A 57671-nucleotide genomic window follows, 5' to 3' on the forward strand; every position below is an offset into this window, starting at 1 on the left:
CGCTTGGATTGATGTAACAGATCCTTTTTTAGTTGAGGTGATACGTTCTTGTAATTGACCCATCTCAGTTGCCAAGGTTGGTTGATACCCAACGGCTGATGGCATACGTCCAAGAAGGGCTGAAACTTCAGAACCTGCTTGTGTGAAACGGAAAATATTATCAATGAAAAGAAGAACGTCTTGACCTTCAACATCACGGAAGTATTCGGCAATTGTCAAACCAGTAAGAGCAACACGCATACGTGCTCCAGGTGGTTCATTCATCTGACCAAAGACCATGGCTGTTTTTTCGATAACACCTGATTCTTTCATCTCCCAGTAAAGGTCATTACCTTCACGGGTACGCTCTCCAACACCGGTAAATACTGAAATACCACCATGCTCTTGGGCAATATTATGAATCAATTCTTGGATAAGCACGGTCTTACCAACACCGGCACCTCCAAAGAGTCCAACTTTACCACCTTTTAAGTAAGGGGCAAGCAAGTCGATAACTTTAATTCCTGTTTCAAGGATTTCGGTAGATGTTGACAATTCATCAAATGTTGGTGCATTCTTATGGATTGGATGACGTTCTGCATCTTCTGCAAATGGTTCTTCAAGGTCGATAGCATCACCAAGCACGTTGAAGACGCGTCCAAGGGTTTCTTTACCAACTGGTACACTAATCGCACGACCAGTATCGAGAACTTCTAAGCCACGTGTCAAACCGTCAGTCGACTCCATGGCAATGGTACGAACGAGACCTTCACCGAGTTCAAGAGCTACTTCAAGAACGATTTTTTGTTTTTTCTCATTGTCTTTATAAACAACAAGTGCATTATTTATCTCAGGTAGCGGTTCATTAGTGTCAAACGCAACGTCAACAACTGGACCAATAACCTGAGCAATTTTGCCTGAGCTCATGTATTTCTCCTTTTTAGATTTTTAGGATAACTCCTACTTTGAGCGACATTCTTAAAAGCAATGTCGTTCTATCTTTTTCAAATAGTGAGTATCATCACTATTCAAGGGCACTTGCACCCGCTACAATTTCTGTGATTTCTTGTGTGATTTCTGCCTGACGAGCACGGTTATATTGGATTGTTAAATCGTTAATCACATTTTTAGCATTATCCGTTGCTGTTTGCATAGCACTCATGCCTGCTGCATGTTCTGCTGTTTTGGCATCAACAATAGCCCCGTAAATTAAACTTTCAGTGTACTGAGGTAATAGTTGCTCCAAAATAGCTTCACGATTTGGTTCCAATTCAAAGGATGCGCCACCTTCTGTCGCTTCGTTGGCATCTAACTCCGTAATGGGCAACATCTGCTGCATCCGAACTTGGCTAGTCAAACTGTTAACATGGTGGTTATAGCAGACATAAAGTTCATCGAAGAGCTCGTTTTTATACATTTCAACTGCTTTAGAAATGATACGAGCCACTGCTTCGAAACTAGGTTGATCTTCTAATCCACGTAGTTCAAAGGCAACATCGATACCACGAGCTTTAAAAAAGTCTGCCCCCATCCCACCAATAGCAATGATTTCAAAATCATTGCCATCTGGATGATATTCACTGATAGTGTCCATCATCGATTTTAAGATAGTAGAATTGTAACCACCTACTAATCCTTTATCAGATGTAATCACAATATAGCCAGTTTTTTTAATGGGACGAGAAATCAACATGGGATTTGACGAACCTGATAATAATTCGGCCTTCATCAAATCAGTTGTAATTTGGCGAACTTTACTAGCATAAATTTGGAAATCTTTAGCTGCTTGCTCAGACTTGGTCAATTTTGCAGCAGAAACCATCTGCATGGCTCCTGTAATTTGACTGGTCTTTTTAGTAGAAGCTATTTTCCCTTTGATTTCGCTAAGAGAACCTGCCATAACGCTTCCTCCTCTTAGTTAAATTGTGATTGATCTTTAAACTCTTGAATAGCAGCATCTAACACTGACTCTTCAGGTAGATCCTTAGTATTTCGAATAGTTTCAAAGATCTCTTCGTGATGAGTGTCAAAATAAGAATACATAGACTCTTCAAATCTCAAGATATCTTCAACTGGAACACTGTCCAAGAAACCATGTGTCAAGGCATAAAGAATCAAGACCTGTTTTTCTACGGGAAGTGGCTTATGAAGCGGCTGCTTCAAGACTTCAACCGTACGACGTCCACGGTTCAATTTGGCTTGAGTAGCCGCATCTAAATCAGAGCCGAATTGCGTAAAGGCTTCAAGTTCACGGTAAGAAGCTAAGTCCAAACGAAGAGTCCCTGCAACCTTCTTCATCGCCTTAATTTGCGCTGAACCACCAACACGTGACACGGATGAACCAGCATCAATAGCCGGACGGATACCTGAGTTAAAGAGATTTTCTTGCAAGAAGATTTGTCCGTCAGTGATTGAGATCACATTTGTCGCGATGTAAGCCGAGATATCTCCAGCCTGTGTTTCGATGAATGGTAGCGCTGTAATTGAGCCTCCACCTAAAGCATCCGATACTTTCGCAGAACGCTCGAGAAGACGTGAGTGAAGGTAGAAAACATCCCCTGGGTAAGCTTCACGTCCTGGAGGACGACGAAGTAGAAGGGAAAGTTCACGGTAAGCTACGGCTTGTTTTGACAAATCATCGTAAACAATCAAAACATGCTTGCCATTGTACATAAATTCCTCACCCATAGCAACACCGGCATAAGGTGCGATATAGAGCAATGGAGAAGGTTGTGAGGCAGAAGCTGTTACAACGATTGTGTAATCAAGGGCACCGTAACGACGAAGGGTTTCTACTTGTGTACGAACGGTTGATTCTTTTTGACCGATAGCTACATAGATACAAATCATGTCTTGATCTTTTTGGTTCAAGATAGCATCAATAGCAACAGATGTCTTACCTGTTTGACGGTCACCGATAATCAATTCACGTTGTCCACGTCCAATTGGAACAAGGGCGTCGATCGCTTTAAGACCTGTTTGAAGAGGTTCAGAAACTGATTTACGATCCATAACACCAGGTGCTGCTTCTTCTACTGGGCGTGTTTTACTTGTCTTAATCTCCCCAAGTCCATCCACTGGAATACCTAGAGGATTGACAACACGGCCAATCAATTCTTCACCAACAGGAACTTCCATGATTTTTCCTGTACGTTTAACCACATCACCTTCACGAATTGTGCTGAAATCACCTAAGACGATGATACCGATGTCGTTTGACTCTAGGTTTTGAGCCATACCGAAAGCACCGTTAGAAAATTCGAGAAGTTCACCACTCATGGCATTATCCAATCCACGAGCACGTGCGATACCGTCACCAACATAAGTAACGTTACCAGTTTCTGTGACGTCAAAATTTGGCTGGAAGTTTTCAATTTGCTTTTTAATTAAAGCGCTAATTTCTTGTGCATTAATTGCCAAATGTCACACCACTTTCTATTTCAAATTCATTTTTAATTGCTGAAGTTGCGATTTGATACTTGTATCAATAATCTTGTTATTAGCTTTCAAAATAAAGCCACCAATCAACTCGGGATTGATAACTTCATTCACTTGACCAACTGAAATAGCAAATTTCTTTTCAGCAGCTGCTTTCAAACGTGATTTCTGATCGTCTGAAAGAGAGTCGGCGACTTGAATTTCCAAGGGGAACTCGCCAGCAGTCACTGAAAGTTTTTCTACAGCTGAAGCTAAGATGGTTTCAAGAAGCGATTCACGTTCATTTTGTTTAATGACTTCTAAGAAGTTATTCACAAAAAGATGGCTTCCTTCTTGAAGTTGACTAACAAGAGCTGCTTTTTCAGCTTGGCTAATGCCGTCATGAGATAAAGTTCTAGCCAAATCAGTTGATTGAAAAATCTCTAAAAGAGCTATTAAATCTTCTTTGACTTCACGAATAAGATTATGTTCTACCGCAACATCAACTAAGCTTTTTGAGTAATTCTCAACTAACGTTAATGTTTTTTTATCCATTACGCATCTCCTAATTGATCAAGGTAGTTGTCAATCAATTTGCTTTGGGCTGTTTTATCAAGTTCTTTAGTCATGATTTTCTCAGCCAATAAAACTGTCAAGTCAGCCACATCGTCTTTAACACCTGCAAAGGCTTCTGCTTTGCTTTGGGCAATGTCAGCTTCAGCCTTATCTTTAAGTCTTCCTGCTGTTTCATGAGCTTCAGCAAGGATTTTTGCTTCTTGCTTTTTACCAGTCTCTTTGGCAGATTCAATGATTTCAGTAGCTTCTGTACGAGCTCCAGCCAATTCGTCCTGGCGTTGTTGAGCCAGTATTTCGGCTTGTTCGCGAGCTACTTCAGCACCATCAATATCAGCCGCGATTTTTTTCTCACGTTCGTCAAAAATACCTGTCAATTGTTCCCAAGCAAATACTTTAATCAGAACAATCAAGAGTATAAATGACCCAGTCACGATAATAAAATTACCGAGACTTGTACTGTTAATTAATGTAGACATTTCTACCTGTCCTTTCTTATTCTTTGATTTGTGTATCTAGCTTGTTCCCAATATATTTCGTTGATAGCAATACAAACACATAAGCTTGAATTGACGAAATAAAGATTGAAAATCCAGTCCAGGCCAAATTAAGAATAAAGGCCACCGGTGCCGTAAAGATACTTAAATTTGCAAATTGTAAGAGCAAGGTCATCACCACTTCACCTGCAAAGATATTCCCATATAACCGAAGCGCCAGAGAAGCAACGTTGGTAAGTTCTTCAAGAATATTCATCGGCAACATCGCTGGTGTTGGTGTGAGGTAACCTTTCAAATAACCACCTAGGCCATTTTTACGGATCCCTTCAAAATGAACAATTGCTGCAACAATGAGTGACAAGGTGAAATCCACCATGAAATTAGATGTTGGAGAGGTCCAAAAACTGAATTCTTCTGTTTCTAGTTTTGTTACCAATCCAATATTGTTGGCCACTAAAACAAATAGAAAAAGTGAAAAAGCCAAAAAGGTATAGTTTTTTGTATAAACACCTACATTTGGTCGAATCAAATTTTGAACAAACTCGTAGAGCCACTCAAGGACATTTTGCTTACCCTTAGGTTTCATCGTCATATGACGACTAGCCCAAAAGACGAAAAGAAAGACAATTAAAACCGTTAAGAGAGTCATGGCAAGAATCGTTAAATCAAAGTCAAGACCTAAAAAGCTTGCTGTCGGATTTTGTGTTTCTCCCAATGTTATCCCTCCTTTTTACAGTTCACTGTTAATCGATTATTTTCCGACAAAGAAAGTGAAAGCGAAAAGGACGAAGAAAGTACCTTCGATAAAGGCAACTCCTGTAAACATCAATGTTTGCAATTTGCTAAACATTTCTGGTTGACGTGCTGCAGATTTTGCAATGTTCGCAACGAGGATTCCCTCACCGATACTTACACCCATAACTGCGAGACCGAGTGCCAAAATTTGTAAATTCATAATAGAATTCTCCTTTAAAATTTTTTACCATGCTATTTTAGTCCTATTTTATAGTGATGTCAATGAAAATAAGTATTGTTAGCGCTTCCTGAACTAAATCTTAAACCATCACTGACCTTTGTTTGACCATTGAAACTAGTTTCTTCCTATATATATAGTTCCATAACTAGCTAGCGCGAAAAGAAAGTCAGATTGTCTCTAACTTCCTTATGATTTTATTCGTGTAATTGCTGATAAAGTTCTTCATAGGCTAGACTGGCCGTGTCCCATGAAAAATCTCGTGACATGGCTTCTTGCTGTAGACCTTGCCAAGCTCTTTTATCTTGACTGTAGACCTGCAAGGCTCTTTCTATCGTCTTGGTTAACCAATACCCTGTCAATTCACCGAAGCAAAAACCTGTGCCCTGACCGGTAAATTCATTGTAAGATTCTACCGTGTCTTTCAAACCACCGACTTGGCTGACAATCGGTAATGACCCATATCGCATGGCCATCATTTGAGATAAACCACACGGTTCAAAGGCTGACGGCATGAGAAACACATCCGATGCCGCATAAATTTCTTGGGCAAGTCCTAAGTCAAACATGATATTGGCTGCTAACTTATCTGGATACTGGCTGGCAAACCAAGAAAAGGCATTTTCATAATCTGCATAACCCGTTCCCAAAAGAACGAGTTGTACATCATGCTGCAAAATATGTTCCAACTCGCTAACAACCAAATCAAATCCTTTTTGATCTGTTAGTCGCGAAACAATACCGATCAATGGTAGGTCTGCTCTGACAGGAAGACCCATGTGCTCTTGCAAGGCAGCCTTGTTCCTAGCTTTTCCAGTCAAGTCATCCTTAGAAAAGCGGTAAGGGATAAGTGGATCCGTTTCAGGATTCAACAAATCAGTATCAATACCATTGACAATACCTGATAATTTACCAGATTCCATCCTCATGATTTGGTCTAAGCCTTTACCAAAGGCTGGCGTTTTAATCTCTTCTGCATATGATGGGGATACGGTGCTAACTCGATCAGCATACAAAACTCCCGCCTTCATCCAGTTGAGACAATTATTCCAACGTAAAGTGCCATCTTCATAACGTTCACTTCCTACACCAAACAGATCACCTAGCATTTCTGGTCCAAACTGGCCTTGAAATTCAATATTATGAATCGTAAAGACTGTTTTAATACCTCGATAAGCTTGAATCCAATGGTATTTTTCTTTCAACAGAAATGGCACCATAGCTGTATGGTAATCATGAACATGAAGAATGTCAGGAATAAAATCAATTTTTTCCATTAATTCCAAAGCGGCTAGTTGGAAAAAGGCGAAACGCTCCCCATCGTCCCAAAAGCCATAAACAGAGCCACGGAAAAAATAGTATTGGTTATCAATGAAGAAGAAATGAACACCCTCGCGTTGAATGTACTTTACTCCTGCATATTGATGGCGCCAACCGACATTGACTGTAAAGTCAAAGCAATCTTCTACTTGGTCGCCAAATTTATCCGCTACACTATCATAATATGGCAAGATGACAGCTACTTCGTGACCATGTTTAACAAGAGACTTGGGGAGCGCACCAATCACATCCCCCAGACCTCCTGTTTTAGAAAAGGGAGCACCTTCTGCCGCTACAAATAAGAGTTTCATTGAATTATATCTCCTGTAATGACTTGTCCTTTTCCAATAACCAATGGTTTTTCGATCGTTCCTTTAAGCGTTACGCCAGCTGGAACCGTAACATTTTTATCGATAATGGCATATTCAACGACAGCACCTTCTTCAATGGTCACTTTAGGGAAGATAAGGGCATGATCAATGCGACTACCTTTAGCAATGTGACAGGATCTTGAAACAATAGAGTGGTTGACCTGTCCATAAATTTCTGAGCCCGATGCAAACTGAGAGTTATTGATTTCAGATGATTGGTCAAAATAAGTAGATTCTTCATTCTTAACTTTAGTGTATACCTTTTGATTTGAATAAAGAAGTGAGTAGAATTTTTGAGGGTCCAACATATCCATGTTGGCATCGTAATAGGATTTTACAGATGTAATATTGGATAGATAACCGGTATACTCAAAGGCTAGCGCTTGCTCTGTAACGATTAACTCACGAAGTAAATAACGAATCTTTCGAGGTTTTTCTTTTTGCGCTTCTTCTTCTAATTTTTCAATCAGCCAAGGCGTGTTGACCACATAGATATCTGCTGACATCGGAACAGGCTCTACGGCATCTTCAAGTTTCTGTTTGCCAATCACGTTGTCGTGTTCGTCAATAGCTAGAACTTCATTAGCTGATGAGATAGCTCCTTTAGCTAATCGTTTATAGACCACTGTGATCTGACGCTTATTAGCGTTATGAAGATGAATCACTTGTTCAATATTAATATTTGATAGGATATCACAAGACATATAAACGGTTTGATCTGATCCTGAACGTTTGAGATAGGTCAAAATCTGGCTATAATAATCCTTGTCTGTCATGGTTGTTTCGTCGTCAGTGTTATAAAAGCCAAGGAAGTAATGACTAGTCAAGGTGTTCAAGCCCCACTCACGACCACTTCGTACGTGGTCAAATACTGATCGAATATTTTGTCCACGGAAAATCCCATAAACGCTACGGATACCCGCATTGGCAAGACTTGATAACTGAAAGTCAATCAAGCGGTATTTCCCATCAAAAGGGAGATTGGCTAGTGGTCTATTATTCGTCAAACTTTCCATATCGTGGTAGCCAACGGCGTTGCCCAAAATGGCTGTGTATTTATCAATCTTCATTCGGTACCCCCACTACTTCATTGTATCCTACAACTTGAACCTCATCTGTTCCATCGATGACAACACCATCTGCGATGGTTGCTCCCTCACCGATAATCGCACGTTTGATAAGAGCTCCTTTACCGATTTTAACACCACTCATGATAAAACTGTCTTGGACATGAGCCCCTTCTCTAACTTGCACATTGGTTGATAAAATAGAATGCGATACTTTCCCGTCAACAAAGCAACCATCGACAACTAATGAATCTTTGACGTCTGCTTTCTCAGAAATAAAGTTAGGTGGTGCAATCTCGTTTTTAGAGTAAATTTTCCATGAACGGTCACGACTGTCAAGTTCGTTATCAACTGGAATATATTCCATATTAGCTTCCCATAATGATTCAATGGTTCCAACATCTTTCCAATATCCCTTAAAGTTATACGTATAAACACGTTCACCTGATTCAAGATAGGCTGGGATGACATTTTGACCAAAGTCCGACATATCAACGCCGTTTTTCTCTCCATTGACCAACATTTCACGAAGAGCTTCCCAGTTAAAAATGTAGATTCCCATAGATGCTTTTGTGGATTTTGGATGTTCTGGCTTTTCTTCAAATTCAACAATGCGATCATTAGAATCAGTATTCATAATTCCAAAACGACTAGCTTCTTTTAGGGGCACATCAATAACAGCTACTGTCAAACTAGCCATATTATCCTTATGAGTCTGAAGCATATCGTCGTAATCCATTTTATAGATATGGTCGCCTGATAAAATCAAAACGTATTCAGGATTGATCCTGTCAATATACTCAATGTTTTGGTAAATAGCGTGGCTAGTTCCTTGGAACCAACGATTGCCTTCTGTTGCTGAATAGGGTTGTAAAATAGTTGCACCAGCATTGATGCCATCTAATCCCCATGAAGAACCATTTCCGATGTGCTGGTTCAATCCTAAGGGTTGATACTGGGTAATCACGCCGACTTGTTGAATGCCCGAGTTTGTGCAGTTTGACAAGGCAAAATCAATAATGCGATATCGCCCACCAAATTGAACCGCTGGTTTAGCAATATTTTGTGTCAATTTTCCTAGCCGGGTTCCTTGTCCTCCAGCTAAGATGAGAGCTAACATTTCATTTTTCATACATTTTCCTTCTTTTTATCTTAAACAACTGGCAACTATTGCTTTGTGTGCGCTATGATCGTAATGAGAATGCTCTAAATCATTTTAGACGTCGTTTGATCTTCCAGATACTTGCTCCTAAGGCTGGTAGCGTGAAGCTTAACATTTGGTCATAATCGTTCCACTTTGTTTTCACAGTTTTCTGTGGCGAATTACCCTTAGTCCACGTTCCACCATAAATCTCAAGTTCAGTATTGATCACTTCTTCGTAAATACCTGCAACAGGTACCCCAACCGTATAATCTCGTCTTTCGACCGGTGTCATATTGAAGACACCAAGAAGAAGCTCGCCTTTTTTGCTTTGTCGAGCAAAGGCTAAGATGGTTTCATCCTTGTTATCTGCATCAATAATATCTATACCATCGTAAGAATCATCAATCTGCCACAAGGCTCTATGATCTTTATAAAAACGGTTTAGTTGGCTGGTGAAAAATTGCATTTTTTGATTCAAAGGATCTTCGAGATTTTGCCATTCTAGCTGTTCATGTGACTTCCATTCTAAGAATTGGCCAAATTCCGACCCCATGAAAAGCAACTTCTTACCAGGATGGAATATCTGATAGGCATAAAGATTACGAAGTCCTGCAAATTGCTTGTAACGGTCTCCCCACATTTTGTGCATCATGCTTTTCTTGCCATGCACCACCTCGTCATGTGAGAATGGCAGAATGTAATTTTCCTTAAAGCAATACATAAAACTAAAGGTGACTAGGTTAAAATCATTTTTGCGATAGATAGGATCTTCCTCATAAAATCTAAGAATATCATTCATCCATCCCATATTCCACTTGTAGTCAAATCCCAAGCCGCCTTCTTCAACTGGCTTTGTTATAGGTATTTGTGATGAGGACTCTTCAGCAATCAACATGACTCCTGGATGATAACTTTTCACAATCGTTGTCATTTTTTGCAAAAAATTAATCCCTTCAAGATTACGATTATCTCCGAAAATATTCGGCGTCCATGGTCCTTGATCGAAATCACGATAAAGCATGTTCGTCACAGCATCAACTCTGATACCATCAATATGAAAAGCTTCAATCCAATAAAGAATGGATGAGATTAGGAAGGAATGAACCTGATTTTTCCCCAAGTCGAAATTGAGGGCTCCCCAGCCAACATTTCTAGCTCGATCAGGATCTTGATATTCAAAGGTCGGTGTTCCGTCATAGTAAGCCAGAGCATCATCATTTTGCGTGAAGTGGCCTGGTACCCAATCAACGATGACACCAATATTATGGAGATGACAAGCTTCCACAAAATCTTTAAATTCTTCAGGCGTGCCGTAGGTGTGTTCAAAAGCAAAGTAACCCATAAGTTGGTATCCCCAACTCATGCCTAGTGGATGTGCCATCACGGGCAAAAACTCAACATGAGTGTAGTTCATCTCAACTAGATAAGGAATCAATTCCTTTTCGAGTTGTTTGAAGGTGTAGGGATTTCCCGAATCATCTGTTCTCCAAGAGCCAGCATGAACTTCGTAGATGTTGACAGGGCGCGATTTGAATCCAAAGCGTTTTCGACGTCCCATCCAGAGGCCGTCTTTCCATTTTCTCTTATCCGACTTTTGTAAAATAGCTCCTGTACTTGGACGATTTTCCAGATAGCGAGCAAAGGGATCAATCTTTTCAATAACTTGACCGCCTTGCCTTTGGACTAGAACCTTGTATATTTGACCTTCGCCAGCATAAGGACTATGCCCTTCCCAAACACCCGTCTCGTGTCGTTGTAACTGCAGGGGAAAGTCGTACCAACCTGTAAAATCACCAATGATCTGTACATTTTCAGCATTTGGCGCCCAGACCCTAAAATGGTAGCCCGTTTGCTCATCACCAGAAGCCTCGTGCGCCCCTAAAAAATCTTGTAAATGATAATTTTCTCCTATACCTAAGGTATAGAGATGCCCATCTCTATCCATAGCACCATCCTTTCTGACAAAGCTTTACAAAATGTTGGAATTATCTGTCATTTATCACTAAAAAATATATCATCACTAATACACTTCGCACTACTGACACGACAGGTCTAAACTACCGAACTAGAATCGTCTAGTCTGCCTTCAAAAATACCAAAATAACCCTTAGTGGTTACTAGGGTTATTGGTGTATTTCAAAGACCAGCGTACTTAACGTTTCAAGTTCAGGATCTTGAGGTTGTAAACGCTTCATGTTTGAAAATAGTATATCATATTTTTCGTTTTCTGTCAGTGAAATTTTCAATTTTTTTCCACTTGTATTCAGAATAATTCGGTATTTCTGATTTCCTTCAATAAGGAAGCTGATATGGCCCGAAGATGGAACTGCGTTTTCAATGTAAACATGGCGCCGTATGTCTTCGAAACTGCTCCATGAGAAGGCTTTATCCCTTGTTTTCAAGTCAATCAATTTCCGAACAAAGGTAATCGTTTCCTTATGGTAGGTCACTAAATCCCAGTCAATCTGATTGACAGCGTCCGGCGCGTTGTAAGAATTCATCGCATAATGCATATCCTGAGGTGTTAATTCACCATCTTTACCAGTTGCCACCCGTTTAGTCCTTAAGAACTCTTGACCGAGCTGCATGAAACACATGCCTTGTGACAAGAGATTGATGGTCGTTGCCATCTCAACTCGCTTGATATGTGTTTTATCATCATCAGAAGGGTGCAAGGTCCATAACAAGTCGTTTAAATTATAATTATCGTGAGCCTCAACGTAATTAAGAACCTGATTAGGTGCTAAGTAATCAACTAGTTCATCACTACCTAAAATGGATTTTGCAACGATGTCTTCTGTCGCTGCACCTGATACAAAACCATGTGTCAAATCACCGTAGACTTCCGCTCCTTTAACAGCGTCACGTTGATTATCATTAAAAAATCCAATTCCAGGCATTTGATTAGCATTGTCTTTTTTGGCTTTATCTTCTGGCATGAGACCAATCCCCATATCCCATCCTTCGCCATAAAGCAGAATCCTTGGATCAATTTGGTCAACCATTTGTCGAATAGCATTCATTGTCGTAACATCGTGAATTCCCATCAAGTCAAATCTAAATCCATCAATATTATACTCTTCAATCCAATAACGAATCGAATCAAGCATATATTTACGGAACATTTCTTTTTCACTTGCTGTTTCATTCCCAACACCCGTACCATTCTGGAAGGTACCATCCTGGTTCATTCTGTAATAATAGTCTGGCACTGTTAACTGAAAGGCTGAATCAACATTTGAAAACGTATGATTGTAGACCACATCGATGATGACGCCTATCCCGGCATCGTGATAGGCTTGTATCAGCTGCTTAAGTTCATGGATTCGAGACAGGGGCTCATGAGGATTACTGGCAAAACTGGCTTCCGGCACATTAAAGTTCTCAGGATCATAGCCCCAATTGTAAGCGTAGTCACCATTGTCATCAAAAGTTTGGTGATGGTCAAAAACCGGTTGTAATTGGATATAGGAGGTGCCCAATTCTTTGATATAATCAAAACCAGTTTTATCGCCAAAACGGTTCCTTGTCCCCGTTTCAATCGCTCCTAGGTATTTTCCGCGATTCTTTTCTCGCACACCTGATGAAGGAGACTTGGAAAAGTCTCGAATGTGCATTTCTGTAATAACTGCTTGGTTAGGATTTTCAACCCTCCACTTGGCTTCGTTACCATGTTTGACACTAAATCCTTGAGGAGACATCAGAGCTGGATCAATAATGATAGAACGACGACCATTAGCAGTCGTGGCGGTTGAGTATGGATCTCGCGTATCTGAAAAGGTTCGCTTGCGGTAATAAACTCGATAAGTATAGGCATGGTAATTCAAGTCTTCGCTTAGGCTCAACTCCCACAAACCCTGGGTGTTTTCTTGATGATTTTCAGGATTTGCATTGGTTCCGCGTTCCATAGGAATAACACGATCAACACTAGCGTCTTCAGCTGTTGAGCGGTATAAGATCACTTCTACTCTTTCTGCTGTAGGTGCCCAGAGGCGGAAAGTCGTTTCTTCCTTGCTGTATTTCGTTCCAAGCCAGCCATCAAATCCCCACTTTTTATCAAAAGCTGTAGCATTGATAGCCATATCAAAACCTCGAGGGCGTCTTCGGCCATAAGATGAACTAGCGACAGCCGCTTGCCGAGAATAGTAAAGGGTATCATCACCATCTACAATCCAAACTTCTGTTTTAGGCACCCCTTCTGTCTTATTGACACGATATTCACTTGTCTTGTAGGTCCAGTTTTGATTTTTAATCATGACATAGACATGGCTTAAATAGTGCATCGCATCAAAATCCAAAACAGCCACCGCACCAAAACTATCGTATCGCAAAAAGCGATCTTCTTGTCCCCACTCGTTATCAAGCCATCGCCAAAGGCTCAAATCAAAGTAATTTCCCTGTCGTCTGTGATAATGAACAACCACAGTATTTCTAATATTATACGTTTTCATCAATTCCTTCTTGCTCCTCAAAATCCTCCACCTCATGTGCAAATTTCTGAGCAATGGCCTCTAAAGCTAGATCTTCTGTTTCAAGTACCATAGCATCTTCAGAAATTTCGTCAGTATTGGCAAAGAATGTGATATGATTCTTTAAATTCTTCAAAGTAATTGGGGCATCACCGCCATATTCGCCATCAAGGTTGATCATCATACGGTTTTGACTTTGTGGCTCAATCCTGATTTCATTGGTTTTGATATATTCAATTAAGGGGTGTTTCACATGCTTACCGCCTTGTAAAACCAAACGAATCAAGTGAACGATTTCAAAAAGGTTGGCTGTTTTAACGACAATCAAGGTAAACATACCATCGTCTAATTTGGCATCTGGGGCAATCGTTTCAAAACCACCGACTGAGTTTGTAATGGCGGCAAAAATCATTGAAGCTTGTCCTTCAAAAACACCTTTATCGTGTGTAATCTTAACTGGTCTATTTCGAACGCGTGGCAAGAGCTCAACCCCTTTAGACAAGTAAGCCAAGTAGCCAAACATTGTTTTCAACTGACTAGGTACACTATAGGTCAACTCAGTCAAGGTTCCTGCAGCCGCAATGTTAATAAAATAGTTATCTTCTTCTGCTAAACCAATATCCATGTTGAGGGTTTGGTTTTTTCCTATCAATTTAGCCGCTTCAACAGGCTTGCCACGTGGAATTTTTAGAGCACGCGCAAAGTCATTGGTCGTCCCTGTTGGGATAATGGCCAGCTTAGGTCGTTTGTCAAGAGGAGCAATCCCAGAAACAACCTCATTAATAGTACCATCACCACCTGCAGCAATCACCAAATCAAAGCCTGCTTGAGCAGCTCTGTGTGCCTCATCACGTGCTGAATTTGCTGCTGCAGTTGTCCTAAAGGCGGAAGCTTCATAACCAAACCCTTCCAGCACATCTAAAACTTCAGCCACGTTTTTCTTCATAATTTCTTGCCCTGATGTGGGGTTATAAATCAAACGAGCTCTCTTGTGATTTGTCATATTTTCTCCTACTGTAACGTCTTCTCACTCTTATAAATCACTTAACCATTTTTCCGATTCCACACGAATGCCTAGTGCTTGAGCTTTTTCTAATTTGCTACCTGCATCAACGCCAGCTACAACTAAGTCTGTCTTTTTGGAAACAGAACCTGTTACCTTAGCCCCTAAGGCTTCTAATTTTTCTTTAGCTTGGGTGCGCGTTAATGCTTCTAATTTTCCAGTTAGAACAACCGTCATACCTGATAGCTGTGCGTCTTTAGACACTTTTTTACCTAGATAAGCTAGATTAACTCCGGCTTGATCCAACTCTTCCACGAGCAGTCTTGCTTCTTCTTTAGCAAAATAGCTGTGTACTGATTCTGCAATAACTGTGCCTAGCCCATCAATAGCGGCGATGGCCTCTTCTTGAGCGTTTACTAGATTAGGAATGGTTTCAAATTCTTCTAACATCAGACGGCTCGCCTTAGCGCCAACATGACGAATCCCTAATCCAAAGAGCAATTTATCAGCAGAATTATCTTTTGACTGTTGAATAGCTTGGTAAAGTTTTTCTGCCGATTTTTCTTTGATGTTTGGTAAGGTTAATAACTCATCAACTGACAATTGATAAATGTCTGCAACATCTTTAACCAACTTAGCAGAGTACATTTTCTCAACAACTGAAGGTCCCAATCCTGCAATGTTCATAGCATTTCGACTAGCAAAATGTTCTAAACTTCGCCGAATAAGGTTTGGGCAGAGCGGATTAATACAGCGTAAAGCAACCTCGTCTTTGAGATGCACCAACTCACTCCCGCAAGATGGACAGGTTGTCGGAATAGCTAATGGTTCTTGGTTGGTCCGCTTATCCTTGTTAACTCGTAAAACAGCTGGAATGATATCACCTGCCTTGTAAACAATGACGGAGTCGCCAATGCGTATATCTTTTTCAGCAATATAATCAACATTGTGAAGGGTTGCTCGGCTAACAGTTGTTCCTGCTAGCTGAACAGGAGTCAAGTTGGCAGTCGGTGTGACAACCCCTGTACGTCCAACAGTCCAATCCACAGAGAGAAGTTCTGCTTCTTTTTCCTCAGCAGGAAACTTGTAAGCGATAGCCCATTTAGGGGCTTTAACGGTGAAACCTAGTTCTTCTTGAACATGTAAATCATTGACTTTGATAACAATGCCATCAATATCATATGGTAGCTCTTCTCGATGCTCTTGAATCCTTTGAATAAAGCTCCAAATCTCGTCCATAGAAGAGGTAATGAGACGTTCTTGATTGACCGAAAACCCAAGGGCTGACAAGTGACTTAGCACTTCTTCTTGGTTATCTTGATGACTGGGACTGGCTTCTTGATACAAGAATGTCGCCAAATTGCGCTTGGAGACAATACTAGTGTCTAACTGGCGCAAAGTGCCTGCTGCAGCATTTCTCGGATTAGCAAACTCTGTTTCCCCATTTTCTTGACGATCAAGATTGATAGCAGCAAAAGACGCTCTCGGCAGATAAGCTTCTCCTCTGACGGTAATGTCGATAGGCTTTTCAAGCTTTAAGGGGATGTCTTTGACACGTTTCAGGTTTTCAGTGATGTTTTCTCCAATAGAACCGTCACCACGGGTAGCTCCTGTAACCAACTTACCATTTTGGTAAGTCAGGGAAATCGATAAGCCATCAATTTTTAATTCTGCAACATAACTTGCCTTAGGAAATTCAGCTTTGACGCGAGCATCAAAAAGGTCTAACTCTTCTCTCGAAAAGGCATCTTCTAAGCTATAAAGTTGATAGACGTGCTGGTATTTTTCAAAACCAGAAAGAACCAAACTGCCAACGCGATAGGTAGGGCTGTTGTCTTGGATCAATTCTGGGTATTTCTTTTCCAATTCGACAAGTTCTCGATAGTATTTGTCATATTCGGCATCAGAAATAGATGGATTGTCTTGGGTATAATATTCTTTAGCATATTGATTGAGTTGTGCAACCAATTCTTTCATACGATTTTCCATATCCTTATTTTAGCATATTTACCTGTTTTTATAGAATGAGATTGATAGAAAATAGTAAAATAAGAGAGACCTATCATCAAGAAAACAATTAATTAAGAGCTCATATCATCAAAAAAAGTCTAGAACAATTGCTCTAGACTCAATATATATGACTATTTTGTAAAATCGATTCGTTTTGAGAGACTCTTAATAATCAATGACCCAATCAGGAGAGAAACCAACTCACCAACACCTGAAGTGAACCAAGTTAAAAAGAATGGTACCTGAGCAATCACTTTCAACTCGAGTGCTACTGTAAACATAGATGCAGCAAAGAAGAATGAAAAGTAAAAGAAGGCTTTGTCAAATAGACCATTAAAGAGGGTTTGATTGTGAAATTTCTTAAAGAGCAAAACGCCTAAAGAAACAAAAACCAGTGTCGATCCACCACCAACGAGCACATCAATCATACCGAAGCTATAAAAGTTAGCAATCATACAACCAAGCGTTACTGCAATGATATACTTTGGATGATAAAAAGCCAGAAAATTAAACATTTCAGAGACGCGAAACTGGTAAGCCCCATAAGAAATGGCATTTAAAGGTGGCGTAATCGTTAAAACGACATAAAGTGCGGCAACTAATGCAATCTGAACATAGTCACGAACAGTAAGATTTTTCATATATTCTCCTTTAACGGTTCAACCGTTTGTAATATGCTTGGTGAAAGGGAAGTAAGCACCAAGGGTTGTTAAAACAACATTCCTAGTTTATCACAGAATTATCGAAAAAGATAGAGAATTTCTAAGAAAAAAAACATAAAAACCTTGTCAAGTCACTCAAGTTTTGTTAGAATGAAATGGTTAATAACTATGGCAAGAAAATTGCTATGGCAGAAAGGAAACATTAACAATGAAAAAAGATATCCATCCTAACTACCGTCCAGTAGTTTTCCTAGACACAACTACTGGTTACCAATTCGTTAGCGGTTCTACAAAAGAAACTAGCGAAACTGTTGAATTTGAAGGTGCAACATACCCACTTATCCGTGTTGAAATCTCTTCTGATTCACACCCATTCTACACAGGACGTCAAAAATTCACACAAGCCGATGGCCGTGTGGACCGTTTCAACAAAAAATACGGTCTCAAAGATCCAAACGCTGCGAAATAATCACGGTGTTGCAAAAAACCACTTCCCTTTATGGAAGTGGTTTTTTATTGTCTAAACTACCCACAAAGTCCCTACATTTTTGACCTTTTCCAGTCAGCATCAGCAGACTCCACCACTAAAGAGTCAACGTTGACACAAGAAGAAAACCCTAAGATTTCCTCTATTGAAAAAAATATCTTTGACACATCGCAAGTCCAAGCTAGTCAACAAATAAAACATCTCTAGGAGATTTGGAACCTAACCTGTTCTTGAAGTAATGAGCTACCTAATTTTCAATCAATATAAAGAAAACCTTTTCTGTTGAACGTTTTAAAACGCTGAGAAGCATAGCATATTAGCATTTCTAAGCGTTTTGGTGTTTCATACGATAATATCCATACTACTTTTGTTTAAGAGGGATTGTCTACCCATGGACCCAATATGTCCTTCTTTTATCTCTACATTTCTTTTAGCAAAGTCACAGAAGACCGTTTTTGGTGTAGGAGATTGCTTGTCGCTGAAATTGGTTAGTGACCCAATCCTGTCTGACGGTTGGCTTTTTACGACCTCTTATCAACTATTGAGGAAAAAAAAAAACAATATTAGTGTAGAATATTGACTACATTTTTCTGAAATGTCTCGCTCAACGTGTCGCCATTAGTCCATACCTTTAGGAAGCTGTTGTTGGCTCACTGCTCTTTCAGCTGATGCTCCTTTAAATGTCAGTCACTCATTCATGAGCATGGCAAAAAGCAGATCGTTACTTAACGACCTGCGAAAGGGTTTGGGATATTGGATTTTAGTGGGCTAACATTTCTTGAGCTACCTCATGACCTGACAAGTCAGTTGGGTAGTAAGTTGGCCAATGCTCAAGCTCTTTAAGAAGAGCGTCTTGACTTTCTCCACCAAAGTAGATGTGGAAATGCTCAGCTTTATTTGGGCGAATATCATGATCAGAGAATTGAACATATTTGAATTGTCCAGCATCTTTGTCGTCAGTTTCAAACATGAAACGAACGCCACGATTACCTTTTTCATAATTCAATGTTTCGCGGCCAGCGTATTTATAAGTGAACTTATGAGATTTGCCGTTTTGGACAAATTCCATAGTCATTTTTTTACCGTCAATGTTAATTTGTTCAACATCTGTTTTGTATCCAGTTGTGTAGTAATCTTTATATTCAGCAGCTGACATGTCTGGATTTTTCTTAGCTTTGTATTCAAAGACTTCATCTAAAGTACCATCTTGAAGCAATGGGTAAACAGATTGCCATTTACCAGACCAATCTGACAATTTACGGTCTTTGATTTGACTATCCTTGAAGTAACCATTATAGACAGTTTTTTCAACGCCTTTTTCTGGTTCGATTTCTTTTCCTGCTTTGTCCGTTGTTTTACGAAGAGCTTTCAAGTTTTTCTCCATCACAGAGATATAGTCTTCGCCTTTTTTCATCTGTTTAGAGGTCAAACTTTCAAGTGGATTTAGCACTTCTGTCTTAACGCCTGCTTCATCAGCAAGTGTTTTTGATACTTTTGAAGACGCATTTTCTTCAAAGTAGATGTAGCTAATATCGTATTTTTTAACGTATTTTGATAGTTGAGCGAGGCGTTTTGCAGAAGGCTCTGCTTCCGCTGATACACCAGTGATTGGCACTTGGTTTAAGCCATAATCAAGGGCAAGGTAACCAAAGGCAGCATGCTGTGTTACAAAACTCTTTTGCTTCGCATTCTTCAAAGCTTCATCATATTTCTTATCAAGATCTGATAATTTTTTATTGTAAGCTTCGGCATTTTTCTTGAAAGCATCCGCTTTTTCTGGGAATTTTTTAGACAAGTCTTTGGCAATGTTGTCCACAAGAGTTTGTGAGCGCTCAGGAGATAACCACACGTGTGGATCAAATTCGTGGGTGTGACCTTCTTCACCATGATCATGTTCTTCTTCCCCATGGTCGTGGTCATGTCCGCCGCCACCCATCAGGAGCATGTCGCCAGTGGCTTTGATGAAGTTTTCACCTTTGTTGTCAAGAGATTTCTTAACTTTTGGCACCCATGTTTCCATGTTGTCATCATCATAGACGAAAGCATCCGCTTTTTGAATCTTGGTAATGTCTTTAGTTGATGGTTCAAAGTCGTGTGCTTCTGTCCCTGCTTTGATTAACAGACTCACTTTACCTTCATCACCAACAACTTGTTTGGTAAATTCATACATTGGATAAAATGAAGCAATAACTTCAATATCCTTATCAGCTGCTTGAACGGTTTGGCTATGAGCCACTAGACCTAGTGAAAATAAACTAACAAAACCCATTGAGAGAATTGATTTCTTTTTCATGATTTACTCCTTATCCTTAACTGGTTTAGTTTTTGCTTTACCGGTTAAGTATAGCATTTCTATGATGAATGTCAACCCAAAAGATTCTGTTAAACGTTTTCAGGATGACGTCATCTGAACCCCATAAAGGCCCCTATCTGTCATAACTATCCTACCTAACAGGTATCGTCATACATATAAAAGACTTGCTTATGGTCAATCAGAAAGTTTATACTCATCCAAAATCAAAAACTAACTTTCTGTAACCATTGTCTGTTGACGGTGGTTTTTAATACTCTTCAAAATCAAAAGCAGACCTTATTGACATGATTTGATGAACTTTAGTCCCATCTGTATTGGTGTTGCCTAGTTTGTTTTTGATTTTCATTGAGTATTAGGTCATCTTTCTTTAGCAGTCTATTGTTAACCCTTTCAAATCGTTATCGTTTTCACAAAAGCATCTTCTATTTTACGCAATCGGTTGCGTAAACTGAAAAATTAAGCTAAACTATTACATATCTTAACAAAGGAGAGATAAACATCATGCCTAATCAAACCATCATGCAATATTTTGAATGGTACTTGCCTAATGACGGTAAGCACTGGAAGCGTCTCGCAAAAGATGCTGAACATTTGGCTAGCAAGGGGATTAGTAAAGTTTGGATGCCTCCTGCTTTTAAAGCAACTAATGCCAACGATGTCGGTTATGGCATTTATGATCTTTTTGACTTGGGTGAATTTGATCAAAAAGGAACCGTACGCACCAAATACGGTGATAGAGATGACTATTTAGAAGCTATTAAATCCCTTAAAACTCATGGTATTGAGCCTATTGCAGATATTGTTTTAAATCACAAAGCTGCTGCCGATCACATGGAGCATTTTGAAGTTATCGAAGTCGATGCCAATGACCGCAACCGTTCTTTATCAAAGCCTTTTGGTATCAAAGGATGGACGCATTTTAACTTTGAAGGTCGACGGAAAATGTATAACGATTTTGAGTGGCACTGGTATCATTTTACGGGAACAGACTACGATGCTAAGACGAAGAAAACAGGAGTCTATTTAATTCAAGGCGATAATAAAGGTTGGGCTAACGAAAATTTGGTTGATAGCGAAAACGGTAACTACGACTATTTGATGTATGCCGATCTGGATTTCAAACATCCTGAAGTTGTCCAAAATCTCTATGATTGGGCAGAATGGTTTATTGAAACAACAGGTATTCAAGGGTTTCGACTGGATGCTATTAAGCATATTGACTCCTTTTTTATAGCCAATTTGATCCGAGACATTAGGGAAAAACACGGGGAGGACTTTTATGTCTTTGGAGAATTTTGGAATCCTGATGAAACAGCCAATACCGATTACTTAGCAAGTGTTGGTTATCAATTTGACCTTGTTGATGTCCGTCTACACCAAAATTTCTATGATGCTAGTCACCATAAAGACTTTGATTTAAGACGCATTTTTGAAGGCTCTTTAGTTAACAACCATCCGACAAAGGCTGTCACTTTTGTTGATAATCATGATACTCAAAGAGGGCAAGCCTTAGAGTCAACGGTTGAAGAGTGGTTTAAACCCGCAGCCTATGCATTGATTTTACTCAGAGAAGCTGGGATTCCGTGTGTCTTTTATGGCGATTACTACGGTATCAAAGACGGTTATCCGCAACAAGCCTTCACAGAATCCATTGACTGTCTCTTACAATTACGTCAAGATTATGCCTATGGCAAGCAGGTGGACTACTTTGATGATAGTGATTGTATTGGTTGGGTACGACTGGGGGATGACACCCACGCTAAACCATTGGCAGTACTTGTAACAAACAGTACTGGGCAGAAAAAGAAAATGTTTGTCGGGGAATCATGGGCAAACCACCCATTTTACAATGCCTTAAACAAGCAGGAAGCGCCTGTTACCATTGACGAGGAAGGTTGGGGAATATTTACAGTAGCCACTGAATCCATCAGTGCTTGGATACCAAATAAGGATTAACCCATTTTGTTAATCATCCGCAACCATTTTTTAGAACGCCATAAGACAAGGCTTTTTCCAACCCACCTTGTCGATGCCTTTTTCCTTTCATAAGATGGTGTCTCTAACTAAAAACCAGAGTCCTCCAGAATTGACCTTTTAAAACGCAATGACAATCAAAAGCAGACTAAGCGACACCAATGCAAATAGAAGTGAAGGTCATCAAATCAAGTCAACAAGGTTTGCTTTTGATTCTCGACGTGTATAAACCTAAAACGAAGCAACTCTTGATCATTCTAAATTCTACTTGTCTAGGAACTATCACTGAAAAGCCGAATTCTAGGAGCTTAGGAGCTGCTGATATCAGATTATGACAAGCCGAATTCTAGGAGCTGCTGATATCAGATTATGACAAGCCACCTATTTATTGCATCTGATAGGTGTAACAATAACCGAAAAGAAGCTGGGCGGTTGCTCCAGCTTCTTTTCGGTTATAAATCATCAGCAAACTTATTGATTTTTCTTAGGCGGTGGTTAACACCGCTCTTGGTTAAAGGAAAATCTAGACTATCTGCCATTTGTTGCATAGAGAAATCCGGATTAGCGATACGTACTTGCGCTATCTGTTGTAGTTCTAGCGGTAAAGCATCCAAACCAACGGTGTCCATGATTTTGATAATATTGTTGATGGTTTTCATACTGGCGCTAATCGTTTTTGCGATATTAGCTGTTTCAGCATTGTTAGCACGATTGATATCATTGCGAGCTTCGCGGTAGATTTTCACTTCTTCATAGGCTTCCTTGGCTGATTCTGCCCCCACTAGGAGAAGAAAATCCATGATGTCTTCTGCTTTTTGAAGGTAAGTCACAACGCCATTTTTACGTTCAATAACTTTAGCTTCTAAGAGAAATTTTTGCATCAAACGCCACAAATCCTCTGCATGGTCTTGATAAACAGAAAAAATTTCTAATTGGTAACGACCTGATTCAGGATCTCGAATGGTGCCAGTCGCCAAAAAAGCACCTCGTAGATAGGCTCTCCCCATGTCGTCTTCCTCCAGTATCATTGGATTGATACCAGTTTCAAAGCCAAAAAAGGAATCGGCCAGCTGCAAATCGGCCAGAATATCATTCACATCTTGGTCAACAAAAACATTATAAACTCGGTTCTTTCGAAGGTTGGTCTTTTGATGGTATTTGATTTCAGGGTGAAGGTCATAGTAGGCTTCAAAAAGAGCATAAATGTGGCGGGCAATCTTGGCATTTTCACTAGTAATAGAGAGGGTTAGCCCCTGTCCTGTTAAGCCAATACTCCCCGACATTTTGATGATGGCTGATAATTCTTCTTTACTTTTTGGTGATTCTGTCAGAATTTCTTCTTTGACAGTTGTGGTAAAACTCATAGGTATCTAGTCCTCACTAAATCCATTAATTCTTCAACAACAAGTTCCCCTTGGTGGAAGGCTCCGCCATTTTCCAAACGTAAAAAATTAGACGAAATCACGCGCTTTGCATTATTTTTAAGCCCTTTAAAATCATGTTCAACCTGAACCAAATACTCGTCAAATTGGTTATTTTCCATATACTCTTGTGAAACAGGCTCGATATTAACCAAAACAGTGTCGATAACATCAATACCCAGATGACGATTGAGAACAGCTAGGTGATCAGCATCTGTAAAATGTTCCGTCTCACCGTACTGAGTCATAATATTACAAACATAAGCCACTTCCGCTGTGGTTTCAACCAGGGCTTGACGAATTTCTGGAATAACGAGATTGGGTAAAATCGATGTAAATAGGGAGCCCGGTCCCAGTACAATCATATCACTTTCCATGATAGCTTCTACCACTTTTGGACTAGCTGTTGGGATGTCGTCATTGTAAGTATTGGTCACGTAGACATGATCAATCAAGCCGTCATACTCTGAAATGTGACTTTCTCCGGTAACCTCATGTCCATCTTTAAAAACGGCATGTAGGGTTAAAGGCGTCACACTTGATGGGTAGATTTTACCGGTCGTATGGAAAAATTGTGTCAGGGCTTGCATGGCATTGTAGGTAGAGCCTTCCATTTCAGAAACACCTGCGATAATCAGATTTCCAAGGGGATGACCTGCTAAAACACCATCTGTGTCATTGAATCTGTATTGAAAGAGTTCTTCATAAAACTTAGGCATATCACTCATGGCTACCAGTACATTACGCAAATCACCAGGAGGCGTCAGTTGCATGGCTGAGCGTAGTTTGCCAGAAGAGCCCCCATCATCAGCCACTGTTACCACTGCTGTAATATCAACATGTTGATGACGTAAGGACTTTAGGATAACAGGAATACCAGTTCCTCCTCCGATAACTGTTATTTTCGGTTTTTTCATGAGCGGTTCACCGTTTCCTTGCGTCGGTCTTTGTCTCGATGGCTTTCATTGATGGACCAGTTATTGGCCAGATCGGCGGCTAAACGGTGCGCGAAAGCGACGCTACGATGCTGACCTCCTGTACAGCCAACCGCAACAGTCAAGACAGATTTGCCTTCTCGTTGGTAAGCTGGCAAGATAGGTTCGATTAATCCAAGCAAGCTTGTGTAAAAGTCTTCAGATTCTTGCTGGCTCATAACGTAGTCGTAAACTGGCTGATCTAGACCAGTCTGTTCTCTGAGTTCAACTTGATAATAAGGATTGGGCAAAAAGCGAACATCGAAGACCAAATCGGCATCTAAGGGAAGACCATATTTGAAACCGAAACTGATAATTTCAACACGAAAACCTGTTTTTTCAGCATTTTGAGCAAATTGGTCTGAAATTTCTTTTCGTAGATTGCGTGGTGTCAACTCTGTCGTATCAACCACGTTTTGACTAAGACTTTTTAAGGGAGCTAGCAGTTCGCGCTCTAGTGTGATTCCATCTAAAACACGACCATCAGCTGCTAAGGGATGGCTACGACGGGTTTCTTTATAGCGTGATACCAATTCGCCATCAGTCGCATCCAAAAAAAGAATCTTAAAATCAATAGCTTCGTTGCTCTCTAAATGATTAAGAATGGTTGTGATTTCTTTGAAAAAGAGACGACTTCTCATATCAACCACAACAGCTACTCGACTGGTCCCTTCTGATTGTTCTACCAACTCTAGGAACTTGGGCAAGAGGGCTGGTGGCATATTATCCATGGTGAAGTAACCCAAATCTTCAAAAGACTGGATAGCTACGGTCTTTCCGGCACCACTCATTCCCGTTACAATGACGAGATTGATTTTATTTTCTGGCATTGCTTTTCTCCTTTTCGTTTTTATTATTATACCAAATTTTGAGGTCTTTTTAGGAATGACGCTAATTTTAGCGCCTTCTCACATAAACTAGGCAAAACCAAGTTAACCATTGAAGCAATGTTAAATAGGCTGATCAAAATTGGTTTAAGCAGTGGTTAATCGTTTTGCGGCACTGAAACTAGCTCTAGCTTATCGCCACCAAACAAGATTAAGATGGCGTCAATCCGGTTGATAGCATAGGCCTGTCTGAGGGATTTGGCATACAAGGCCATCTGGTCCTGATAACGGGCTATCATCTGCGAGGAATCTTTGTATCTATCCGTTTTGTAGTCAAAAAGAATGATTCGATCTTCAAACAAGAGATAGCCGTCAATAATCCCACGAATCACAAAGGATTCCCCACTGGCTAGGTCATCGGTTAACATAGCAAAGGGTGCTTCGCGGTGAAGCTTATCCTGATTAGCTAAAATCTGCTGGCCAAGATCCGTTTTAAAAAAGGCTTCTATTTTATCAAGCGGCAGGGCTTCTATAAGTTCTGGCTGATCGGTCATCTCCTGCAAGGTCTGTTTTATGCTCTCTTGGCTAAGGTCTCTTTGCAAATCCAAGCGTTGCATCAGGTCATGCAGCGCTGTCCCAACTGCTGCTGGGGTCAAGGTCTTTTTATCTGAAAAACTTGGTAATGTGAAGGTTACAGGAGCTTTTTCCTCTTGTACTCGGCTGATGAGAGCAATGTCAGCTTTCTCTTGTTCCAGTAATTTGGCCTTTTTCAACTGACTTGGCGTTCTTAAACTTGGCAACTCAATGCTCGCTTGATGTAGAGCATTATAGGACTGAACTTGTTTTAAATTATCTAGAGCTTTCACAATATCGTCAGATTGTCGATTATCTGCTAAATCCATCACATCATGGGAAATAGCTTTATCAATGTGCTGAGTACTTCCAGAAGAATAAACCAGGTCAATCGCTTGGGAGAAGCTATTAGGATAGGTTTCTGCTAAAGCTAATAGCCAGTCTTGGAAAGAACGTATCTTTTCGCGACGCCCTAACGGTAAAATAGCCTCGACTGCATCGTCTGTTTGATTGCCATCTTTTTCATGGGCAGTCCCAACCAGATAGAGTTTCTTGACCGCACGAGTCATGGCGACATAGAGTAAACGCATCCGTTCAGACAGGCTGGCCCTGAGCACTGCTTCTTTATTGGTTTTAAAAGGCAAGGTTTCAAGAGTGACCTTGATGGGAAGACTGGATTTATGGTTCAACCGCTCATCATCTGATAAGTCCGCCTGATAGATCATTCCCACACCTGTTTTCTTTTGGGCAATTACCTTGGCGTGAGACGTCTCTTTCAGGTTAAAGGACTGATCCATGTTGAGCACAAAAACATAGTCAAACTCCAAGCCCTTACTTTTATGAATAGTCATCAGACGAACAGCATTTTTAGGAAGCGCAACAGCTACATCAGCCAAGTCATGCTCTTGCTCCAAAATGTGGTCAATCATCGTCACAAAACGATTCAATCCACGAAATCCTGACTGCTCGTATTGATGCGCTCTTAAAGCTAGACTATAGAGATTGGTCTGACGTTGCAAACCATTTGGCAGAGCCCCCACATAGTCTAGGTAAAAACGATCATTATAGATTTTCCAAATCAATTCGTGTATCAAATGGGTCTTGGCAAATTGCCTCCAAGAAACCAAATAGTCTAAGAATTGAGTGATTTTTTGCGCCAATTGATTCGTGATTAAGTCCTGATGGTGCCCTTTTTGACGATTGGCTAAAAGGACTTTGTCGTAAAAGTTCATCAATGTCTGTCTCTGATCTTGAACGGCAATACGCGCCAAATCATCTTCATCAAAAGAAAACATGGGAGATTTCATCAAGGAAACCAAGGCATAATCATTTAAAGGGTTGTTAACCGTTCGTAGGGTTTCAAGCATGATCATGACCTCAGTTGATTTGAGGTAATTCATGACTCCATCATCCGCCACCAAGGGGATACCTGCTTCTGAAAAACGTTTTAAAATGGCTACGTTTCGAGTCCGAGAAGGTACTAAGAGTGCAATGCTTGAGAAATCAAATGGCCCTTGACTCTTTTCTTGCAAACGTTTGATTTCATCGATAACCAAATCAACTTGACCTTGGGAGACTTCCTGATGGTCCTTGACTTCATCATCTTCTCTGTCTAAATGGTCTTCTTGCTGGTCATCATAGAGTAAAAAGGTCGTTTTGTAATCTGGGGTCGCCACTTGTTTTTCAGGATTGCCAGCGACTAGCTCTTGTGACTGATCGTAAACAATATCTCCTAATTCTTGGTCCATGAGATGACTAAAGACAACGTTAACACTATCCACAACTTCCTTATGACTGCGGAAATTCTCTTTCAATACGATCAATTTTCCTGCCTGCGGATGACTGTTGAAGAGGTTGAATTTCCCAGTAAAAATAGTCGGATCGGCCTGGCGGAAACGGTAGATGGACTGTTTGACATCTCCCACCATAAAGCGATTTTTGCCATTGGAAAGCAAGTCCAGAAGCCGTTCCTGAATAGGGCTGTTGTCCTGATACTCATCGACCATGACCTCAGCGTAATGCTCTTGAAAACCTTGTCTTAGCTTTTCATTCTCTGACAAAATGCGAATGGCTGCGTGGGCAACATCTGAGAACTCTAAACGAGATTCACTGATTTTCAGTGCTAAATAGCGGTTTGAAAAATCGCTCAAAAACCCTTGTAACAGTTTCAACAATGGAATAGCCTTGGGCTGCTCTTCATAAATCACTGCAATCATCGCGTAGAGTTGATGGTACTCTGTCAATTTTGGAAATCGGCTGTCCCACTCTTTCTTGGTAAACCAAACATCAAACTGCTGATGGAGCCTTTCTTCCATTAGGAAATAGCTTGTTTCAAAGTCATCTTCCGTGATGGCTACCAGTTGCTCTACCATGGCAGAGAGTGTCTCATCAATTTGGTAGAACAGGCTATCAAATTGCCGCGTCATAATGTCCAAATCACTTGCTCTAACATCGTCTCTCGTCAAATCAGAAAAGCGATACCGGTTGATAACAGGTTCAAGCTGGTATTTTTTCAAGTGAGTGCTGGCAATCCCAATCTTATCCAATTCGTCCACAAATCTCGCTAATTCTCTTTGCTCGATTAAGTGAATAAAATGATTTTCTTGATTAGCTAGTTTTTGGACTTGTGTGGATACTTTATCTAACTTACCTGTTTTAGTTGTCGTAGCTGGACGCCGACAAAGGGCTAAAAAGTTAGCCTTAGCAGCTTCTAATTCAGCTAAACTCGCTTTGGCTTGTTCTACATCAATATTAGCATAGCGCGTCATTAATTCAGCTAGTTCTAGAAAGTCCCCTTTTTTTCCAAAAACCGAAGTCCTAAAAGCCATAGCTGACACCAAGTCACTCACTTGCCCTAATTCTTTTTGGGTTATCGCTTGAAGCACCTGTTTATGCTGTGACTGATAGTAAAGTCGAGCCTGTTCAAGCTCCCCTTGAAGTTTTTCCAGCGCTCGATCTGGATAATAGGATTTTGCCGTGTAAGCAGATTGATCGATAAAATGCTCTTTCAACCAGCTTTCAGGATCATCCGTTGCCTGCATAAAGTGATATAGCTGGTAAACCACATCCCGAAAGGCACGATTGGTCTTAGCCCGACCGGTAAAATTTCGAACTAACTCATTAAAATGAGCAGCCTTATCCTTATCTAAACGATAACGTTCAAAAAGATCGCTAAAGACCCTATCTTTTAAGAGGGCTTGTTCTGTCTCGTCTTGCAAAATACTGAAATTTGGGGAAATACCGACCAAATAACCATAGCGCGTCACCAGCTTCTGTGTAAAAGCATCCATAGTACCGATATCTGCCGTCTGAACATTAGCCAATTGCAGGGACAGATGAGCCTGACTCTTAGAATCTTCGGCACGTCCAAGAGCTAGGTTTAATTTTTTCTCCAAACGCTCTTTGAGTTCAGTCGCTGCCTTTACTGTAAACGTTGAAATAAAGAGCTGGTCCACGCCCACGCCACGTTCAATCATATCAATGATTCTCTCAACCATAACAAAGGTCTTACCAGAACCCGCGGAAGCAGAAACCAGCATGTTCTGACCATGGGTGTAGATAGCTTGAATTTGCTCTGGCGTGCGGCGTTGCTGCCCAGCTGGCAACTGATTTTCAAGCTCAATCACTTGATTGATCTCTGTCTCACTTAAATAGGGTTTAAACATGACTACCTCCCTTCTCTGCTTGATTTTTGTCGTGTATTTTGTCTAATAATAAGCGGCGCTTTTGTCCTGGACTAGCCTTAATTGTTTCCAGGAAACGAGCCTGCCCTAAGTGCAAATCAGCCTCAAATCCAGTCAAAGCTGTCAATTGCTCACCAGCAACTGATTTCCCATCTTGACTGTAAGGATTGATGGCAAAATGCCCCTTCAAAATGGTCTCGGCCGCTTCTTGGTATTGGGCTTTCAAAAAACGCAATAAGTCGTCCAGTTCCTGTTCATTATAGACAACAGCTTGCTTATTACGACTGAATTTATAATCGTCTTCAGGTAAATAAGTCAGAAATTCTTCTCGGAAAAGACCGTCGTAACGCAAATCGTCCTTGAGTTTTTGAGGGATTTTTCCAAATTCACTAATGTCTTTGAGGGCTAGGCTGGGTTCTTGCATCTGCAAATACATGGCGCCAAAGTAATCGAGTTCATCAAAGAGAGGCGTCCCTTTTTTGTTCTTACCTTCTTTCAAAGCTAGAAGATAGGTGATCAATTGAGGACTAAGACCATTGTAGAATTTCTCCAGTTGGAAGCGTTGTTGACTGGACTTGTAATCAATAACACCATAAGCCAAGTCTGTTGAACCTGATTGCAACTTATCCACACGATCGATAAAACCAGATACTTCTATGGGATGACTCAATGAAGACTCAGGTTCACCTGCTAAAAGAAGCTTAAAGGCTGCTTCTTGACGACTAACTTGAATGTCATTCATGTCTTCAAACAAACTTCCAGTAGCCTTAGCGATTGTCTCCAAGATTTCGCGGGAATAAAGACTTTCTTGATTTTCCTCATAGAGTGCCTGAAACGCCTTATCTTGCTTAGTTTCCTCCAAAGCCTTATCCAGCTTGTCTTTAAAACTCAAGGTCTCTTGGTTAGAAAGCGCACGCTCAAAAACTTTGTGTAAAAAATTCCCATGACTTCTGGCATCTGGATGAATAGAATCCTGCTCACGAAGACCAAGGATTTTCTCAACAAAATAAAGATACTGGTTATTGTAAAAACGCGTCAGTGATGAAGCCGATAAGTGCAAGGCCTGATTGGTTGGAAAGAGTACTTCTAAGACCTCCTTCGATAGGGGTTTGGTTGTCAACTCCTTTGAAATGTGACCAATCGAAATGCCTTTTTCAGACAATTCCTTACGAATCACACGACCTAAGACATTCCAATAAGTCACTTCCTCCTGACTCAATTTATCTAAAAATTGAGAGCGATTAAGGCTGATTAAGCACGCCAAAACCTCCTTGTAAGAACCCAAATCGTCTGGAGCAATCTGTCCTAGATTTTTTTGTTTGGCCGTTAGGGGAAATCCTAAGTCATTAGTTAGGGTGGCCATATAGGGCGACATGAGTTCTTGTCCTTCGCCCATAAGCTGTGGGTAAGACAAGACCAAGCCTTTATCGGCAGCGTTTAAGAGGGAGATAGCTACAAAATGATTTTTCTTGAGATTATCTCCTGTGATGATATCAAGTCGTCCTTGAGTGCTTGTCGTCTCATTAAGCTGTTGACGTTCTTCATCTGTTAACAGGCTGTTATTTTGGGATACCTTAGGAAACGATGATTGCCCAAGTCCAATAGCATAGACATAAGGAGCTGAATGTGGCTCTATTAAGTCATAAGAACGCACATTAACCACATTAACCGTAGCAGGAACCGTACGGTAATCCGTTGATGCCATCCCATTGGCTAAAAGGGTTATCAATTCCTGCATGCTGAGCGATTCTTTTGCAAAAGCAAGTTTTGCCTGTTCCAATAAATCCGTAAAGACCTTCCACACTTGCTCATGTTTTTCAATTGCTTCTTGGTTAGCATTGACAGTTAAGGCTTCCATATTCTGCGCTAAGCGGCAGTTTTCAAAGAAGGTCATCAGTTCCTGTAATAGAAAATCAATATCGCCTTGTACCTGTAAACTCATCAAGGGTTCTATTAGGGATTGTCGCATATGGTTGAGCGCTTCTAAATCATACTTGTTAAGGTCTGTTTGTTCCCCATTTTCATCTGCTCGAGTTCGACTGATATTATGCTTGAATGGTTTATGAAATTGTCTACCATTGATATCTGCGAATTGACAGTATTGTTCAAAAACGTCCAAATCCCTATCCTGATATTGGCCATAGAGACCTGTTTTTAACAGATTGATGACATCCTCTCTTTGGAAATAATAGCGTAAGACTCGCTCAAGGCTCATCATAAAGGCAGAAAGCGGATGATTAACCATTGACTCAGCCCGTCCCCAATAAAAGGGGATTTCAAATTGATTGAACAGGCGTTCAACAGGTAACTTATAAGAGTGTTCATCCCCTAAAAGCAGTGTAAAATCTTTGTAGTCTGCCCCTTCTTCACGGATTTTGCGGCGAATATCTTTTGCAACTGCTTCGATTTCAACTTTTTGATTGGTAGCTTCCCAAAGTTGCAGAGAGACTCGGTCAACATCAGTCCACTCAACAGCCACTTCTTCTTGAGATGTGACCTCATAACTCGCTTCGAAGGCTTTTGAAACTTTTGCGAAAGTGGTTTCCTTGCTGTCCGCCAATAACTCTTCAGCCTGAACACCATGTTGGCTAGCTAGCGCTCGTAAAAAAGACACACTGGCTTCATAGATATTGCCCGATAATAACTGAGCATTGTAAGCTTTCTTGGTAGCATAGGCGCCAATTAGCACCTGCTCTGCTTTTTGATTAAGAAGTTCAACCAGCCGCTCTTCCTCTTCTGAAAAACGGGTAAAACCATCGATAACAATAACCGTATCTTGCAATTGGTGATCCAACTTGCCCTCACTAAGAACCCGCATGAAAAATTGCAACTTACTCTCACCACTCAAGTGTTCCAAATGGATGGCTTCCATAAAGTGGCGCAAAATCGTTTTGAGCTCTGCTATTTTGTCCAAAGGATCCGTTTCAGCTATAAGGACATCAAAGTCAGCTAGAGTCAGCTGACTTTTGGCTAATTCTTTGTATAAGTCGAGAACTTGATTAATAAAGCCAGGATCTTTTTTCAAACGACCAAAAACAGGTAGTGATTGATCGGAAAGCTGATTCAAGACACGATAAAGAAGCATGCTCAAGCCTGCATCATCCAAATTAGCAGTTTCCTTTTTCTTGGGCAGCATAAAATAATTGGGTAGCTGACCAAAACGTGTCACAATCATTTGAAAACTAGCATGGCTCGGCAAGTAATCCAGCACTCGACGTTCTTTCTCAAAAGATAAGGAGTTTGGGGCTATGTAAAAAACACGCTTACCTTGCTGAAGAAAATCTTCTGCTTTTTGTGTTAATAAATCCGTTAGAGAATTGGTAGGATTGGTATAATATAACTTCATGGAGACACCTAACAATAAGATCCTGAGCTCTAAACAGCATGAAAAAGCTAACAAAATCGCCTATGGTTAGGTAGACGTTGTCTTTGCCATATAGCTGTCAGAGCGAGTTTAAGTTATCAGATACTAAGCCCTTTGATCACAACTGGGGCTTCAAACTATCTTCTTATTATAACAAATTTAACGATTTCCATTGATAACGAAAGCTATTTCAGAGGACTTTTGGTACAATTAAGTTATCAGATAAGTTTAGAGGATACTATAATGAAAATAGATGATCTTAGAAAAAGTAGTAATATTGATGATCGCCGCGGTCAGCAATCATACGGTACTTCACGCGGTGGAATGGGAAGCGGGGCTCTTCTTTCTATCCTCTTTTCAAGAGGATCGTGGAAAATGAAACTGTTCATGATTATCATCCTTATCATGTTTGGTGGGGGAGGTGCCTTATCCGGTATTTTTACAGGCGGTACTAGCCAATCTTATCAATCAAATCAAATCTCTCAGAAAAAAAATACTAACGTCAGCGATGCGGATGCTGAATTTGTTAGTAAAGTTCTCGGCTCAACAGAAGATTATTGGAATAAGCAGTTTAAAAAAGAAGGTCTTGGAGATTACTCCGAACCAGAACTAGTCTTTTATTCTGGTCAAACAACTACCGCTTGTGGTGTTGGCCAAGCTTCATCTGGCCCCTTCTACTGTCCTGCTGATGAAAAAGTTTATTTAGATTTAAGTTTCTACGATGAACTCTCCAATCGTTATGGAGCTAAAGGGGACTTTGCTTTAGCCTATGTCATTGCTCACGAAGTGGGACATCATGTGCAGAACGAGTTGGGCACTATGACTGACTACAATAAAGCACGTCAAGGCAAATCAAAAGCTGAAGCCAATCAGCTCAACGTCCGTTTGGAGTTACAGGCAGACTATTATGCTGGGGCATGGGCTAGCTATGTCAAGGATGAAGGCCTGCTAGAAAAAGGGGATGTTCAAGAAGCCATGCAAGCGGCTCATGCTGTTGGTGATGACACGCTTCAGCAAGAAGCCTATGGTCGAACAGTTCCAGATAGTTTCACACACGGAACTTCTGAACAACGTCAGCGCTGGTTTGACAAAGGTTATCAATATGGGGATATCCGTCATGGCAATACTTTCCAAGGTTCTTACGGAGATTTATAAGCTTGACGCCAGTTAAAGGGATCCTCTTTGTTTCTCGATGATTCATAAGGACAGAATCAGCCCGCAACGAGATACTATAAACGGCTTACTGATTTGTTATTATCAAGTCGCTTAAAAGACTTACTATGGCAATAGGAATCAAACACAATCTAGCCTTGATGCTTTATTAGTAGGGCATATTCACTAAATTGTCGTCAAATAACTCCGAAAAGCATTACTTCATTGTAATGCTTTTCTTGCGGCATTATGTTTCTTCTCTTGTTTCATATTACTGAACTTAGTTAACTTGCCACTGGATAAGGTTCTTATGCAAGCACAGAGCTTACGCAATCGTCTTTTAAAACAGCTCCACGTTGGCTAATCCTTAGCAAAATTCAGAAATAGCGGTGTCATACTGCTATGACAAAAAACTCACTCCTTTCCAACTAAAAGTGATTGGACACAGAGACAGACTGGGCAACCGCTATTTTTGAATTCAGATGAGTATAAACCAGAAACTCGACCCTTAAGCTAAGAAGGATCGAGTTTTTAGTTATGAGCTTTTAAATGAAGATTGAGACATGGTCGCTCTCGCTTGTCCTACACAGGTATTATCCGCATCTTAGTTCCTTGTCTGAAAACTAACGCATTTTACCTCGTTAACGAATAATCTTTTGAATAAGGTGATTTATCAGATAGATGAAAGCAGTAACACCCACGCTAACAAGGCTTAACAGTAACACGGTATCAACTCTTAATGGAATGGTTCCTAAAACATTGTTAAAGAATGGTAGATAAACAGCCATCATTTGCATCAGAAGACTAAAAATTAAAGCTAGAACTAATCGTTTATTGGTCAACAGGGATCTATCTAGCCCAAAGCCATTTTGACGTCTAACATTGAAAATATGCCCTAGCTGAGCCACTGTCATAAAGGTAAAGGTTGCTGTTTGAGCATAGACTAGTGCTTGTTGAGAGACAATATGCAGGTAATAAAAGAGACCAAATGCTGCTAGACCGATAATGATACCACTAAGAATAATCCTTGATAAAAAGTTAGTAGTCACCAGTCCATTTTGACGATCTCTAGGTGGCCTCTTCATAATATCTTCTTCTGCCGCTTCATAGGCTAATGCAATAGCTGGGCCAACATCAATTAATAGATTTAACCATAAAATATGTAAGGGCTGAATGGGCATTGGTAAGAGAAACATAATGGTAAATAAAATAGCACTGATCTCTACCATATTACAGGCAAATAGGAATGATACGTATTTTTTGATATTTTCAAAGATGATACGCCCTTCCCTAACAGCTTCCACAATGGTCGAGAAGCGATCATCGGTTAAAATCATATCAGAAGCCTCTTTTGCTACCTCTGTCCCACGAATTCCCATAGCAACTCCAATATCTGAGCCATTTAAAGCGGGAGCATCATTGACACCATCACCTGTCATAGCAACGATGTCGCCGTGTTCCTGTAAAGCAGTCACCAATTGCCATTTATTTTCCGGAGAGACACGGGCAAATACGGCAGTGTCATGAACGCGGTCAATAAAGCCAGCTTGATCATGCTCTTGGTCAATCTCAGCGCCAGTCATGGTGTGATCCCAATTCTTAATACCAATTTCTTTCGCAATCATTGAAGCGGTCTTGGGATGATCTCCAGTGATCATTTTAATGTTAATACCAGCTTGCTGTGTCTGTTGAATGGACTCTGCGACATCCTTTCGAGGAGGATCTACAATACCAAATAAACTCTCTATCTCCAACTCTTGACAATGGTCAGATAGCCATTGGGGTAGGTCTTCCGTCATCAAAGAGCTATCTTCTGCTGAAACAAAGGTACTAGCTAATGCCAAGGATCGCATCCCTTTTTCAGCAATCTGTTCTATCTTGTCTTGCCAAAACTGTTTCTTATCAGCCTTTTCTTCCACCATCGACAAGAGAACGTCAGGAGCACCTTTTAAGATAAACTGCACTCGATTATTTGGCCACTGATAGCTGACTGCCATGTATTTATGTTTCGAGTCAAAGGGTATTTCATTCAGTTTTTTTAAACCATATTGCTCTATCTTGTCTGGGGTCAAGTTCCCTTTGTAGCCAAGGACTTTCAGAGCACCATCCGTTGGATCTCCCTTGATCTTGTAGTCATCACTAGCGTCATCTGATACTTCCAAACGTGCATTACTGGACAAAAAGGCATTTAAAAGTATGGCTTTCAATTGACTCTCTTCAGAAGCATCCTTTTGATCATAAGAAGTCACAAATGTCTGATCGATGTCAACCGCATACTGATCACCACCTTTAGTAATTTCACCTTCAGGTTGATAACCCGAACCTGACACCTGATAATCACCTGTAGGCGTACTAATGACGGCCACCATCATTTGGTTTTCGGTTAAGGTGCCTGTTTTATCACTAGCAATCACTGATGTCGACCCTAAGGTCTCTACTGCTGATAAGGTTTTGACCAAGGCTTGATGAGAGGCCATGGTTTTCATTCCGTTGGCCAAGGTAATTGTCTGGACGGCTGGCATAGCCTCTGGAATAGCCGCGACAGCCAAAATAATCGCAATAGGCAAGATATCCGTTAATTTCTGACCGTTAATGAGACCAACTACCACCACCAAGATTGCTGCAAAAATGGCGAGGAAAATCAGTGATTTACCAAGTTTAGCGATTTCCCTATCTAGTGGGGTTTCAGAGCTTTGATGACCAGACATCATATCCGAAATTTTACCAACCTCTGTATTCATACCAGTATCCGTCACAAGAGCCAACCCTTGTCCCCTTGTCACTGACGTCCCTGAAAAAATCATATTGATGCGATCACCAACAGGTACATCTTGATCTAAGATGGCATCGGCATCCTTATCCACAGCTTCAGATTCACCTGTCAAAGCCGATTCAATGACTGCTAAATTGTTTGAGCTCACCAAACGTCCGTCAGCAGCGATAGCATCACCTGTATGAAGAACTAGCACATCTCCAGGGACTAGCTCTGATGACTCTATTTCAATTTCGCTACCATCACGTAAAACACTTACGTGCGTATTAACCATATTTTGCAAGGCATTGACCGATTTTTGTGCTTTCAATTCTACAAAAAATCCTGTCAATACCGAAATTAGCAAGGCTAACAAAACAGCTCCAGCTTCGATCCATTCGCCCATTACAGCTGATAAGATCATGGCAAAGCCTAGTAGGTAGACAATAATATTGTTCAACTTCTCAATTAGGATTTCTAGGGCTGATTTGCCATCATTTTCCTCTAAAATATTTTCCCCATATTTTTCTCGCTGACTCCTGACTTGTTCTTGTGTTAACCCACTTTTGAGGTCAACATCATAGGTTTGAAGTAAAGTATTCAATTCTTTTTGATCATTTTTCGCCATATACGCCTTCTTTCTTTTTTAAATTTTCTAACTATTTAATTATAGCACATTATCGGCTCAGACAAAAGAGAAAACCACACTATAATTTTATAGTGTGGTTACTTTGATGTATCGCTAAACATGGGCTTTGATGACATCATTTCTTAATCAACAGATTTTAAGGCTTCTAGCATATCAATCGTTTTAAGGATATGATTGACCAGCCAACCTAGCAGTATCAAAATAATAAGCACAACAGCAATCGGAATGGCATAGACCGTCCAAGCAACTTGGCTACCAAAGAGGATATCATTGCTCCCAATCATGTTCATAATGACCTTGTGAAGGTAAATCCCTGAGAAGAGCCCAACCCCAATACCGATAAGAGAAAGGATGATCGTCTCACGATAGATATACATGGTCACTTCCTTATTGAAAAAGCCAAGAACTTTGATCGTTGACAACTCACGAATACGCTCTGCTACATTAATATTGGTCAGATTGTAAAGAATGACCACAGCCAAAAGAACAGCTACGATGATCAAAATGGTCATAGCGCCATTCAAGGAAGCCACTACCGCTTCAACCGTATCAACCATGGCAGAATTTTGACTCAAGCCTGAAACAGCCCCTAAGCTTAATAGAGCTGTCGCTTGATCTTGCAAAGTCTGACTGGAGTTGTCTTTTAAATTAACCAAATGAGCTTCTGACGCCTCCACATCTCTAAACGTTTGATCAAAAACAGTATTTGTCATCAGCAGATAATGACCAGCATTCATCTCGATAATCCCTGAAACCTTAACCTGATAGTGTTGCCCCTTATCATCTTTCAGACGAATCGTTTGACCTTCTTTGGCTTGATAAGCTTTGGCTAATTTTTCTGAAATCAGAACACCGTCTTTTGCTAACTCACGTTTTTGGCCACTTTTAGCATCGTAGAGATTCACAAAAGAGCCAAAGTCTTTTTGATCAGACATCAATAGTGACACGGATTGGTGTTGAGTCATCTTGGGAGCCTCTACCATCAGCGAGGCATAGCTGATCGTCATTTGTTTGTCAACCTCACCACTTGATAAGGCTTCCCTTAGTTTATCTTTTTCCTCTTTCTTAGCACCAGATGCTTCTATAACTAGCATATCATAAGGCGTCAGCCGACCAAACTGGTTCTCAACGACCTTGGACAGAGAGGATTGGATACCAAGTCCTGCAAATAAGAGGGCGACAGACCCTGCTACGCCAAAAATCGTCATAAACATCCGTTGCTTATAGCGGAAGATATTTCTCGCCGTCACTTTTTGAGTGAAAGATAGTTTTTGCCAAAGCCAAGACAAACGCTCTAATAGGATTTCAGACCCCTTGACCGGTGGTTTAGGCAAGAGTAGCTGGGCAGCTTTTTCACTGAGCTCACGGCGGGCGATGAGGTAGGCTGGTAAGACAGCAGATAACAAAGCAAGACCAATAGCGATGCCAGTATAACTCCAGAAAAAGTCATAATGAATAGCGCTGATGGTTGTGTCTTTCGTCATGATATCAGCAATCACCCGAGGCAGGATATAATGCCCCGCCAAGACACCCAAAGTGGTTCCAGTCAAACTGGCGATAAGACCATAGATAACAAACTTGCGAATGACATCAGCATTACTGTAGCCCAGTGCTTTAAAAATGGCCGAATTATTGCGTTCTTCATCAACGAAACGTGTCATGGTCGTGAAGGTCACCAGTGCTGCTACCAAATAAAGAACAACAGGAAAAATGTTCCCGATTTGTGCTACGCTGTCTGAGCCTGATGCATAGACCATATAACCATTGCCTCCGGGCAGCGTTTCACGGGTGTAGGCAGTGTAACTTGGCATTTCCAAAGTATCCAAGTCTTCCTGCGCTTTAGCCAGGTCCTTTTCGTTTTTTTCTAAAGTCTTTTTCGCAGCTGTCACGTTTTTTTCTTGCTGAGCGATTTCTTTTTGAGCTTCTCTTAGTTGCAACTGAGCGGCTCTCGCTTGTCCTTGTGGTAAAGCCGCTACCATTTTTTCTTGATCAGATAAGCTTCTCTTGGCATCAGCTAATTTTTTCTCACTGTCAGTGATTCTTTGACTTGCATCAGCTAGATTGAGCTTGTTGGCTTCAATCTCAGCTTGTGGTTCTTTTTTGATTTCAGCTAAATGACTTTGCGGATTGTCCGCTAACAGTTTGTCTAAAGCATCTTGCTTGACTCTTAGCTTCTTTTGGTAAGCTTTCCCAAAAGGATTCAATGGTTTCAAATCATGATAACGGATACGAGCAAGAAGGGGATAGTCGCTATCAAAGGCGTCAGCTAAGACAACACCATAGGCAGCTAAATTTCCATCTCCTGCGGTTGAAGTACCGAGGTTTGTTGTCGACCAAATTTCCGGTGAATTGACAAAGCCAGTCACCTTAAAGCCTGTCTGCTTGAGAAGACCATCATCTGATTGGGTGACACTAATCGTGTCGCCAATCTGATAGCTTTTTTTAAGACTGGAAGCTAGAGCAATTTCCTGAGCATTGCTAGGTAACTTCCCCTTAACTAGGGTCATCTTAGAAATCTTATCCGGCCTTGATAAGAGTCTAAGAGCATCATTGGTGTCTTTAATAGTGACATCGCTCATATAAGCAAAGTCTACATCAGCCTGCTTGAGATTTTGAAGCTCTTTTTGATCTTCTTTCCCCAAGCCCATGCTGGCAATCACCGTCAAATCCATGGTATTTTGACGATTGAGGTATTTGGTCGCTGAACGTTGCATATCAGGTGTTGTGACTTTAAGACCAACATAAGCAAATGCCCCTAACATCATCAAAAGCATAATGGATAAAAAGCGTCCCTTTGAAGAGCCTAGCGATTTCCAGATGTCTTTCCAGTAGGTTTTCTTAGACATGGCTTCCTCCTAGTACTCTAAGGTCGCAATGTCTTGCGGGTTTTCATTAACGTCAACACTGGTAACACTGGCATCATGCATGCGAATGACCTTATCTGCGATCGGAGCCAAGGCTGCATTGTGCGTCACGATAACTACGGTTGCCCCTTTTTCACGCGACATGTTTTGGAGGATTTTTAAGACCTGTTTTCCTGTATTATAATCCAGGGCTCCAGTTGGCTCATCGCAGAGCAAAAGTTTTGGGTTTTTGGCAAGAGCACGCGCAATGGACACGCGCTGCTGCTCACCTCCAGATAACTGAGCTGGAAAATTATCCATGCGATTAGCAAGTCCCACGTCAGCCAAAGTCTTTTCAACATCCAGAGCATCTGGAACTATCTCTGAAGCTAGCTCTACATTTTCTTTAGCCGTCAAGTTAGGAACCAAATTATAAAATTGAAAAACAAAACCAACGTCATTGCGACGATAAGCAGTCAACTCCTTGTCCGAATAACCAGAAATATCCTTACCATCAATGATCACATGCCCCTCATCATTGGTATCCATACCGCCCAAAATATTTAAAACAGTGGACTTACCAGCACCCGATGCTCCAAGGATGATGACCAACTCTCCCTTGTCAATATCAAAAGACACATCGCGATTGGCAACAATTTCAGTACTCCCTGTCTGATAACGTTTATAGGAGTTTTTCATTTGAATATAAGACATGTTAACCTCTCAATCGTTTGCTTAAATCATCAACATGTTGATTTAATCTTGCTGATATTATATAATGTCAGCAATAAATCTTCAAGAACAAAAATCAACAAAGTGTCGATTTAAAAAAGGGATAGTAGACCATGACCAAACGACAAACCGAAACCAAATACTATATTAAAACAGCCCTAATCATCCTGCTCAAAGAAAAACGGTTTGAGGATATTAGCATTTCAGACATCACGCGAAAAGCAGGGATCAATCGTGGTACCTTTTACCTTCATTATAAAGACAAGTATGACATGATGAGCCAATTTAAAGAAGAAATACTGTCTAACCTCTACACCATCCTAAACAAAGGCGACATTGAAACGGATATCAATACTATCTTAATCAACACTTTTTCTTATGTGCAAGACAATTTTGAGTACATAGAAGCTATGTCAACCATCTCTTCTATCAACTTCTCAGAAACAATCAAGAACTTTGTGCTCGATTTTCTCTTAGAATTTCCCCAATCCAAAACAGCTATTGCCAACCATTACGGTGTCCCTTATGAATATGCGATTCAAGTCTATTTGGCCAGTATCGAAAGCCTTATTTCCTATTGGGTCGCCACAGGCGGCAAAGAAAGTCCGGCAGAGATGACTGACATCATCTCCAAAGTTTTAAGAATTAACGAGATCTCACCAAAAATGAACCGCTAGATAACGGTTCATTTTTTGGTTAACCATTGATTAGTTAGTCTTATCAGATATCAATGCTGACGGTGACTGTTTGGACAGGAACATCATAGAAGGGATCTTCACGACGTCCGAGGAAATCACGTGCTTGTTGAGGGAAGGAGGCGTAGCTCAATACGTCTTCCTCACTCTTAGCATAGTCGGCAATCTCCTCACGAAGAGTTGGCAACTGTGGTTCCAGAAGATCAGCTGGACGAATCCTTATCACTTCTTCATCGCCAATGATGAGCTCTTTAATGCCATCAGCTAAGGGAGCTGGAGACTGTCCATATAGCCCACGCACATAGTCCTTGATTTCATTTGGAATGACCTTATAGCGTTCCCCAGAAATGACATTCATGAGCGATTGCGTACCAACCATTTGTGACAAAGGCGTCACCAAAGGTGGATAGCCGAGATCTGCCCGCACGCGAGGAACTTCCGCGAGCACTTGGTCATACTTGTCTTCTAAACCTTGATCCTTCAACTGACTAAGGAGGTTGGAGAGCATTCCTCCAGGCACTTGGTAAATCAAGGTTTTGGGTTCAACATCCTTCACTTTCGGATTGAGAATACCTTCTGAACGATAGTGGTCACGAACCTTGTTGAAATGCTCAGCCACTTCTTCCACTTTCTTAAGGTCAATACCTGTGTCAAATCCTAACTCTTCAAGAGCCACAACCATTGATTCGGTAGCAGGCTGACTCGTTCCACCAGCAAAAGATGAAACTGCCGTGTCAATCACATCAGCACCGGCTTCAGCTACCTTAAGATAGGTCATTTCTGCAATTCCGCTTGTCGCATGAGTGTGCACTTCCAAAGGCAAATCAACAGCTTCTTTGATACGCTTCACCAAGTTATAACCTGTTTGGGGCGTTAAAACCCCAGCCATATCCTTAATACAGATAGAATCTGCACCAATCTCAGCATAACGTTTCGTCAAATCCACAAAATAATCCACAGTGTGAACAGGACTGGTTGTATATGAAATAGCAACTTGCGCGTGTCCACCAGCTTCCTTTGTGGCACGCACTGCCGTTTGTAAATTACGAGGGTCATTCAAGGCATCAAAGATACGGATGATATCAATTCCGTTTTCAACAGATTTTTGAATGAAACGAGTTACTACATCATCAGCATAGTTTCGATAACCCAATAAGTTTTGCCCTCGAAGAAGCATTTGTAATTTTGTATTTTTAACGACTTTACGAATGGTCCGTAACCTTTCCCAAGGATCTTCGTCAAGGTAACGTAAGCAAGCATCAAAGGTTGCTCCTCCCCACATTTCAAGTGCATAGTAGCCAGCTTGATCTAATTGCTCAAGGACAGGTAACATCTCTTCAGTGGTCATACGCGTTGCGATTTGACTTTGCTGACCATCCCGTAAAACCGTTTCGGTAATACGAATTTTTGTCATCTTATTCTCCATTATTTCCTAAATCGTGACTCGTTCAACTAGCGTTTATCTTGATTAGTCTCACAAGCTTTCGTGTCTAATGATTATCAGCTAATGCCTGATCAATGATTGTACTAATGACTTCTTGCATTTGGACGATACTGTGTTTTCTGGAACGCCCACATTCTTTGGCTATTTCAGAACATATCAAACACTGACGAGGGGCTTTGTTTAATTCCGTTCGACTGATTGAATTTAAGCCCCCAGATTCGACTGTCTGTAAAACATCCAAATCCATTAATCGTCCTAAATCACTAGCTTCCTCAATGGTCATTAACACTTTTTTGAGGTCAAGAGGTGGTAAACTTGACATCATGTAATATTCCCAGCCTGTTTTTGGGGTTATTTTTTTGTCAAAGATAATCTCATGAGATAATTGCTTTTTAATCAAATCAATCATACTATCAAAGGCTTGCCCTAGCTTTTCTGATGTCTTTACAGGACCTGGGATATTCATGGTGGCACAGAGTAGACTAGCTTGTGGGAACTTCTCCATTAGAGCGAGTTGTCTAAAACGACGCGCTTCTCGTGCTGCTAGCATATCTTCTAAGCTAATGCTTGGTCCATCGAAAACAGTCATTTTAGACATTTTTTACCACGTCAATCAAACTGCCATCGCGGTATTCAATGAGAGCAACCACCTTATCACCATATTGGATTGGTTCAGGATTGCCAACAACCGCGTAAGCTTTTTCTTTCAGTTCTTCAATGGTAAATTGAGGCACTTTCAAATCTTTGAAATGCTCTATCAAGTCAGGACGATTTGGGTTAATCGCGATACCAACTTCTGTTACGACAACATCAACACTAGTACCAGGTGTGATGACTGTATTGACCTTATCCACAAAGGTAGGAATCCGTCCACGAATAAGAGGTGAAATGACAAGACTCATCTTAGCCGCAAAAGCGGTATCACAGTGCCCACCAGAAGCGCCACGAATAACCCCATCAGAACCAGTCATGACATTGACATTGAAGTCTGTATCCACTTCAAGAGCAGACAAGATGCAGGTATCTAGTTGGTTAATCACAGAGCCCTTGCTGAGTGGCGAAGCGTACATATTGGCATCGATTTCCAAGTGTTTGCCAGCATTACGGTCAAGCGATAAGGCTGATGGGTGATCAAAGTCTTGAACGTCAATGATTTTATCAACCAAGCCTTCTTCTAAAAGTTCTACCATCGCATTGGTAATGCCCCCAAGTGCAAAGCTGGCTTTAATCGCTTTGTCAATCATGGCTTCTCGGATAAAACGGCTAACGGCAAGTGAAGCACCTCCAGTTCCTGTCTGGAATGAAAAGCCTTCTTTAAAGTAAGGTGAGTTGGTAATCACTTTAGCTGCGTATTCTGCAATTAGGAGTTCTTTAGGATTTTTAGTGAAACGCGTAGCCCCTTTGGCAATACCATTTGGGTCACCGATAGCATCAACTTCAACCACGTAATCAACATCTGTTTGAGGAATTGAAATTGGTGTATTAGGATAAGGGACCAAAGTGTCGGTAATGATAACCACCTGATCCGCATACTTAGCATCAATCATGGCATAACCAAGAGAACCGCAGGTTGCTTTGCCTTTTGTTCCATTGGCATTTCCATAAGCATCTGACGATGGTGCCCCAAGAAAGGCTACATCAATGTGAACATCGCCGGAAGCAATAGCCCGTGCACGGCCACCGTGAGAACGGATGACCACAGGGTTTTCCATGATCCCTTCTGAAATGGCTGCTCCAACCTTATCACGTAACCCTGATGACGTGATGTTGGTCACAACACCATTTTTGATGTGTTGGATCAAAGGTTCGTGGACATTGGCAATGGAACTTGGCGCAATAGATAAGTTTTTTATCCCTGCTTTTGCAATCTCGTCCAAAACCATGTTCATGACATAATCGCCTTCACGAAAATGGTGATGAAATGAGATGGTCATGCCATCCTTCAAGCCAGTTTTTTGAATGGCTTCACGGATTGAGCTAAGTAATTTATGATCTCCCGGTTTTACTGGTTTGATCTTACGACTTGACTCTTGATAGTCTTTAATATGTGCCAATTCTCCTTCAAAAACACCGTATTGATCAGCGTATTCTTGAGGAATGTCTCGGCCAAGTGTGTTTGTCACCATCTTAAATATCCTCCTCAGTCAAAACTCCTGCTGCTTTCGCTAGCATTATCACACGCTCTGCACGTTCTACGATTGGTTTGTCAATCATCTTACCATTGAGCGCAATAACACCTGAACCCTTGCTTTCGGCTTCACGGATTGCCCATTTGACTTGCTTAGCATTCTCGATTTCTTTTTCAGTTGGCGTGTAAATCTCATTTGCCAAAGGAATCTGACGCGGGTTGATAACAGACTTGCCATCAAAACCAAGTTGTTTAATCAAGCGGACCTCATCTTGGAAACCTTCAGTATTATTAACATCAGAGTAGACCGTATCTATCGCTGCAATGCCAGCTGCGCGAGCCGCATGCAGAATCATACTGCGAGCAAAAAAGAGCTCTTGACCATCAGGATAACGACGGGTTTTCATATTGGTCACATAATCCTCTGCACCAAGGGCAATCCCAATAAGACGATCAGAGGCTTTTGCAATCTCACGAGCATTGAGAACCCCTTCAGCAGATTCAATAGCTGCCATCATGCGCGTACGCCCTACTTCGATACCATACTCCCGCTCAACACGTTCGATTTCAGCTTCCACATCAATAATATCTTGTGCCGTTTCCGTTTTTGGCAAACGGATAACATCGACACCAGCTGTCACTACGGCTTCAATGTCCAAAGCACCACAAGTATCTAAGCCATTGACACGAACGACTGTTTCAACATTACTATAATCAAAGGTTTTAAGTGCAAAATGAACCAAAACGCGTGACGTGTCTTTTTCTTTTAAGGATACGGAGTCCTCTAAATCAAACATAATCGAATCCGCTCCGTACAAAGGTGCGTCACGAAGCATTCCAGCATTGGCACCAGGGACAAACATCATTGTTCTTCTTAAACGTTCCATGAGTCAATCTCCTTCCAATTATAAGTGTCAAGACCTGCTGCGCGATGTGCTGCTGCAATGGTACGAGCTTGAATAGTGCAATCCAGAGCACCCTTATCCACCGCTTCAACCTTGGCAGACCTGACCCCAAGACTTGTTAGAGTGTCTTCAATGACACGACGAATCTGTGTGCCAAACTGTTTTTCAACGCTACTATCCAGTGAAATTGAAAATCCATCAAGCTCACTTGGAGATAGGGTTAACATAATGTCGCTTGATTCTAATGAACCAGCAACTGCTGTTTGCTTAATTTCCATGATTCACCTCTATAAAATACTTATTTATCTGCTGGGAAAAGTTTGATCAACACTTCTGCTGAAATATAAAGGATTCCCAAAACAACAAAGATTCCAAGCATACCCAGACCCATGAGTTCAAAAGCCTGGATTAAATGATCCATATTTATCATAATGTCCTCTTTTTCTATCTCTTAGCTGAAGAAGGCAAGGAGCAAACCACCAGCAATAACTGAAGCGATTTGACCTGATACATTGGCACCAACAGCGTACATCAAAATAAAGTTTTGCGGGTCTTCATCAGTTGCCATTTTTTGGATAACACGACTTGACATCGGAAAGGCCGAGATACCTGCCGCACCAATCATTGGATTGATTTTTTCTTTACGGAAAATATTCAAAATCTTAGCAAAGACAACGCCACCGATAGAGTCCATAATGAAAGCAACCAAACCAAAGACGATGATTAAAAGTGTTTGCACGTTCAAGAACAAGTCCGCTTGCATCTTCACTGAAATGGTCAAACCCAGTAAGATAGAAACGATATTAACCAGTTCATTTTGAGCTGTTTGGGACAACCGATCCAGAACCCCACACTCACGAAGAAGATTACCAAACATCAAGAAACCAACCAAAGGTAGGGAAATCGGAGCGATAAGTCCTGCCACAATGGTAATCACAATTGGAAAGAGAATTTTCGTCATCTTAGAAACGCTCTCTGCTTTATAAGTCATGCGAATTTGGCGTTCTTTTTTAGTCGTCACTAATTTGATCGCAAATGGTTGGATAATGGGCACCAAAGCCATGTAAGAGTATGCTGCAACTGTGATTGGTCCTAGAAGTTTTGGTGCCAATTGGTTGGCAACAAAGATGGAAGTCGGTCCATCTGCCGCACCGATAATACCAATAGAAGCTGCTTCTTTGATGTCAAATCCAGCTAAAACAGCCACAACAACAACAAAGAAAATACCAAACTGAGCCGCTGCCCCAAAGAGCAACATGAATGGATTCTGCAAGAGAGGTCCAAAATCAATCATGGCTCCGATACCGATAAAGATAAGAAGTGGGAAAAGCTCAGTTCCGATACCGATATTGAAGAGAACATCGAAAACCCCCTCTTGTTCTACACCATTAACAACCTGAGTTAGGACTCCAGTTCCTGGGAAGTTAACCAAGATCGTTCCAAGTCCCATAGGGACCAACAGGGTCGGCTCATATTCTTTTTTAATTCCTAAATACATCAAGATGGCTCCGATTAGCATCATGACCAGCTGCGGAATCGTAATAGACGTAATGCCAGCAATTAATGTTTCCATTAGGTCAATTCCTTTCTTTATACGTGCGATTAACCAATCGTGATCAAGCCATCACCTGGATTAACTGTTTGCCCTGCTGTCACATGAATCGCTGAAACAGTTCCTGCAGATGATGCCACAATTTCATTTTCCATCTTCATCGCTTCAAGAATCATGAGAGGTTGATTTTCAGAAACGGTATCTCCCACCTTTACCAAAATGTTAAGGATGGTTCCTGGCATTGGGGCTGCTAAGGCATCTGCTCCAGCTGGCGCAGAAGAGCTTTCTGCGGGTGCCGACGCTACTGGGGCTTCTACAACTGGAGCTTGTGGCGCTGCTGGTTGTTCGGGTGCGGAAGGGACTGTTGCAGGTGCCGGTGTAGCACCAATTTCTTCCATCTCAACAAGGTATTCTTTTCCATCCACAGAAATTTTGAATTTGCGTAACATTATTGTCTCCTTATTTTTCTTCTTATTTTTTACGTTTGATTGATTTAACAACAAACTGGCTATCAGGGTTATCTCCTGCGGCGATACTTGAGGCAAGCAGTGAGACGATCAAACTTTCAGGGTTTCGTTTTAAAATCCGTTTAACCTTAAACTGACTATCTGGGTTATCTCCTGCAGCTATGCTTGAGGCGATGACACTGACCAGTTGAAAGTCCTCTGAAGTCGCTGGTATATAGGCTGGTACGTCTTCCCACTCCTCTACAACTGAATAGCTACGATTGTTTTCTTCACTCTTAGGAAAGTTGTGTGATTCCTTGGATTTTGAAAATAACCGTTTTAAAATCCCCATAGCTTCTCCTTTCTAACATCATAGAATTCCAAAAAAGTGTGGTTAAAAAAGCATTTCTTAACCCTTCTAAAATTATTATATAACATGTTTTTTGATATGAGTGGCTTTTTTGTGTTTTTTTGAAAAAACGCTTCCAAATCTTAACAGAATCATTTTCAAGATGTTCTTTTTGTGTTTTTTATCGTCCATTGGTCTTTCAAAATTAAACGCTTTCAATTATACTTGGGTTGTAAAATCATTTTGTTATATATTAGCTAAATATAATAATTATAAATTCAAGGAGAAAAACTATGCTTCTTACCATATTAGCTTATGCTATGATTATCGTCTTCATGTTTGTGGTCATGAAGAAAAAAATGTCACCGTTGACATCCTTGGTTATTGTCCCATTACTATTTACCATCATCGCCATTTATACTGGTGCTGCTGACTTTGGCTTAGATGCTAGTTTCGCAGAATTCTTAGGAGACAATAAACTTGCAAACAACTTAACGGCTGTCGGTCCGATGGTTATGTACGGTATCAACGGCACTGCTAAAACAGGTATTATGCTCCTGTTTGCTATTTTATACTTCTCCATCATGCTTGATGCCGGTCTTTTTGACCCAATCACTGAGAAAATGATTCGCTTCGCTAAAGGCGATCCGATGAAAGTCTTAATGGCGACAGCCATTGTATCAGCTGCTGTTTCGCTTAATGGTGATGGAACGACAACGACGCTTATCGTTGTCTCAGCTTTCTTACCTATCTACAAAAAACTCAACATGAATGTCATGAATCTTGGTGTTTTGATTATCCTTCAAAATACTATTATGAACCTACTTCCTTGGGGTGGACCAACAGCACGCGCCATGTCTGTCCTTGGTGTTGGTGCCGAAATCCTTGGTTACCTGGCTCCTGGTATGATACTTTCAGTTCTTTATGTCATCTTTATCGTAGCACGTAGCATGGGTAAAAAAGAACGCAAACGCCTCGGTGTTAAGGAATTATCGGAAGCTGAAGTACGTAAATTAACAGACATTACAGACCCAGATACCATTGCTATTCGTCGTCCTCAAAATTTCCTTTTCAATGGTATCTTAACGATCATTTTAATTGCCTGGTTGGTTGCTGGATCATTCGTTGATGCAGTCAAAGTTGAACCACTTCTTCTTTTCGCAGTAGGGACATGTATTGCGCTCATGTTTAACTACCCAAAATTAAAAGACCAATCCAAACGTATTGGGGACAATGCTGACAACGCGGTTCAAGTTGTTATCTTGGTCTTCGCCGCTGGTGTTTTCATGGGGCTCTTCCAAGGTTCAGGTATGGCTGGTGCTCTTGCCCAAAGCTTTGCGACCATCATTCCTAAACAACTCGCCGGATTCTGGGGCATTATCATTGCTCTCATCTCTGCACCAGGTACTTTCTTCCTTTCAAACGATGGATTTTACTACGGTATCATGCCTGTCTTGGCCCAAGCTGGTGCGCAATATGGATTTGATAACATGTCGATGGCCCTTGCTTCCCTCATGGGGCAAGCCTTCCACCTACTCAGTCCACTCGTTGCCTTCATCTATCTTCTCCTTCGTTTAACAGGATTGGATATGGGAGAATGGCAAAAAACCTCAGCAAAATACGCATTTGTCATCTTCATCATTTTCATCATAACCGTTATCTTGATGGGACGTATGCCAGTTTACCTACCACAGTAAACAATAATAGGAACTAAAAAGGATTGGAATATTGTCCAATCCTTTTTACAATCGTTTCGTTGATAACTAATCTATGGCGTAAATTAATCCATAACTGTCACCATTTCAGTTAAAACCTTACTGGGTATTATACTAAAATTGAAAAGCTGTTCCAATGCCTTTTTCTTTTGCTTTTTCAACGATCAGCTGTGCCGTCACAATATCAAGAACTGCGGAGCCTACACTCTTAAATACCGTAATATCCTTATCTGATTCTCTACCCTTGATATGCCCCAATAGCAGTTGACCGAGTTCACCAGTGTAGTCACTTTCAGTTAATAAACCCGTTTTGATAGGAGATTGAATGTCTCCTGCTTCAGCTAATACACCATCATTAGTATCAAAAACAACTGCATCTGCCTTAACTAATAGATCCATTGGCAACTCTAACATCTCAGGCGTATAAGCACCGATGCCATTGACATGTGCTCCTTCTTTAATCCAATCCGCTTGGAAAGTGTTTACTTTAGATGTTGTTACAGTCGTCACTACATCAGCATCTCGAACAGCTTCTTCCGCTGTTTCAACAGCAACAATAGTCGTTTTAAAGTGGTCTTTCATCTCTCGAGCGAGTTTATCAGCAAACCTTTTTGCACGTTCAAAGTCAATATCAAACACGTTTAATATTTCTAATTGACGTGCCGTCATCATAGCGATAGCTTGCTGATAACCTTGACCACCAGTACCAATAAGACCACCAATCTTGGCCTCTGGATTAGCCAGCTCCTCTGTTGCAGCTCCCTGAATAGCTGCTGTACGTAATTGCGTCAAATAAGTTCCATCCAAAATAGCAGAAACAATACCTGTCTCTGGATCAAGAGCTACCATGGTAGCAGGTACCGATGGCAAGCCTTTTTCAATATTATTAGGATACACCGATACAATTTTGACACCAAGAGCATTTTGATTTCCTTCGGTGACAGCTGGCATATACAAACTTTGACCTTGAAAATGCTTAACATCCAAATTGGTACGAAGTGGCACAACTGCCTTTCCAGAAGAGTAAAGCTGAGAAGCTTCTTTGGCTGCTAAAATAGCATCCTTCATTGAGAAGCATTCTTGAATATCTTGTTTTGTTAGAATAAGCATGTTTAGATTCTCCTTTCTTAGACTTTTTCCTTTAGCATACCATAAGCACTATACAGGAGTATAAATGCTACAAACCATTGTAATAGTTCAGTATTTAGCTGTGTAACAATAAAAACTGCACAAAGCACACCCATCACGCCAAATGTTGACGTAAACAAGGTGATTTTTCGGCTATATTCACCGGATTTAACAAATTGCACACTGCCTACCGGTACTGAGAAAGTGGCAGAACCCATCATAATTGGAAAAGCAACTGCTGGATTCAAACCTAACAAATACACGGTAATCATTGTGAGCGCATATGAACCAATACCAATGTTATTTAAGGCGCCAAAAATTGCCAAGGCAACAGCAGCTATCACCAGTTTAATACCTGTTAGTTCTGTTGCTGTTCCACCTCCAGGTAATAACCCAAATTTTCCACCAAAGATAATAAGCGCCGCAACAATCATACCAATACCAATTGAAATTTTTAACTTATCTGCTGGTAGCTTGACAGCTAATTTCGCTCCAAAATAAGAACCAATCATCTGGCTGATAATACAGGTCACAAGGGTTATAATACCGACTTTAATATTAGTAATATAGGCTAATGCCATAATAGCAACTGGTATAGTACATTGGGTATTTAAAGTTCCAGGTAATTTTTTAACACTAGTCCAGTTCAATTTAGGATATAAGCTGGTACTAATTGCAAAGTCTGAAATACCAATAGTTGATAAGAAGAACATTATCGCACTGCTAAATGGTAAAGCCAAGGTACTGGCTTCCTCAGCCATGACTTCATGTCTATGCTTTAATAAATCTGCTATCAAAATAACAGTGAAATAAGCATTTACAATAACAACAAGTAATAATAATATATTTTTAAATAACATAGGGTAACTCCACTAATAAATATCGCGAATCCCCTCAAAGTTTTCACCATAATCGTTGCGCAAATCAACGCCATGCTCTTGAATGATTTTCAAGGTGTAGGCATCATGCTTGATGTACTCTTTAGCTAACAGACGCATAGCAACATTGTGAGTCCAGATGACATCACAGTGGTCATCCAGCGTTCCAAATAAAATAATATCATCGTCACAGACTAAATTCACCCAACGACCACCCATGTCTTTACGCTTTTCATCTTCAAAACCATGCTGATAAAAACGTTTGAAGGGTAAGTTGTAACGCCCACTTGCACTGAATAAAATACAGACGAAGTCATCTAAACGCGATTCTGCTTCTTCTAAAGCTTTTGTAATAGATGGCGTAAGTGTATCATCCCATATTTGAATGTAAAGGCTCGATTGTGCATGCTCAATCATATACAGCATTTTTAATAAAACGGACTCTTTACTTTCTAATTGCCACAAAAGCGTGTCTGCTTCTTTCCTTCTAATATCTGACAAGTGTTCATCTAAGTAGTCAATATCGCTAAGGGTTGAGTGTTTTAACATTCCCACAAACTCCTCTGGCGATAAGGCTGAGTACATTTTAGGTTCACTTTTATTAACTAGAACGGCTCCCTTTTTAACCAATATTTCTAAGTAATTGTATACCTTGGACCTTGGAACACCAGATTTTTTGCTAACTTCATATCCAGTCATCAGGCCATGTTCAATCAAACTAAGGTAAATATTGGTTTCAGATTCTGTATAACCGAACTGTTTCATTTTTTGTACCAACATATGGACTCCTTTTAATAATGTAGTAGCTACTTACAGTAACTATTATAATTTTGAAACCGTTTTAAGTCAATGGTTTTTTGTGATTTTTTTAACTTTCTTTGAAAATGATGGTTGTTATTGAGCTCTCACTTTTCAAAAATACACACTCTTTTATAGATTTTCGTTATAATAAAAAGATAGAAAGGATACCTTATGAACCCAATTATCGAATCTGTTAAAGCAAATCTAGATCTCAATCAAAATCTTCCCTTAAAACAGCTCTTTTATGAAGCGCTACGAAAGACTATTATTCTACGCGAAATTCCTGCTGGAAGTCGGATCAATGAAAAAGAATTTTCACTGGAGTTAAACATTAGCCGAACACCTATCCGCTATGCGCTAGCTCAACTTTTAGAAGAAAAATTGGTCGAGCACATCCCCAAGAAAGGGATTATTGTTAAAGGAGTCAGTATTGAAGATGCTATGGAAATTTTTGAAATTCGTAAGTCTTTAGATACCTTGGCTAGCATAACAGCTATGAAGAAAATGTCCTCAGATGATTTTGACGATATGAAAGCTATCTTAACAGATTGCGAAACTTTTATCGTTGATGGCGATGTTGAGCAGATTTTAGACAATTTCAACCAATTTAACAACTGTATTTATGAAAAAAGTCGTATGGTCCGCTTAAGGGAAATTGTCAGCGAGCTCCAAACCTACCTAACTTACTTTAGAGAAATTTCAATCTCATCTACGGAACGTCGTCAACTAGCTCTGAGTGAACACTGGGACATTTATCATCATATGAAAGACCAAAATGCTGAAAAAGTTACGGAAATAACGCACCAGCACCTCGACCGTTCGCTAACCTTTATCCTACAAGAGATGGATGCTCACCCAAATGACTAGAAAACTCCTCGATAACATTAGCCGCGCTGCTCTCAAATCACTACTCTACGAAGTTTCCCTTAGCCCAAAACCAGGCTTGGTGGATCGTTTTGACAATGGTGCTCATGACGATATGACTTTTCAAACCTTCATAGATAGCGCTCTTTCTCTGGCACCCTTCTTTGAGTCCTATTTGACCATAGGTTTTGATACCAGCGATCAATCCCCTCAAGCAGTCTTTCAGCAACTAAGGCAAACTGGGATTGCAGCTGAAAAAGCCATGTTTACGGTAACAAAGGGTATCAATACTCATAAAGGGGTTAATTTTTCGTTAGCCGTTATCTTAGGGGCAACAGGCAGATGGCTAGCTCAAACTGGACGAAACCTAACCAAAGATTATCGCTTTTCTAAAGAAGATAGCTGCGCCATAGGCCAAGTCGCTGCTGAACTTTGTTCAGACGTTTTAGCCATGGATTTGAAAGATTTAGAAACTAAAAAACATCTAAGCTATGGCGAAAGACTTTATTTAGACTATGGCATAACAGGTCCTCGTGGAGAAGCTAGTGCCGGTTTTCCAACCGTGATAACAAAAGCCCTTCCTTTTTTAAGACATGAGATACAACAAAGGGGACCAAAGGACGACGTCCAGTTAAAACTGCTACTTTATCTCATGACTTTTGTCGAAGATGGTAATCTTATCCACAGGGGAGGCATTGCAGCCTGGCAAACGGTCAAAAAAGAAGCTGCGCAACTTCTGGATCACCATTTATCTGATGCAGCTTTGAAAAAAGCTATTTCGGAATATAATACCATCTTGATTAATCGTCATCTGAGTCCCGGTGGTTCTGCTGACCTTCTTGCTCTCACACTTTTCTTTGCTTTTCTTGAAGAACTTATCTAAAAAAATAGCTCTATCATGTCTGTCCTAGGTTACCCCACTGCAGAAATGATAGGGCTTTTGAATGTCTGTCCCCAAAAAATCAAAACTACTGATGTGGACCGGCAGCCTGTTCCAAGGTTATGAGTCAGCCCAACCAGTCAAATCTCATGAAACGGCATTCCCCTGTGCACCACTTTCTCGGATAACGTCTAGGAACACCCCCTGACAAAAAATAAAAAAACGAACAAAATAGCATTCTGTTTAACAGAAAAAACTATCTCGTTCATTTGTTATCATCTTATCAACTTCATAAGCATAGCTAGTAAAGAATCTCTAAAATGAAACACTTTTAGTATAGACTATTTTGGCAAGAGTGCATTACTCGGTCTTTTTATTTTTCTTAATGACGGCTAGTCCTACTACGAGTGATAAGATACCTGACCAGAATCCTGTCGCTGAAGACTCGCTACCTGTTTTTGGTAGGTCTTTCTGACGCTCTGTGTTTATTGATCCTAACTCGTCTTGCGGTTGTGACGGTTCACTTACTTTTAGCGTCTCTAAATCTTTGGATTCCTGAATAGAACTTGACGGTAACGGTTTTTGAGGATCTGTCTGCCATCTTGGTTGTGAATCGTCTGGAGTCTCCGATAACTCTAGGACTTCTTGGTAAACATAGGTAACAATCAGGGTAGTATTTCCTACCACGTGACCAGTTGTAGGAGCTGATGATACTAAATGACTATTGTCATCTACCTCTCCAACCTTGTAAGTTCCCGCTGGGACCAATTTGTAAGTTTTGCCATCATAGCCCACAATCGTCTGTGTTTTATGTTCGGATTTTTCCGCATCATAGGCAGTATCGACCGCTGCATTATAGTGAACAAGGGCATTGTCTTTCAATATACGATCGTTAATATCACGATATTCAATAATGACTGACCCTTTGACAATCTTTTCTCCACTCGGTGGTACCTGCACATCTTCTTTTGCAATCCGCAAAACAGTTGCGGTCAGTGGCGCAAGGGTCAAACCATTTTGGGTGATCTGTACACCCTCTGGTACTTGAATAGCTTTAGTACCTGCTTGGTTACCATCTGCTAGCACGGCTGCAGCCTTCAGAGATTGGCCAACTGTAAAGTTACGCGCCTTAGTATCGGCATTGACAAAGACCAGATAGACATCGCCATTGCTTGCAACAGTCTGGTAACCTAAAACGAGGTCTTCTTTTTCGACACCGTCTTTGCCTGCTTCTGTCAGCAAGGTCACCCGTTTGTCCACTTCCTCTTTTGATGGGAGTTTGAAGGCATCTGTTGATTTCCGAAGAGCAATCAAGCCTGCTGTATAGGCACGACTTTTTGTATGTTCAGGATAAGCTGTACTGTCTGTCGCCTTGCTCCAGTCAAAATGATTGACCGCATCGCTCGAATCATAGGAATCATGAATAAAATATGGATAATCAAATGGACTACCATCTTCATTAGTCAAAAGGTGAGACTTATTTGGCACCTTATCCTCTGAAACAGGTGTGCGATAGTCTGGATGACGGAATTGCTTGGTTCGACCGTATTCTTGACCTGAATGGATAAATGGTGTCCCTTGAGAGGTCAAGACCAGGAGATTCCCCAGGCGGAGTCGACGATGAATCTCCTTCTCATTTTCTGGCTTAGCAGGATCTTTTTTGATAGATTGGGCGATAATATCAAACAAGGTCAGATTGTCGTGCGCTGCGATATACTGGATGACATCACCAGGATCATCTGCTTCAAAGTTCGTTGGTTGTGCCTTGATATTACGGAAGATTTTTTCGATATCCTGCTTACCATTTGTGATAAAGGCAGGCGTACCTTCATTAGGGTAACCTGATTTCATCGTATTGCGAATATCGTCTGAAAATACTGCCGCAGAATTAGTGGATTTCATCCAAGACTGATCTGCTGGCTGGACAGGTTTATTTTCATCACCTGAATAAGTCACCCAACCCTCACCTAACATCATCAGATTTGGATTGAGTTTTCTCGCCGCATCATAAGCTTTTTGAATGGTTTCAGCATCATGATCTCCCATTAAGTCAAAACGGAAACCATCCACTTTATATTCGTCAGTTAGGTATTTAATCGAGTCCACCAAAACCCGACGGCTCATATAGTGAGTCGTTCCCAAACGACCGCCTCCATAACTGGTTCTTGGAGTACCATCGGCATCCATAAAGTGATAATAATTTGGCTCTAAATCCTCAAAAATAGCTGTTTTCGCCGTATGATTATAGACGACATCCAAGATGACTCCCATACCACGCTTGTGAATTTCATTGACCAGTTCTTTAAATTCTGCAATGCGCGCACTCGGATCAGTCGGATTACTTGAATACATACCTGTTAGAGAGAAATAATTTTGCGGATCATAGCCCCAGTTATAATTGCTGTTGCTGGAAGCATACTCATCCATCCGCTCTGCATTTTTGAGTTCATTGACATAGTAATAACTAAGGACAGGCAGCAACTGAATGTGGGTCACGCCCAAATGTTTTAGGTAATCCAATTTCTCCACAAAAGCTGAGAAAGTTCCAAACTGTGACTTCAAATTAGTTGCAATCGCTTGATCAGATGTAAAATCACGAACATTGGTCTCATAAATCACCGCATCTTTGCGGTCTTTAAAGCCTGGAATAGTAGCA

The 57671-nt window shown here is 40.8% G+C and carries 45 protein-coding genes and 1 riboswitch (2 of these 46 only partly in view); of the genes, 8 read left to right on the plus strand and 37 right to left on the minus strand.

Annotated features, from left to right (window positions below; all coding sequences use genetic code 11):
- The 15 genes from atpD to A2G56_RS03910 all read right to left on the minus strand — a co-directional run.
- Positions 1 to 906 carry the 5' portion of a F0F1 ATP synthase subunit beta gene (gene atpD / locus A2G56_RS03840; RefSeq protein ID WP_062709279.1) on the minus strand. The gene continues 501 nt to the left of window position 1, outside the view, so the window shows 906 of its 1407 coding nt (coding positions 1-906); it begins with the start codon at positions 904 to 906; the stop codon falls past the left edge of the window.
- A gap of 97 nt (positions 907 to 1003) precedes the next feature.
- Positions 1004 to 1879 (minus strand): F0F1 ATP synthase subunit gamma, encoded by an 876-nt coding sequence (locus A2G56_RS03845; protein WP_062709282.1) that lies wholly within the window; start codon positions 1877 to 1879, stop codon positions 1004 to 1006.
- 14 nt (positions 1880 to 1893) lie between these two features.
- Positions 1894 to 3399, minus strand: coding sequence for a F0F1 ATP synthase subunit alpha (gene atpA, locus A2G56_RS03850; protein ID WP_062709285.1), 1506 nt, complete (start codon positions 3397 to 3399; stop codon positions 1894 to 1896).
- A gap of 15 nt (positions 3400 to 3414) precedes the next feature.
- Entirely contained in the window at positions 3415 to 3951 is a 537-nt protein-coding gene (locus A2G56_RS03855) for a F0F1 ATP synthase subunit delta (RefSeq protein ID WP_062709288.1), read from the minus strand.
- The gene (gene atpF, locus A2G56_RS03860; protein ID WP_062709291.1) at positions 3951 to 4448 is read right to left on the minus strand and encodes a F0F1 ATP synthase subunit B; all 498 of its coding nucleotides are present in this window, start codon (positions 4446 to 4448) and stop codon (positions 3951 to 3953) included. Before atpF ends, A2G56_RS03855 begins: the two co-directional genes overlap by 1 nt.
- Before the next feature lie 16 nt (positions 4449 to 4464).
- On the minus strand, positions 4465 to 5181 hold the full coding sequence (gene atpB / locus A2G56_RS03865) for a F0F1 ATP synthase subunit A (RefSeq protein WP_062709294.1): 717 nt from the start codon (positions 5179 to 5181) through the stop codon (positions 4465 to 4467).
- Between the two features lie 36 nt (positions 5182 to 5217).
- Positions 5218 to 5421 (minus strand): F0F1 ATP synthase subunit C, encoded by a 204-nt coding sequence (locus A2G56_RS03870; protein WP_062709297.1) that lies wholly within the window; start codon positions 5419 to 5421, stop codon positions 5218 to 5220.
- Positions 5422 to 5636: 215 nt separating this feature from the next.
- The gene (glgA, locus tag A2G56_RS03875; protein WP_062709300.1) at positions 5637 to 7070 is read right to left on the minus strand and encodes a glycogen synthase GlgA; all 1434 of its coding nucleotides are present in this window, start codon (positions 7068 to 7070) and stop codon (positions 5637 to 5639) included.
- Positions 7067 to 8200 carry a glucose-1-phosphate adenylyltransferase subunit GlgD gene (gene glgD, locus A2G56_RS03880; protein WP_062709303.1) on the minus strand — a complete coding sequence of 378 codons (1134 nt, stop codon included), beginning with the start codon at positions 8198 to 8200 and terminating at the stop codon, positions 7067 to 7069. The genes glgA and glgD overlap by 4 nt, the downstream gene beginning before the upstream one ends.
- On the minus strand, positions 8190 to 9329 hold the full coding sequence (locus A2G56_RS03885) for a glucose-1-phosphate adenylyltransferase (protein ID WP_062709306.1): 1140 nt from the start codon (positions 9327 to 9329) through the stop codon (positions 8190 to 8192). Before A2G56_RS03885 ends, glgD begins: the two co-directional genes overlap by 11 nt.
- Before the next feature lie 79 nt (positions 9330 to 9408).
- The gene (glgB, locus tag A2G56_RS03890; RefSeq protein ID WP_062709309.1) at positions 9409 to 11286 is read right to left on the minus strand and encodes a 1,4-alpha-glucan branching protein GlgB; all 1878 of its coding nucleotides are present in this window, start codon (positions 11284 to 11286) and stop codon (positions 9409 to 9411) included.
- Between the two features lie 178 nt (positions 11287 to 11464).
- Positions 11465 to 13777 (minus strand): type I pullulanase, encoded by a 2313-nt coding sequence (pulA, locus tag A2G56_RS03895; RefSeq protein WP_447449684.1) that lies wholly within the window; start codon positions 13775 to 13777, stop codon positions 11465 to 11467.
- Between the two features lies 1 nt (position 13778).
- Positions 13779 to 14813, minus strand: coding sequence for a diacylglycerol kinase family lipid kinase (locus A2G56_RS03900; protein WP_062709315.1), 1035 nt, complete (start codon positions 14811 to 14813; stop codon positions 13779 to 13781).
- A gap of 30 nt (positions 14814 to 14843) precedes the next feature.
- Positions 14844 to 16802, minus strand: a complete 1959-nt coding sequence (gene ligA / locus A2G56_RS03905) for an NAD-dependent DNA ligase LigA (protein ID WP_062709318.1) — start codon at positions 16800 to 16802, stop codon at positions 14844 to 14846.
- Positions 16803 to 16954: 152 nt separating this feature from the next.
- Entirely contained in the window at positions 16955 to 17464 is a 510-nt protein-coding gene (locus tag A2G56_RS03910) for a QueT transporter family protein (protein WP_062709321.1), read from the minus strand.
- Positions 17462 to 17559: riboswitch (PreQ1 riboswitch) on the minus strand. It overlaps the preceding gene by 3 nt.
- A gap of 134 nt (positions 17560 to 17693) precedes the next feature.
- On the opposite strand from A2G56_RS03910, the gene A2G56_RS03915 reads away from it, so the two are divergent.
- Positions 17694 to 17954, plus strand: coding sequence for a type B 50S ribosomal protein L31 (locus tag A2G56_RS03915; protein ID WP_062709324.1), 261 nt, complete (start codon positions 17694 to 17696; stop codon positions 17952 to 17954).
- Between the two features lie 30 nt (positions 17955 to 17984).
- Complete coding sequence (locus A2G56_RS03920; RefSeq protein WP_062709327.1) at positions 17985 to 18179, plus strand: hypothetical protein; 195 nt, start codon at positions 17985 to 17987, stop codon at positions 18177 to 18179.
- A 553-nt stretch (positions 18180 to 18732) separates the two neighbouring features.
- Here A2G56_RS03920 and A2G56_RS03925 read toward each other — a convergent pair.
- Positions 18733 to 20265 (minus strand): metal ABC transporter solute-binding protein, Zn/Mn family, encoded by a 1533-nt coding sequence (locus tag A2G56_RS03925; protein WP_062709330.1) that lies wholly within the window; start codon positions 20263 to 20265, stop codon positions 18733 to 18735.
- A 522-nt stretch (positions 20266 to 20787) separates the two neighbouring features.
- On the opposite strand from A2G56_RS03925, the gene A2G56_RS03930 reads away from it, so the two are divergent.
- Positions 20788 to 22242 carry an alpha-amylase gene (locus tag A2G56_RS03930; protein ID WP_062709332.1) on the plus strand — a complete coding sequence of 485 codons (1455 nt, stop codon included), beginning with the start codon at positions 20788 to 20790 and terminating at the stop codon, positions 22240 to 22242.
- A 470-nt stretch (positions 22243 to 22712) separates the two neighbouring features.
- Here A2G56_RS03930 and whiA read toward each other — a convergent pair whose 3' ends face one another.
- The 5 genes from whiA to rexB form a co-directional block, all read right to left on the minus strand.
- Positions 22713 to 23624: a DNA-binding protein WhiA gene (whiA, locus tag A2G56_RS03935; protein ID WP_062709336.1), complete on the minus strand. Its 912-nt coding sequence runs from the start codon at positions 23622 to 23624 to the stop codon at positions 22713 to 22715.
- A complete protein-coding gene (locus A2G56_RS03940; RefSeq protein WP_062709339.1) occupies positions 23621 to 24598 on the minus strand; it encodes a YvcK family protein in 978 nt (325 codons plus the stop codon). The genes whiA and A2G56_RS03940 overlap by 4 nt, the downstream gene beginning before the upstream one ends.
- Entirely contained in the window at positions 24595 to 25485 is an 891-nt protein-coding gene (rapZ, locus tag A2G56_RS03945; protein WP_062709342.1) for an RNase adapter RapZ, read from the minus strand. The genes A2G56_RS03940 and rapZ overlap by 4 nt, the downstream gene beginning before the upstream one ends.
- 155 nt (positions 25486 to 25640) lie before the next feature.
- The gene (gene addA, locus A2G56_RS03950; RefSeq protein ID WP_062709345.1) at positions 25641 to 29720 is read right to left on the minus strand and encodes a helicase-exonuclease AddAB subunit AddA; all 4080 of its coding nucleotides are present in this window, start codon (positions 29718 to 29720) and stop codon (positions 25641 to 25643) included.
- A complete protein-coding gene (rexB, locus tag A2G56_RS03955; protein WP_062709348.1) occupies positions 29713 to 33084 on the minus strand; it encodes an ATP-dependent nuclease subunit B in 3372 nt (1123 codons plus the stop codon). The genes addA and rexB overlap by 8 nt, the downstream gene beginning before the upstream one ends.
- 261 nt (positions 33085 to 33345) lie before the next feature.
- Here rexB and ypfJ point away from each other — a divergent pair, with 261 nt between their 5' ends.
- On the plus strand, positions 33346 to 34257 hold the full coding sequence (gene ypfJ, locus A2G56_RS03960) for a KPN_02809 family neutral zinc metallopeptidase (protein ID WP_062709351.1): 912 nt from the start codon (positions 33346 to 33348) through the stop codon (positions 34255 to 34257).
- A gap of 638 nt (positions 34258 to 34895) precedes the next feature.
- On the opposite strand, the gene A2G56_RS03965 is transcribed toward ypfJ, so the two are convergent.
- The 3 genes from A2G56_RS03965 to A2G56_RS03975 form a co-directional block, all read right to left on the minus strand.
- A complete protein-coding gene (locus tag A2G56_RS03965; RefSeq protein WP_062709354.1) occupies positions 34896 to 37634 on the minus strand; it encodes a cation-translocating P-type ATPase in 2739 nt (912 codons plus the stop codon).
- Between the two features lie 143 nt (positions 37635 to 37777).
- Positions 37778 to 40501, minus strand: coding sequence for an ABC transporter permease (locus A2G56_RS03970; protein WP_062709358.1), 2724 nt, complete (start codon positions 40499 to 40501; stop codon positions 37778 to 37780).
- A gap of 9 nt (positions 40502 to 40510) precedes the next feature.
- Positions 40511 to 41212: an ABC transporter ATP-binding protein gene (locus A2G56_RS03975; RefSeq protein ID WP_062709362.1), complete on the minus strand. Its 702-nt coding sequence runs from the start codon at positions 41210 to 41212 to the stop codon at positions 40511 to 40513.
- A 131-nt stretch (positions 41213 to 41343) separates the two neighbouring features.
- Here A2G56_RS03975 and A2G56_RS03980 point away from each other — a divergent pair, with 131 nt between their 5' ends.
- A complete protein-coding gene (locus tag A2G56_RS03980) occupies positions 41344 to 41907 on the plus strand; it encodes a TetR/AcrR family transcriptional regulator (protein ID WP_062709365.1) in 564 nt (187 codons plus the stop codon).
- A 43-nt stretch (positions 41908 to 41950) separates the two neighbouring features.
- Here the strand turns inward: A2G56_RS03980 and A2G56_RS03985 are convergent, their stop codons facing one another.
- The 9 genes from A2G56_RS03985 to A2G56_RS04020 all read right to left on the minus strand — a co-directional run bounded on the left by A2G56_RS03985 (position 41951) and on the right by A2G56_RS04020 (position 48752).
- On the minus strand, positions 41951 to 43339 hold the full coding sequence (locus A2G56_RS03985; RefSeq protein WP_062709368.1) for an oxaloacetate decarboxylase subunit alpha: 1389 nt from the start codon (positions 43337 to 43339) through the stop codon (positions 41951 to 41953).
- A 76-nt stretch (positions 43340 to 43415) separates the two neighbouring features.
- Complete coding sequence (gene citX / locus A2G56_RS03990) at positions 43416 to 43967, minus strand: citrate lyase holo-[acyl-carrier protein] synthase (RefSeq protein ID WP_062709371.1); 552 nt, start codon at positions 43965 to 43967, stop codon at positions 43416 to 43418.
- Positions 43960 to 45495, minus strand: coding sequence for a citrate lyase subunit alpha (gene citF, locus A2G56_RS03995; RefSeq protein ID WP_062709373.1), 1536 nt, complete (start codon positions 45493 to 45495; stop codon positions 43960 to 43962). Before citF ends, citX begins: the two co-directional genes overlap by 8 nt.
- A gap of 1 nt (position 45496) precedes the next feature.
- Positions 45497 to 46384: a citrate (pro-3S)-lyase subunit beta gene (gene citE / locus A2G56_RS04000; RefSeq protein ID WP_062709375.1), complete on the minus strand. Its 888-nt coding sequence runs from the start codon at positions 46382 to 46384 to the stop codon at positions 45497 to 45499.
- A complete protein-coding gene (gene citD, locus A2G56_RS04005; protein ID WP_062709377.1) occupies positions 46372 to 46680 on the minus strand; it encodes a citrate lyase acyl carrier protein in 309 nt (102 codons plus the stop codon). The genes citE and citD overlap by 13 nt, the downstream gene beginning before the upstream one ends.
- 20 nt (positions 46681 to 46700) lie before the next feature.
- Positions 46701 to 46832: an OadG-related small transporter subunit gene (locus tag A2G56_RS11040; RefSeq protein ID WP_418080407.1), complete on the minus strand. Its 132-nt coding sequence runs from the start codon at positions 46830 to 46832 to the stop codon at positions 46701 to 46703.
- A 21-nt stretch (positions 46833 to 46853) separates the two neighbouring features.
- Complete coding sequence (locus A2G56_RS04010; RefSeq protein ID WP_062709379.1) at positions 46854 to 47975, minus strand: sodium ion-translocating decarboxylase subunit beta; 1122 nt, start codon at positions 47973 to 47975, stop codon at positions 46854 to 46856.
- Between the two features lie 29 nt (positions 47976 to 48004).
- Positions 48005 to 48403: an acetyl-CoA carboxylase biotin carboxyl carrier protein subunit gene (locus A2G56_RS04015; RefSeq protein WP_062709382.1), complete on the minus strand. Its 399-nt coding sequence runs from the start codon at positions 48401 to 48403 to the stop codon at positions 48005 to 48007.
- Positions 48404 to 48425: 22 nt separating this feature from the next.
- On the minus strand, positions 48426 to 48752 hold the full coding sequence (locus tag A2G56_RS04020) for a hypothetical protein (protein ID WP_062709386.1): 327 nt from the start codon (positions 48750 to 48752) through the stop codon (positions 48426 to 48428).
- Between the two features lie 290 nt (positions 48753 to 49042).
- Here A2G56_RS04020 and A2G56_RS04025 point away from each other — a divergent pair, with 290 nt between their 5' ends.
- Positions 49043 to 50446 carry a CitMHS family transporter gene (locus tag A2G56_RS04025; protein WP_062709387.1) on the plus strand — a complete coding sequence of 468 codons (1404 nt, stop codon included), beginning with the start codon at positions 49043 to 49045 and terminating at the stop codon, positions 50444 to 50446.
- A 132-nt stretch (positions 50447 to 50578) separates the two neighbouring features.
- On the opposite strand, the gene A2G56_RS04030 is transcribed toward A2G56_RS04025, so the two are convergent.
- From A2G56_RS04030 to A2G56_RS04040, 3 genes are read right to left on the minus strand one after another with little or no spacing between them, the layout of a single operon-like run.
- On the minus strand, positions 50579 to 51574 hold the full coding sequence (locus A2G56_RS04030; RefSeq protein ID WP_062709390.1) for an ornithine cyclodeaminase family protein: 996 nt from the start codon (positions 51572 to 51574) through the stop codon (positions 50579 to 50581).
- Positions 51575 to 51591: 17 nt separating this feature from the next.
- A complete protein-coding gene (locus tag A2G56_RS04035; protein WP_062709393.1) occupies positions 51592 to 52452 on the minus strand; it encodes a sulfite exporter TauE/SafE family protein in 861 nt (286 codons plus the stop codon).
- Between the two features lie 12 nt (positions 52453 to 52464).
- Positions 52465 to 53250 (minus strand): TrmB family transcriptional regulator, encoded by a 786-nt coding sequence (locus A2G56_RS04040; RefSeq protein ID WP_062709395.1) that lies wholly within the window; start codon positions 53248 to 53250, stop codon positions 52465 to 52467.
- Between the two features lie 192 nt (positions 53251 to 53442).
- Here A2G56_RS04040 and A2G56_RS04045 point away from each other — a divergent pair, with 192 nt between their 5' ends.
- Positions 53443 to 54138 carry a GntR family transcriptional regulator gene (locus A2G56_RS04045; RefSeq protein ID WP_062709399.1) on the plus strand — a complete coding sequence of 232 codons (696 nt, stop codon included), beginning with the start codon at positions 53443 to 53445 and terminating at the stop codon, positions 54136 to 54138.
- Positions 54131 to 55018, plus strand: a complete 888-nt coding sequence (citG, locus tag A2G56_RS04050) for a triphosphoribosyl-dephospho-CoA synthase CitG (protein WP_062712434.1) — start codon at positions 54131 to 54133, stop codon at positions 55016 to 55018. Before A2G56_RS04045 ends, citG begins: the two co-directional genes overlap by 8 nt.
- A 357-nt stretch (positions 55019 to 55375) precedes the next feature.
- On the opposite strand, the gene A2G56_RS04055 is transcribed toward citG, so the two are convergent.
- A protein-coding gene (locus A2G56_RS04055; protein ID WP_062709401.1) for a pullulanase crosses the window boundary here: on the minus strand, positions 55376 to 57671 show its 3' portion. The gene runs 1697 nt beyond the window's last position; only the last 2296 of its 3993 coding nucleotides appear in the window; its start codon lies beyond the right edge, outside the window; the stop codon is at positions 55376 to 55378.

The organism is Streptococcus halotolerans (assembly GCF_001598035.1).
Taxonomy (GTDB): domain Bacteria; phylum Bacillota; class Bacilli; order Lactobacillales; family Streptococcaceae; genus Streptococcus; species Streptococcus halotolerans.

Excerpts from the sequence above, each read along its gene's own strand:
- glgA (WP_062709300.1), bottom strand. The coding sequence starts at position 7,070 with ATGAAACTCTTATTTGTAGCGGCAGAAGGTGCTCCCTTTTCTAAAACA.
- citG (WP_062712434.1), top strand. The coding sequence starts at position 54,131 with ATGACTAGAAAACTCCTCGATAACATTAGCCGCGCTGCTCTCAAATCA.
- citE (WP_062709375.1), bottom strand. The coding sequence starts at position 46,384 with ATGGAACGTTTAAGAAGAACAATGATGTTTGTCCCTGGTGCCAATGCT.
- ypfJ (WP_062709351.1), top strand. The coding sequence starts at position 33,346 with ATGAAAATAGATGATCTTAGAAAAAGTAGTAATATTGATGATCGCCGC.
- A2G56_RS03940 (WP_062709339.1), bottom strand. The coding sequence starts at position 24,598 with ATGAAAAAACCGAAAATAACAGTTATCGGAGGAGGAACTGGTATTCCT.
- A2G56_RS04030 (WP_062709390.1), bottom strand. The coding sequence starts at position 51,574 with ATGCTTATTCTAACAAAACAAGATATTCAAGAATGCTTCTCAATGAAG.
- A2G56_RS03975 (WP_062709362.1), bottom strand. The coding sequence starts at position 41,212 with ATGTCTTATATTCAAATGAAAAACTCCTATAAACGTTATCAGACAGGG.
- A2G56_RS03855 (WP_062709288.1), bottom strand. The coding sequence starts at position 3,951 with ATGGATAAAAAAACATTAACGTTAGTTGAGAATTACTCAAAAAGCTTA.
- atpF (WP_062709291.1), bottom strand. The coding sequence starts at position 4,448 with ATGTCTACATTAATTAACAGTACAAGTCTCGGTAATTTTATTATCGTG.
- whiA (WP_062709336.1), bottom strand. The coding sequence starts at position 23,624 with ATGAGTTTTACCACAACTGTCAAAGAAGAAATTCTGACAGAATCACCA.
- A2G56_RS04020 (WP_062709386.1), bottom strand. The coding sequence starts at position 48,752 with ATGGGGATTTTAAAACGGTTATTTTCAAAATCCAAGGAATCACACAAC.
- ligA (WP_062709318.1), bottom strand. The coding sequence starts at position 16,802 with ATGGAAAATCGTATGAAAGAATTGGTTGCACAACTCAATCAATATGCT.
- A2G56_RS03845 (WP_062709282.1), bottom strand. The coding sequence starts at position 1,879 with ATGGCAGGTTCTCTTAGCGAAATCAAAGGGAAAATAGCTTCTACTAAA.
- rexB (WP_062709348.1), bottom strand. The coding sequence starts at position 33,084 with ATGAAGTTATATTATACCAATCCTACCAATTCTCTAACGGATTTATTA.
- A2G56_RS03985 (WP_062709368.1), bottom strand. The coding sequence starts at position 43,339 with ATGACAAAAATTCGTATTACCGAAACGGTTTTACGGGATGGTCAGCAA.
- glgD (WP_062709303.1), bottom strand. The coding sequence starts at position 8,200 with ATGAAGATTGATAAATACACAGCCATTTTGGGCAACGCCGTTGGCTAC.
- A2G56_RS04035 (WP_062709393.1), bottom strand. The coding sequence starts at position 52,452 with ATGTTATTTAAAAATATATTATTATTACTTGTTGTTATTGTAAATGCT.
- glgB (WP_062709309.1), bottom strand. The coding sequence starts at position 11,286 with ATGGATAGAGATGGGCATCTCTATACCTTAGGTATAGGAGAAAATTAT.
- citD (WP_062709377.1), bottom strand. The coding sequence starts at position 46,680 with ATGGAAATTAAGCAAACAGCAGTTGCTGGTTCATTAGAATCAAGCGAC.
- A2G56_RS03910 (WP_062709321.1), bottom strand. The coding sequence starts at position 17,464 with ATGAAAAATCTTACTGTTCGTGACTATGTTCAGATTGCATTAGTTGCC.
- citF (WP_062709373.1), bottom strand. The coding sequence starts at position 45,495 with ATGGTGACAAACACACTTGGCCGAGACATTCCTCAAGAATACGCTGAT.
- A2G56_RS03920 (WP_062709327.1), top strand. The coding sequence starts at position 17,985 with ATGGAAGTGGTTTTTTATTGTCTAAACTACCCACAAAGTCCCTACATT.
- A2G56_RS03885 (WP_062709306.1), bottom strand. The coding sequence starts at position 9,329 with ATGAAAAATGAAATGTTAGCTCTCATCTTAGCTGGAGGACAAGGAACC.
- A2G56_RS04025 (WP_062709387.1), top strand. The coding sequence starts at position 49,043 with ATGCTTCTTACCATATTAGCTTATGCTATGATTATCGTCTTCATGTTT.
- A2G56_RS03925 (WP_062709330.1), bottom strand. The coding sequence starts at position 20,265 with ATGAAAAAGAAATCAATTCTCTCAATGGGTTTTGTTAGTTTATTTTCA.
- A2G56_RS03965 (WP_062709354.1), bottom strand. The coding sequence starts at position 37,634 with ATGGCGAAAAATGATCAAAAAGAATTGAATACTTTACTTCAAACCTAT.
- A2G56_RS03870 (WP_062709297.1), bottom strand. The coding sequence starts at position 5,421 with ATGAATTTACAAATTTTGGCACTCGGTCTCGCAGTTATGGGTGTAAGT.
- A2G56_RS03900 (WP_062709315.1), bottom strand. The coding sequence starts at position 14,813 with ATGACAAATCACAAGAGAGCTCGTTTGATTTATAACCCCACATCAGGG.
- A2G56_RS11040 (WP_418080407.1), bottom strand. The coding sequence starts at position 46,832 with ATGATAAATATGGATCATTTAATCCAGGCTTTTGAACTCATGGGTCTG.
- A2G56_RS04015 (WP_062709382.1), bottom strand. The coding sequence starts at position 48,403 with ATGTTACGCAAATTCAAAATTTCTGTGGATGGAAAAGAATACCTTGTT.
- A2G56_RS03970 (WP_062709358.1), bottom strand. The coding sequence starts at position 40,501 with ATGTCTAAGAAAACCTACTGGAAAGACATCTGGAAATCGCTAGGCTCT.
- rapZ (WP_062709342.1), bottom strand. The coding sequence starts at position 25,485 with ATGCCAGAAAATAAAATCAATCTCGTCATTGTAACGGGAATGAGTGGT.
- A2G56_RS04010 (WP_062709379.1), bottom strand. The coding sequence starts at position 47,975 with ATGGAAACATTAATTGCTGGCATTACGTCTATTACGATTCCGCAGCTG.
- A2G56_RS03930 (WP_062709332.1), top strand. The coding sequence starts at position 20,788 with ATGCCTAATCAAACCATCATGCAATATTTTGAATGGTACTTGCCTAAT.
- A2G56_RS04045 (WP_062709399.1), top strand. The coding sequence starts at position 53,443 with ATGAACCCAATTATCGAATCTGTTAAAGCAAATCTAGATCTCAATCAA.
- A2G56_RS03980 (WP_062709365.1), top strand. The coding sequence starts at position 41,344 with ATGACCAAACGACAAACCGAAACCAAATACTATATTAAAACAGCCCTA.
- addA (WP_062709345.1), bottom strand. The coding sequence starts at position 29,720 with ATGTTTAAACCCTATTTAAGTGAGACAGAGATCAATCAAGTGATTGAG.
- A2G56_RS04040 (WP_062709395.1), bottom strand. The coding sequence starts at position 53,250 with ATGTTGGTACAAAAAATGAAACAGTTCGGTTATACAGAATCTGAAACC.
- citX (WP_062709371.1), bottom strand. The coding sequence starts at position 43,967 with ATGTCTAAAATGACTGTTTTCGATGGACCAAGCATTAGCTTAGAAGAT.
- A2G56_RS03915 (WP_062709324.1), top strand. The coding sequence starts at position 17,694 with ATGAAAAAAGATATCCATCCTAACTACCGTCCAGTAGTTTTCCTAGAC.